At 60.8% G+C, this 57671-nt stretch carries 48 protein-coding genes and 1 tRNA gene (2 of these 49 cut by a window edge); 19 read left to right on the top strand and 30 right to left on the bottom strand.

What is annotated here, in order from left to right:
• A protein-coding gene (locus H5P28_RS14190) for a restriction endonuclease (protein ID WP_221773430.1) crosses the window boundary here: on the top strand, positions 1 to 226 show its end. It extends 635 nt beyond the left edge of the window; 226 of the gene's 861 nt are visible here — the last part of the coding sequence; the start codon falls outside the window, past its left edge; its stop codon occupies positions 224 to 226.
• A gap of 757 nt (positions 227 to 983) precedes the next feature.
• Here the strand turns inward: H5P28_RS14190 and H5P28_RS14185 are convergent.
• The 3 genes from H5P28_RS14185 to H5P28_RS14175 all read right to left on the bottom strand — a co-directional run bounded on the left by H5P28_RS14185 (position 984) and on the right by H5P28_RS14175 (position 3427).
• A complete protein-coding gene (locus H5P28_RS14185; RefSeq protein ID WP_185676362.1) occupies positions 984 to 1817 on the bottom strand; it encodes a hypothetical protein in 834 nt (277 codons plus the stop codon).
• 19 nt (positions 1818 to 1836) lie between these two features.
• On the bottom strand, positions 1837 to 3282 hold the full coding sequence (locus tag H5P28_RS14180) for a tyrosine-type recombinase/integrase (RefSeq protein WP_185676361.1): 1446 nt from the start codon (positions 3280 to 3282) through the stop codon (positions 1837 to 1839).
• A gap of 58 nt (positions 3283 to 3340) precedes the next feature.
• A tRNA-Leu gene (locus H5P28_RS14175) sits at positions 3341 to 3427 on the bottom strand.
• Positions 3428 to 3518: 91 nt separating this feature from the next.
• On the opposite strand from H5P28_RS14175, the gene H5P28_RS14170 reads away from it, so the two are divergent.
• The 3 genes from H5P28_RS14170 (at position 3519) to H5P28_RS14160 (ending at position 6338) form a co-directional block, all read left to right on the top strand.
• On the top strand, positions 3519 to 4586 hold the full coding sequence (locus H5P28_RS14170) for a tyrosine-type recombinase/integrase (RefSeq protein WP_185676360.1): 1068 nt from the start codon (positions 3519 to 3521) through the stop codon (positions 4584 to 4586).
• 82 nt (positions 4587 to 4668) lie between these two features.
• The gene (locus H5P28_RS14165) at positions 4669 to 5061 is read left to right on the top strand and encodes a DUF6869 domain-containing protein (protein WP_185676359.1); all 393 of its coding nucleotides are present in this window, start codon (positions 4669 to 4671) and stop codon (positions 5059 to 5061) included.
• Positions 5062 to 5522: 461 nt separating this feature from the next.
• On the top strand, positions 5523 to 6338 hold the full coding sequence (locus H5P28_RS14160) for a hypothetical protein (protein ID WP_185676358.1): 816 nt from the start codon (positions 5523 to 5525) through the stop codon (positions 6336 to 6338).
• A 76-nt stretch (positions 6339 to 6414) separates the two neighbouring features.
• Here H5P28_RS14160 and H5P28_RS14155 read toward each other — a convergent pair whose 3' ends face one another.
• From H5P28_RS14155 to H5P28_RS14140, 4 genes are all read right to left on the bottom strand, one after another.
• Positions 6415 to 6807 carry a type II toxin-antitoxin system death-on-curing family toxin gene (locus H5P28_RS14155; protein ID WP_185676357.1) on the bottom strand — a complete coding sequence of 131 codons (393 nt, stop codon included), beginning with the start codon at positions 6805 to 6807 and terminating at the stop codon, positions 6415 to 6417.
• On the bottom strand, positions 6804 to 6989 hold the full coding sequence (locus tag H5P28_RS14150; protein WP_185676356.1) for a hypothetical protein: 186 nt from the start codon (positions 6987 to 6989) through the stop codon (positions 6804 to 6806). Before H5P28_RS14150 ends, H5P28_RS14155 begins: the two co-directional genes overlap by 4 nt.
• 768 nt (positions 6990 to 7757) lie before the next feature.
• The gene (locus tag H5P28_RS14145) at positions 7758 to 8804 is read right to left on the bottom strand and encodes an ABC transporter permease (RefSeq protein ID WP_221773429.1); all 1047 of its coding nucleotides are present in this window, start codon (positions 8802 to 8804) and stop codon (positions 7758 to 7760) included.
• Positions 8801 to 9334 (bottom strand): TolC family protein, encoded by a 534-nt coding sequence (locus H5P28_RS14140; RefSeq protein ID WP_185676355.1) that lies wholly within the window; start codon positions 9332 to 9334, stop codon positions 8801 to 8803. The genes H5P28_RS14145 and H5P28_RS14140 overlap by 4 nt, the downstream gene beginning before the upstream one ends.
• Before the next feature lie 50 nt (positions 9335 to 9384).
• On the opposite strand from H5P28_RS14140, the gene H5P28_RS14135 reads away from it, so the two are divergent.
• Entirely contained in the window at positions 9385 to 10125 is a 741-nt protein-coding gene (locus tag H5P28_RS14135; RefSeq protein ID WP_185676354.1) for a TetR/AcrR family transcriptional regulator, read from the top strand.
• A gap of 177 nt (positions 10126 to 10302) precedes the next feature.
• Here H5P28_RS14135 and H5P28_RS14130 read toward each other — a convergent pair whose 3' ends face one another.
• From H5P28_RS14130 to H5P28_RS14115, 4 genes are read right to left on the bottom strand one after another with little or no spacing between them, the layout of a single operon-like run.
• On the bottom strand, positions 10303 to 11406 hold the full coding sequence (locus H5P28_RS14130) for a hybrid sensor histidine kinase/response regulator (RefSeq protein ID WP_185676353.1): 1104 nt from the start codon (positions 11404 to 11406) through the stop codon (positions 10303 to 10305).
• On the bottom strand, positions 11403 to 13832 hold the full coding sequence (locus H5P28_RS14125) for a hybrid sensor histidine kinase/response regulator (protein WP_185676352.1): 2430 nt from the start codon (positions 13830 to 13832) through the stop codon (positions 11403 to 11405). The genes H5P28_RS14130 and H5P28_RS14125 overlap by 4 nt, the downstream gene beginning before the upstream one ends.
• Positions 13825 to 14403, bottom strand: coding sequence for a heme NO-binding domain-containing protein (locus H5P28_RS14120; RefSeq protein WP_185676351.1), 579 nt, complete (start codon positions 14401 to 14403; stop codon positions 13825 to 13827). The genes H5P28_RS14125 and H5P28_RS14120 overlap by 8 nt, the downstream gene beginning before the upstream one ends.
• 26 nt (positions 14404 to 14429) lie before the next feature.
• Complete coding sequence (locus tag H5P28_RS14115) at positions 14430 to 14606, bottom strand: hypothetical protein (RefSeq protein ID WP_185676350.1); 177 nt, start codon at positions 14604 to 14606, stop codon at positions 14430 to 14432.
• Between the two features lie 330 nt (positions 14607 to 14936).
• Here H5P28_RS14115 and typA point away from each other — a divergent pair, with 330 nt between their 5' ends.
• Entirely contained in the window at positions 14937 to 16778 is a 1842-nt protein-coding gene (gene typA, locus H5P28_RS14110) for a translational GTPase TypA (protein ID WP_185676349.1), read from the top strand.
• A 212-nt stretch (positions 16779 to 16990) separates the two neighbouring features.
• On the opposite strand, the gene H5P28_RS14105 is transcribed toward typA, so the two are convergent.
• Positions 16991 to 17290: a Dabb family protein gene (locus H5P28_RS14105; protein WP_185676348.1), complete on the bottom strand. Its 300-nt coding sequence runs from the start codon at positions 17288 to 17290 to the stop codon at positions 16991 to 16993.
• A gap of 229 nt (positions 17291 to 17519) precedes the next feature.
• Between H5P28_RS14105 and H5P28_RS14100 the strand changes: the two genes are divergently transcribed.
• A complete protein-coding gene (locus H5P28_RS14100) occupies positions 17520 to 17846 on the top strand; it encodes a DUF4212 domain-containing protein (protein ID WP_185676347.1) in 327 nt (108 codons plus the stop codon).
• Positions 17843 to 19732 (top strand): VC_2705 family sodium/solute symporter, encoded by a 1890-nt coding sequence (locus tag H5P28_RS14095; RefSeq protein ID WP_185676346.1) that lies wholly within the window; start codon positions 17843 to 17845, stop codon positions 19730 to 19732. Before H5P28_RS14100 ends, H5P28_RS14095 begins: the two co-directional genes overlap by 4 nt.
• 182 nt (positions 19733 to 19914) lie before the next feature.
• Here the strand turns inward: H5P28_RS14095 and H5P28_RS14090 are convergent, their stop codons facing one another.
• The 4 genes from H5P28_RS14090 to H5P28_RS14075 are packed head-to-tail and all read right to left on the bottom strand — an operon-like array spanning position 19915 to position 26502.
• Entirely contained in the window at positions 19915 to 23082 is a 3168-nt protein-coding gene (locus H5P28_RS14090; RefSeq protein ID WP_185676345.1) for an efflux RND transporter permease subunit, read from the bottom strand.
• Between the two features lie 41 nt (positions 23083 to 23123).
• Entirely contained in the window at positions 23124 to 24338 is a 1215-nt protein-coding gene (locus H5P28_RS14085) for an efflux RND transporter periplasmic adaptor subunit (protein WP_185676344.1), read from the bottom strand.
• On the bottom strand, positions 24335 to 25858 hold the full coding sequence (locus tag H5P28_RS14080; RefSeq protein ID WP_185676343.1) for an efflux transporter outer membrane subunit: 1524 nt from the start codon (positions 25856 to 25858) through the stop codon (positions 24335 to 24337). Before H5P28_RS14080 ends, H5P28_RS14085 begins: the two co-directional genes overlap by 4 nt.
• The gene (locus H5P28_RS14075; RefSeq protein ID WP_185676342.1) at positions 25855 to 26502 is read right to left on the bottom strand and encodes a TetR/AcrR family transcriptional regulator; all 648 of its coding nucleotides are present in this window, start codon (positions 26500 to 26502) and stop codon (positions 25855 to 25857) included. The genes H5P28_RS14080 and H5P28_RS14075 overlap by 4 nt, the downstream gene beginning before the upstream one ends.
• A gap of 189 nt (positions 26503 to 26691) precedes the next feature.
• On the opposite strand from H5P28_RS14075, the gene H5P28_RS14070 reads away from it, so the two are divergent.
• The 7 genes from H5P28_RS14070 to H5P28_RS14040 all read left to right on the top strand — a co-directional run bounded on the left by H5P28_RS14070 (position 26692) and on the right by H5P28_RS14040 (position 37466).
• The gene (locus H5P28_RS14070; RefSeq protein ID WP_185676341.1) at positions 26692 to 27171 is read left to right on the top strand and encodes a hypothetical protein; all 480 of its coding nucleotides are present in this window, start codon (positions 26692 to 26694) and stop codon (positions 27169 to 27171) included.
• Between the two features lie 104 nt (positions 27172 to 27275).
• Positions 27276 to 29363 carry a protein-disulfide reductase DsbD family protein gene (locus H5P28_RS14065; protein ID WP_185676340.1) on the top strand — a complete coding sequence of 696 codons (2088 nt, stop codon included), beginning with the start codon at positions 27276 to 27278 and terminating at the stop codon, positions 29361 to 29363.
• Between the two features lie 288 nt (positions 29364 to 29651).
• Entirely contained in the window at positions 29652 to 31811 is a 2160-nt protein-coding gene (locus H5P28_RS14060) for a response regulator (protein WP_185676339.1), read from the top strand.
• Positions 31812 to 32149: 338 nt separating this feature from the next.
• Complete coding sequence (locus H5P28_RS14055) at positions 32150 to 33760, top strand: SLC13 family permease (RefSeq protein ID WP_185676338.1); 1611 nt, start codon at positions 32150 to 32152, stop codon at positions 33758 to 33760.
• A gap of 139 nt (positions 33761 to 33899) precedes the next feature.
• On the top strand, positions 33900 to 35777 hold the full coding sequence (htpG, locus tag H5P28_RS14050) for a molecular chaperone HtpG (RefSeq protein WP_185676337.1): 1878 nt from the start codon (positions 33900 to 33902) through the stop codon (positions 35775 to 35777).
• A gap of 132 nt (positions 35778 to 35909) precedes the next feature.
• A complete protein-coding gene (locus H5P28_RS14045; RefSeq protein WP_185676336.1) occupies positions 35910 to 36398 on the top strand; it encodes a hypothetical protein in 489 nt (162 codons plus the stop codon).
• 102 nt (positions 36399 to 36500) lie between these two features.
• Positions 36501 to 37466, top strand: a complete 966-nt coding sequence (locus tag H5P28_RS14040) for an alpha/beta hydrolase (protein ID WP_185676335.1) — start codon at positions 36501 to 36503, stop codon at positions 37464 to 37466.
• 13 nt (positions 37467 to 37479) lie between these two features.
• Here H5P28_RS14040 and H5P28_RS14035 read toward each other — a convergent pair whose 3' ends face one another.
• A complete protein-coding gene (locus H5P28_RS14035) occupies positions 37480 to 39630 on the bottom strand; it encodes a DNA polymerase domain-containing protein (RefSeq protein WP_185676334.1) in 2151 nt (716 codons plus the stop codon).
• A gap of 203 nt (positions 39631 to 39833) precedes the next feature.
• Between H5P28_RS14035 and dapF the strand changes: the two genes are divergently transcribed.
• Positions 39834 to 40691, top strand: coding sequence for a diaminopimelate epimerase (gene dapF / locus H5P28_RS14030; protein WP_185676333.1), 858 nt, complete (start codon positions 39834 to 39836; stop codon positions 40689 to 40691).
• Positions 40692 to 41016: 325 nt separating this feature from the next.
• On the opposite strand, the gene H5P28_RS14025 is transcribed toward dapF, so the two are convergent.
• Both H5P28_RS14025 and H5P28_RS14020 read right to left on the bottom strand, forming a co-directional pair.
• Positions 41017 to 41772: a class I SAM-dependent methyltransferase gene (locus H5P28_RS14025; RefSeq protein ID WP_185676332.1), complete on the bottom strand. Its 756-nt coding sequence runs from the start codon at positions 41770 to 41772 to the stop codon at positions 41017 to 41019.
• Between the two features lie 32 nt (positions 41773 to 41804).
• Positions 41805 to 42725 (bottom strand): hypothetical protein, encoded by a 921-nt coding sequence (locus H5P28_RS14020; RefSeq protein ID WP_185676331.1) that lies wholly within the window; start codon positions 42723 to 42725, stop codon positions 41805 to 41807.
• A 112-nt stretch (positions 42726 to 42837) separates the two neighbouring features.
• Here H5P28_RS14020 and rplU point away from each other — a divergent pair, with 112 nt between their 5' ends.
• The 3 genes from rplU to H5P28_RS14005 all read left to right on the top strand — a co-directional run bounded on the left by rplU (position 42838) and on the right by H5P28_RS14005 (position 43895).
• Positions 42838 to 43152: a 50S ribosomal protein L21 gene (rplU, locus tag H5P28_RS14015; RefSeq protein WP_185676330.1), complete on the top strand. Its 315-nt coding sequence runs from the start codon at positions 42838 to 42840 to the stop codon at positions 43150 to 43152.
• A 15-nt stretch (positions 43153 to 43167) separates the two neighbouring features.
• Positions 43168 to 43431 carry a 50S ribosomal protein L27 gene (gene rpmA, locus H5P28_RS14010; RefSeq protein WP_185676329.1) on the top strand — a complete coding sequence of 88 codons (264 nt, stop codon included), beginning with the start codon at positions 43168 to 43170 and terminating at the stop codon, positions 43429 to 43431.
• A gap of 98 nt (positions 43432 to 43529) precedes the next feature.
• Complete coding sequence (locus tag H5P28_RS14005) at positions 43530 to 43895, top strand: hypothetical protein (protein WP_185676328.1); 366 nt, start codon at positions 43530 to 43532, stop codon at positions 43893 to 43895.
• A 65-nt stretch (positions 43896 to 43960) separates the two neighbouring features.
• Here the strand turns inward: H5P28_RS14005 and H5P28_RS14000 are convergent, their stop codons facing one another.
• The 11 genes from H5P28_RS14000 to H5P28_RS13950 form a co-directional block, all read right to left on the bottom strand.
• Complete coding sequence (locus tag H5P28_RS14000) at positions 43961 to 45262, bottom strand: cell division protein FtsZ (RefSeq protein WP_185676327.1); 1302 nt, start codon at positions 45260 to 45262, stop codon at positions 43961 to 43963.
• Positions 45263 to 45283: 21 nt separating this feature from the next.
• Complete coding sequence (gene ftsA / locus H5P28_RS13995; protein WP_185676326.1) at positions 45284 to 46495, bottom strand: cell division protein FtsA; 1212 nt, start codon at positions 46493 to 46495, stop codon at positions 45284 to 45286.
• Between the two features lie 18 nt (positions 46496 to 46513).
• Complete coding sequence (locus H5P28_RS13990) at positions 46514 to 47443, bottom strand: cell division protein FtsQ/DivIB (protein WP_185676325.1); 930 nt, start codon at positions 47441 to 47443, stop codon at positions 46514 to 46516.
• A gap of 3 nt (positions 47444 to 47446) precedes the next feature.
• On the bottom strand, positions 47447 to 48424 hold the full coding sequence (locus H5P28_RS13985; RefSeq protein ID WP_343075481.1) for a D-alanine--D-alanine ligase family protein: 978 nt from the start codon (positions 48422 to 48424) through the stop codon (positions 47447 to 47449).
• Positions 48421 to 50598 carry a UDP-N-acetylmuramate dehydrogenase gene (gene murB / locus H5P28_RS13980; protein ID WP_185676323.1) on the bottom strand — a complete coding sequence of 726 codons (2178 nt, stop codon included), beginning with the start codon at positions 50596 to 50598 and terminating at the stop codon, positions 48421 to 48423. Before murB ends, H5P28_RS13985 begins: the two co-directional genes overlap by 4 nt.
• Positions 50595 to 51713, bottom strand: a complete 1119-nt coding sequence (locus tag H5P28_RS13975) for a UDP-N-acetylglucosamine--N-acetylmuramyl-(pentapeptide) pyrophosphoryl-undecaprenol N-acetylglucosamine transferase (RefSeq protein WP_185676322.1) — start codon at positions 51711 to 51713, stop codon at positions 50595 to 50597. The genes murB and H5P28_RS13975 overlap by 4 nt, the downstream gene beginning before the upstream one ends.
• Positions 51710 to 52795: a putative lipid II flippase FtsW gene (gene ftsW, locus H5P28_RS13970; RefSeq protein ID WP_343075480.1), complete on the bottom strand. Its 1086-nt coding sequence runs from the start codon at positions 52793 to 52795 to the stop codon at positions 51710 to 51712. Before ftsW ends, H5P28_RS13975 begins: the two co-directional genes overlap by 4 nt.
• A gap of 67 nt (positions 52796 to 52862) precedes the next feature.
• Entirely contained in the window at positions 52863 to 54005 is a 1143-nt protein-coding gene (locus tag H5P28_RS13965; protein ID WP_185676321.1) for a muramidase family protein, read from the bottom strand.
• Positions 54002 to 55327 (bottom strand): UDP-N-acetylmuramoyl-L-alanine--D-glutamate ligase, encoded by a 1326-nt coding sequence (gene murD, locus H5P28_RS13960; protein ID WP_185676320.1) that lies wholly within the window; start codon positions 55325 to 55327, stop codon positions 54002 to 54004. The genes H5P28_RS13965 and murD overlap by 4 nt, the downstream gene beginning before the upstream one ends.
• A 12-nt stretch (positions 55328 to 55339) precedes the next feature.
• Positions 55340 to 56440, bottom strand: coding sequence for a phospho-N-acetylmuramoyl-pentapeptide-transferase (gene mraY / locus H5P28_RS13955; RefSeq protein ID WP_185676319.1), 1101 nt, complete (start codon positions 56438 to 56440; stop codon positions 55340 to 55342).
• Positions 56434 to 57671, bottom strand: partial view of a UDP-N-acetylmuramoyl-tripeptide--D-alanyl-D-alanine ligase gene (locus tag H5P28_RS13950; protein ID WP_185676318.1) — the 3' portion only. The gene runs 139 nt beyond the window's last position; 1238 of the gene's 1377 nt are visible here — the last part of the coding sequence; its start codon lies beyond the right edge, outside the window; the stop codon is at positions 56434 to 56436. Before H5P28_RS13950 ends, mraY begins: the two co-directional genes overlap by 7 nt.

Genomic DNA, 57671 nt, shown 5'->3' with positions numbered 1-57671 from the left:
CGGCGAAAAAGCAGCATGGTCCCGAGGACTATTCGTAAGCAATAGCGGGTTTTCAAAAGATGGCTTAACAGCCTTCGGAAAAGGAAAACGTATTGTTTGCATGGACGGTTTTGACATTTCCGAAATGCTACGCCTAAGGCTTCCTTTTACGCAAATAATGCAACGTAAAGTTAGATATGCCGCCGAAACCGGCATCTATTATGCCCCAGTAAGAGATTTATTTTAGGTTGAAATATCCAATAAACACATAGCGCACATTGTCAAAACCATACTTAAACGAGAAGGCAGTATACATATATTAAGGCATCTACAGTGAGAGTAAATCGACAGCCATTTGACTATCCTAAATTTTGCGAAGAGATGTCTCGGCTCATGCCCTGTCAGCACGAGAATGCGCGCCCAAGGCTAAAAGGCATAAAAGCAAACGGACACCCTTACTTTCGATTACAGTGCCCAAATTGTGGAGCCCCCTTACTTCCAACGCAACTGAGCTATAAGACCGTGAGAGCTTATGTAAAAGAGCATGGGTTTACTGAACTTTGGGATAAAGTTTTATACAATAAATATTACATAACAAAGCGTGAATATTCCGAAAAAATCAGACGATTATACGCATGGGACATCGACGGATGGTGGGATCGCTATGAAAAATATCTAAGTTCTGAAGAATGGAGGATACGTAGACGACGCATACTAGATAGAGACAGTTACATCTGTCAGATCTGTATGACTAAAAATGCAACTCAAGTGCACCATCTTACTTACGAACGTGTTGGTGATGAATATGACAGCGACCTAGTTTCAGTATGCCGCTCATGTCATAGTAAATGTCACGAACGACAGACTACATAACTAAATCCTGTTATTCGTATTACCAGACATGTTTTTCTCGCATTTTCCAGTAATCTCGACATTTTACAACCTTCTTGGTGACTCTATTAACCACGTTTTTACGTAAGCATTATAGAGCATCAAACAACATTCTATTCCGGCCTACTTCCAAACAATGAAAGAGATTTTGCCCAATGGAATTCACCATCCTCAACGAATTTCTCAATCCTGTAATTACTATGGCATTCAAATAGACATTGGGACGATTCTGTCACTGAGATAATATCATTTATTATAAAATTTCTTGGCGATATTTTCCTGAGGTAGGCACCTTTCAGGCTTTGGATAGAGCCATCCTTGACGCCAAGGACAGAAATCACAGGCTCTTGGCACATCATGATGACAGTATCGTCTGTCGGTCCATCTGCGCGCCACATGTAGGCATCCAGTTTTAGTAAATCACAAAGAATGGCGATGGCCTTATGCAGCCATTCTCCAATTTCTGTTGTATTGGTCGAGTTCAGTAAGCTACGCATTTCTGTAGGAGACATTTTCCTCTCATAATGCGCGGATACTCGATTCCTTAGCATACCAAGCTTTCCCTTTCGGTCAAAAGGAACACTGTTTACCAAAAGAGACTTCAAGCGAGTCAAAGTCGCTGGAGTATCAGAAGGGATCTGACTGTGTATAGTCTTGTCTGTCTGTATCTGGTCGATCACCTCCACTATATTTACACATAAGGAGTGCAGTGGTACAAACATAGCCCGCAACCGACGACGACGCTTGTCTTTTGCTTTCGCTGCGACATATGTTTCAAGGATTTGCTCAACATCCTTAAGCGCTTCTTGACACTTTAGCAAACGATCTGCTGCCCCATTCATAGGATACCACTCGTCGGGCACAGGCGCTTCGCTAGTGGAATCGATCAACGTTCGATCTTTAGGATCTAAATAGATCGGAATTTTGGCATCCTGAAAATCACTCATTACACAAAAGCAATTCACATCAAATATCGTCGGGATAAAGCTCAAAATACGCCTCGGCGTCCTTGGGATTATTGAGGAGGCCGCGATAGTGCTCCACGAAAACTTCGCCACTGTGGCCCATCTGCTCGATGGTCTTGTTTTTATCGTAGCCGTTGGCGTAGTAGAAATTGCTGCCGAAGGTGTGTCGCAACACGTCTTCATACGCACCCAACTGCTTGTTGCAGGCGGTCACAAAGGACTTTTCCTCGGGCGTGTAGGGGTTGTGAGCGCGACGTTTCCGGCGTAGCTTGATCAGTTTATCGGCCTGGCCGTCCTCAAACAGGAAAGCACGCGCCCGGAAAGTCGCAAAGGGCAGGTGAATGCCGGTTTTCTTGCGCTGGTAGCAGAAAGGAAGCTGGTGTTCCTGCAAGTATTGTAGCCACGCCTTGCAGTTGTCACTCATGAGGATGATGCGCTGGTCACGCTTTTTGCCAACCCCATCCACGCGCACAATACCCTCCTCCAATTTGATAAAGCGTTCCCAAAAATCATCCTGCTCGCTCATTTCGACAACTTCGCTCGGGCGCATCCCCAGAAACAGACCCGCCACCGTGAAACCCAGCATTCCTTCCTCGCGGGCCTCCATTGCCACCCGGAGCACATGGCGCACCTGATCCAGTTGCAGGATCGTCGGTGCCTTCCGGTGGGTCTTCTTACGGTTCTGAGCGGCCTTACCCTTGTTAAACTTGCGGAAATAGACATAGACCCCATCCATCGGATTCTCGTTGATGAAGCGGTTCTTGTCCTTCGGGTCGGCGGCATCGTTAAAAAAGTTGCCAATGTCGTTTACGTAGTTGCGCCGGGTGCGGTCGGAAGCCTCCAGACTCTCGAAATAACCAATCAAGTGCTTGGAGGTCACTTGACCCAACTTGATGTCCCCCAGCTTCTGGGCTTCAAAATAGCCCACCATGTGATTGAGACGCTGCCGGAGTGTCCGGTAGGTTTCCGGGCTGAGGCGCTGATCGCCTTCGTCCAGACCAGCAGCCTCTTTTTTGCGCCCAAGAAAGACCTGCACGCAGTGCTTGAGGGAAGGGCTGTCTTCGGCGAGCTTCAAATGCTCACGGTAGAGGATGACCGCATCAACGAGGCTTTTGCTCCGGGAGGGGATCTGGTTGAAGATACCGAAGGCGACCTTGGCCTCCTTGAGTTCGGCCAGCGTCAGGTAAGTCTGCTCCCGCTCCCGACGCTCCAACCGTTCCTGCTCCCGCTTTTCTTTCAGGATCGCGTCGCGGTAATTAATCGCCGCCGTCCGCTGGGCTTCCAGCGTCGGCTCCTGGCCCTGTCGCTGCAAATCGCGGACAAAAGATTTGCGGGATGGCTTGGGCCGTCCTTCCTCGTCGAAGAGGTAATATTCACAGACCCAACGGTCTCCATACTTGAAAACGGAGGGCTTCGGCAGCTTGCGGCGCTTCGGTTTCGGCTGCATTATGCCGCAATTATCCACTGACTCTCACTGACAGTCAACCGCAATCCGCTTGAATAAATGGTGCTCAGGGCGGGACTCGAACCCGCACGGCCTTGCGGCCACTGGATCCTAAGTCCAGTGCGTCTGCCAATTCCGCCACCTGAGCATACTATTATTAAACAACGCCTTAAGGACAAAATAAGGCCTCCACAAATCGAGGCTTGTCACCCATTTTTGTAACCCTATGCTAAACAGGCATGGCCACACAAGCGAAAACGTCAGCTTCGTTTGCCAAGGTTGGAGAGTGCCTGTATCGGAACCTGTCATCGGGTACGTATTACGCGCTGGTTAAGCGAAGCGGCAAACAGATTAAAAAATCTCTGCGAACGCAAGACCGCAAACTCGCAGAACGTCGGCTGAAGGAATTTCGCGAACAGGTCGGCCAGCTCAAGGCAACCTCAGCCGAACGAAAACAGCCCTTTAGCCACTATGCCGAGCGCTGGTTTGAAACTTACCACGGCCACCTGAAAGCATCTTCTGCCGAGCGGGTTCGCCACTGCATGAAAGGCATTTGCGAAAGCTTTGGACAGCGCCCTATCGCTGACATCACGACCCGCGACTGTGAAAGCTGGGCAGCGCGCCGGGGTAAGGGTATCGCTGCCTCCACCTTCAACAAGGATATTGAGGTCTTTAAGGCGATCTTTGATTATGCTGTCACCGCTGGCGTCATCCTGAGCAACCCCACCCAGCGCATCCGCCGCCGCAAGATCACCAACAAGGAAATCCTCATCCCGTCGAAAGCTGAGTTTGAAACGCTCCTGCAAGCTGTCGCGGGGCAGGATGCCCGCGCTCTAGAGGCCGTCAAGCTGCTACAACTGCTCGCCCACTCCGGCATGCGTCTGACCGAGGCCACGCAACTGACCTGGCGCGAAGTGGACTTCGAGCGCGGGAGCTTCCTCGTCACCGGCGGCGAGTTCGGCACCAAGAGCCGTGAATCGCGCGTCGTCCCGCTCTTCCCTGCCCTGCGCGATTTGCTGGAGCAACTCTTGGCCGAGACCAGCCCACAACCTTCACCGGCTGACCGGGTCGTCAATATCCGTAGCGCGCGCACCGCTATCGAGAACGCCTGCGAACGGGCCAAACTGCCGCACTTCACCCACCACTGCCTGCGGCATTACTTCGTCAGCAACGCCATTGAGAAAGGCGTAGACTTCAAAACGATCGCCGCCTGGATCGGCCACAAAGACGGCGGCCTCCTCGTCGCCAAAACCTACGGCCACCTCCGCGACACCCATTCCTACGAAATGGCCAAGCTGATGACCTGAGAGCAAAAGCCACTCCCATGAGAATTGTAAGTACGAACAGATTTTAGTTGAAACAGAATATCTCGAATCAATAGCATTTAAAATGCTTTTAGACCCTAAAATCGTTGCTCAATTCTGGTTAGCCTACTGGGATAAAAGCATTCCAGAAAGGGAGAGGGAGCTCAGCAGTTGGGTCGAAGACCTCCTGGCGAATGCCATATGGAAGGATGCGGAGTATTCGTTGGCCATTGTTGAAGCCATCCACGAAGCCGATCACGAGCAAAAACTGATTGAGGTGTTTGCAGCCGGTCCAGTTGAAGACCTATTGGCAAATCATGGAAACGCCGTCATAAACAGAATAGAACAGAAAGCCAGGTCCGACAATGCTTTCGCGCAGGTGCTCGGTGGTGTGTGGCAGAATACCATGACCGATGAAATTTGGAACCGAGTGAAAGCAGTTCGGGATACCAGCATTTGGGCTGACCCTAGACGTTAAAGCAAACCGGTAGCGTCGGCCCACGGGTTAGCCGCCCCGAGCGGCGCAAGAAAGCGTGCTCCCAAAGCTCGCTTGCGCCGAACGGATCAGGCGGCGGACGGGTGAACCCGCCGGTGGCTTCCCCCGACGCGAACGGGGAGAATGCCAGGCCTTTTCGGAAAGCACTGGGCATCCTCACGCCCACGGGCGACGACAGGGCAGCGCGGAGCGCGCCGGAGGGCGCGCCCGCACTGCCCGGCGTTGCCCCGGGCGGCACCGCCGCCCTTCCTTGTCTAAAGAATAACAACTCAACCGAACACCCCTCAAAAGCCCTTGCCGCGCAGCGGCCTTTTCCTTGTTACCATGAACAATAACTGTCCGCTGTAATTTCGATATTCTCATGCGCCTTCCCACCTTGACGATTTCAATAAAAACTGACCTCATCAAAAAATAAGACGGAAAGCCAAAGGAGGCCTTAGGAAATGAACTTCGCATTAACGACTATACTTACCTCGTCAGCAACTGCCGGTTTCGTTGTTTGGCTTCTTCGAGAGTGGATAGGCACTCGGATAAAAGAAAGCATCAAAAACGAATACGACACAAAACTCGAAACACACAAAGCCACGCTGGCAGAATCCTACAGCGAACATCTGCTCAAACTACAGAGCCAAGTTGACCAAGGAATTAGCTCTTCAGAGCTTGTAGTCAATGCGCTCTTAACAGGCCAAAAAGCTGTAATGGAACGTAAACTACAGTCGATCGAAACCCTCTGGGGTCAAATTTTACACGTAAAAAAAGAGACTGGAGCATATTTAACCTTCATCGACGTCCTATATGTAACCCAATACCAGGGTAGTCTGAATAACCCTAAATTTAGGGATCTGTTTGGGGACATTAACCTAAAATCTATAATGAAAGGCTGTATAGATAGAAATGGCCCGTTAGCGACAAATAGACTATACTCCGGTGAACACCTGTGGGCACTCGCATTTGCCTATCAAGCTATTTGCTTACGTATCTGTATGTTATTAGTGGAGTGCCTGAAAGACCCTAAAAGCCCGACATGGAACAAGGACGAACATCTTAGGAAAATATTATCTGACGTCCTGGGAGCCAGTAGCTTATCGGAATTTGATAAGCAGGAAACTCTATTAGTTTCTTGGATACAAAACAGTATAGAAACGAAGTTCCTTGAAACCGCAGGCGAAATCACCTCAGGAAAGACATTGAGCAAAGATGCTCATGCACAAGCCAATGAAATAATGAAAAGCTCTATGGCGGCTATCCCCAGGTCTTAGACTATCCGAGTAACCCGTTTTAAGTAGGCGGCTTGAGCCAAGCCGTTGTGATATATCGAGTGCAGTTGAGCGCCCCCTACCCCCCACCCAGCAATTCGCGCAAGCGCTGAGCCAGGCCGTCACGGTCCAAGCGGTGTTTGGCGATTTCGATCAGGGCGCGATAAAGCGGTGCAGTCAGGTTGATTCCCGTATTGATCCCGTTGAGCTTTAGGAAGGTCAGGGCAGCGGCCACAGCCGTGCGCTTATTGCCGTCCAGAAAGGCTTGGGCTTGGGCGAGGTGGAAGCAATAGGCCGCCGCGATGTCGTAGAGGTCACCATGCCCGTACCAATAAACGTTCTGCGCCTGAGCCACGGCGCTTTCGAACAAGGAACGCTCGCGCAGGCCTTCACTGCCCCCATGCAATTCCAAGGCCAGCGCATGGAAAGCCTCAACTTGGGTCGCTGTCAGGAAGACAGGCCCCTCGCTCATTGAGCCAGCTTGCGGAAGAGTTCGGGATGCTCGTCAAAGACCGCCCGGGCAGCAGCCATCGCGGCTTTGTCATCGGCATGGCGCACCTTGGCCGAGACATCCTGCTGGATAAACTCGACGACCTTGCCCTGTTCCTGCTGGGGCAGGCGCTTGAATTGCTCGATTACTTCCAAGGCGTTCATGATGGCAACACTATCCATTATCTTGGGGATTTTTGCAACTCCGCATTATCGGACCAGACCAGTCGCCCACTCTCCCGCAAAGCGTGCAGCCCATGACAAAATAGTAACCCGTTTTGTAACCCGGTGCGGCGAAATGGGCACATACAGGCCGAAACGGGATGACGGCTCAAATGGCCTAAGTCTTTGGCTGATAGACACCCGATAACGTAAGAGGGAACGGGCTGATTTGGGCGAGAACCGCCCTTTAGCTTCCTAAGTCCAGTGCGTCTGCCAATTCCGCCACCTGAGCATGTTGATTATCAAATTCTTACGGTATTTAACATAAGTCCGTTGACCACCAAATTTGACCACTGCTTGACAACCAAGCACACGCATCAAACAAAGGCGGCATGAGCGATTGGGAGTCTGTCAAAGCTGAAAATATTGTCCGTCATAGGCTGAGGGCTTACTATTTGCGGACGAAAATTGGGGGCAAGATTATTCGAAAAATCTCTTGAAACCAAAAACCTCAGGAACGCCAAGTCCAAGCGTGACACCCTGATGGCTGAGCTTCGCCGAGTGAGAATGGCGCTTTCATCCAGGTAACCCTAAAATCCTCCTCCGCCAGCTTAAACGCTGCTATGCCGAGACCAAACACTAACCTTGGCTACTTCAGCCCCTAAGGGAATATCTCGCTTAATCGAGTCCCACACGCCTGAAATGACCTTGGACACGAGGTTAAAATCACCGGGACACTCACTTTACTTGCCCCCCTCCACCGACCAGCAATCACTCCGAACGTAGTCGGAACATCCAGGGGGCCAGTGGCAATGTTATGAGTGAGATCAGGATAAGCGGCCAAAGCAGGTGCCAGGTCCCGCCCATATCAGCACCTTGCAGGAAAATAATCCGCAAGGCATCCACGGCGTAGCGTAAGGGGTTGGCCAGTGTGACATACTGGAGCCATATCGGCATGTTCGCGATTGGAGTCGCGAATCCCGACAAAATGACCGAGGGCATAATAAAGATAAAGGCCCCCAGCAGCCCCTGTTGCATCGTCATGCACAGGGACGAGATCAGCAACCCCACCCCCACGATGGAAATAAAGAAAAGCAATAGCGCCAGCAGCAGCGCCAGGAAAGTACCCCGAAATGGCAACCCAAACCAATACACAGCTGCCAGCGACAAAAGCAGTCTGTCAATGAGACCAAAAGCAATACCCGGAATCGCTTTCCCGACCAGGATTTCCCACGGACGTCTACCCTTGGGCAGGACGGCATGCTGGTGTTGTGAGAGCGCCATAAAGGCATCCTCGAAATTCGGAGTCGCCGCCTCTACCTGTGCAACCAGCTTCCCAGGCTCCTTCTCTTCCCAGGGGTGGAGGGCTCCTTCCGCCAGCACGCAACGCACTTTGCCTGAGCGGATGGTCGCATCGAGCACGGACTGATGCGTCAGCGCGGCGGACTGCAACAGACGCGGATTCACATGCGCGGCTGGTTGAAGCACAAAGACACGTCCCTGCACCAGCCGATGAAAATGCTCCGGCGGCCCGGCTTCCCGCACCTGCCCTTTTTCAAGCATGTAAACTTCGTGGCACAGATCGACCTCATCGAGGTAAGCCGTGGCCAGGAGCACCCCGATACCGTCCTCCCGGACCAGTTGCTGCACAATCGCCCACAACTCACGCCGCGAGACCGGGTCCACCCCGACAGTCGGCTCGTCCAGAAGCAGTAACTGCGGGCTCTTGACCAGGCAGCAGGCCAGCCCAAGCTTCTGCTTCATGCCGCCGGAAAGCTTGCCCGCCAACCGCGCGGTAAAAGGGGCCAGCCCGCTCATGCCCAGCAGTTGCTCAAAGCGTCGCGGGCGGCTTCGGTGTTGGCATCCGCGGCCTCGACCAGCCGCTTGACACGACCCCACAGATCGACCTCCCACGTCGCAATGGCTCCGGCACCGAGTATCTGGAAGTCCTCGCTGGAATTGGTCGGGACAAAATGCGGGGCTCGTTTCCCCAGCCCGATAGCATTATAAGCGCCCCCGGCGCTGAGCTGCGGCAGACGGTCCGCATTGGCAATGCCCCTCTGCCCGTACGCCGCTTGCACACGCGAGGCGGCCTGGGCCAGATCGAAATTACCCGCCAGGGCTTCTTCCACCAAACGGTTCAATTCGGGGTCTTCAAAACGCTCCCACCACCGTGTCTCGGGCATGACCACACTTCCGGCGGAGTCATCCAGCGTAGTATCGCCACGCCAGACCAGCGCAGACTCCGCCGGCTCCACCCCATGATAGTCAGGCCCGACTGTGCACCCCACCACCAGCAAAAGGCATATTGCCGGGCAGATCAGGAAATGGAAGCGCACTTTTAGCATTGAAGGTGAAGAGGCTTTAAGTTATACGCTCGTATAAGATAAAGGATATTTTGAAGCCGAAGTCAACCCAGCAGCAAAAAAAGAACTCTCCCCGGACAGCCCCACGCCGTGAGGATGGACAGGAGACGCGTACGCGTATTATCCATGCTGCCGGAGAAGTCTTCGCGCAGGAGGGGTTCCGGGCTTCAAGCGTGCGCGTCATCTGCCAGCGGGCGGGCGCAAATCTCGGTTCAATCCGTTACTACTTTGGGACCAAGGAAGCACTTTACCGGGAAACCATTTTTGGCGCCTACCACGACCTGACCGAAAGGGGCTCGATCAAGGATGAAGATTACAGCGGCCCCGCTTCCCTGGCGTTACTCAAATTCATCCGGCTATTTATGGTAGCGCTGCTGGAGCGCCGTCGCAACTTCCCCTACCTCCCTACCCTGATGATGCGCGAGCTTGCGCAACCCACCAGCGTATTCAATGACCTGGTTCGCGAGCTATTCCTGCCGCTTCGCCAGCAACTGGCCACCATCGTCCGGCGCGAGATGGGGCCGGGTGCAAATTCGGCGCGCGTTGAAGAAAACACAAACCGGATTCTCCTGCTCTGTATCCAGTTCGCGCTTTGCCGTCCGATTCTCGAACGCTTCCCGGGGGTCATTCCAAAAACACGGCCACAAATCGAGGCATTGGCCGAAAGCGTGCATGCCTTTGCCCTGCACGGCCTGCATGAACATACAGGCCATGCACACGCCCCGGCCCTGACGCCATCCCGCCGATCTGTATCCGTTTCCTGTGACAGATAACACACGCACAAAAAGGCAGCCGGATCGAGCCCCTTAGCCATCGGCTTGCAACAGGGTTTTGATTTTACGGGTCAACTCCATCGGGCTGAAGCGCTTGGACAGTATCTCGTCTGTGCCAGCACAGCGGGAACTGACAGGCTCTCGACCTGCCGGGATTGGGTGATGATGGATTCAGGTTCAGTCATGGACAGTGGTTCTCAAGGTAAAACTGAATTGGGCTCCGGGCGCGTCAGTGCGATTACCGGCTTCGACCGACCCGCCCAACCGTTGCACAACCCGCCTCACAATCGAAAGGCCCAACCCGAATCCGCCAATGGAACTGTGCGCCCGCACAAACGGATCAAACAGTTTTTGAGGCTGTCCCGGCCTGAGACCTTCGCCATTGTCCATGACCAGATACTGCACCTGCGACGGCCCCAGCGGGCGCGATACAATCTTGATCCGGGGAGGCTCCCCGCCGTACTTGATCGCATTACTGATCAGGTTGGCCCAGACCTCTTCCAACCACGGACCATAGCCCAAAGCCGACGGGAGGGAAGCGGGCATGGTAATCTCCGCCCCGCTCTCCCGGATCAAGGCCGACAGACGGTCCGTGCTGCGTTTTAATGCCCCGTAAACGTCGGTCGGCCCAAGCGTGATTTCTTCCTGGCGTAGCGTGGCAAAGGTCAGCAACTCACCGATCATTGCACTACAAATACCGGCGCTTTGCTCAATCATATCAATGATCTCTTCGGTTTCCTCCGTCGTGACATCGTCCATTTGGCGGTAGGCCTGCGTCGCAATGATGATGCCTGCAATCGGGTTCTTCAGGTCATGGGCAACCGTGTGGTCATAAGCGTGCAACTCGGCGATCAAGGCATTCTTTTGGGCAATTTCCCGGCGCAAAGCCTCCTTCAGCCGATGCAGTTCCAAGTGGGTCTGGATGCGGGCCAGCAACTCTTCATACTGGAGTGGCTTACTGATGTAGTCCATCCCCCCGCTGGCAAAGCCCTTGAGCTTGCTTGGGGTGTCATCCAGGGCCGTCATGAAAATGACGGGCACGTCCACAAACCGGGACTGCTCGCGTAGTTTGGTGACCGTTTCGAAGCCGTCCATGCCGGGCATCATCACGTCCATCAGCACCAGGTCAGGAGCGGATCGCTCCATGCGCCGCAAGGCACTTTCTCCGCTCTCGGCCGTCAAGAGGCGAAACCCCTTCTCGGCCAGAAAGGCACAAATAACCCTCAGGTTCGTCGGGTTATCGTCCACCACCAGCAAGGTACTCTGCCTTTGTTCGCTCATGTTATCTCCGGATTCGATTCGGATGCGGTCCCATCACCGCCGAGGGTTTCGCGAATCAGGTGGGCAAGAGCGTCCGCCTGGAAATCGTTGGCCAGCGATTCCAGCCTGCGATAGTACTTCTCCCATTGCGGATATTGGCGTACGAGCTGCACGAGGCGGCGCTGAACCTCCAACATGTCTCCCAGTTCCGCCAGGTCCAGCAGTTCGGTCAGCGTATCGGGGGCGGGCCGGTTCCCCGGCATACTCGCCGATGGGAGAGGCGTTATGGGCACATCTTTGACGTAGCGCCAAGTCAACCCCAACAGCCGCCCGACTTCGCGGTAAAGTTCGTCCACCATAATGGGTTTGCTGACAAATGCGGCAAAAGGCATGAGCCGTTCCTTGTTCTCGGCACTACGCATCAGGCTGGCCGAGACGGCAACCACCGGCACATGTTTCACGCGGGGGTCTTCATGGATCATGCGGCATAGCTCGAAGCCACTCACATTCGGCATGACCAGATCGGTCAGAATCAGATCGGGAAGTTCCCGTTCGATCCAGTCCAAGGCCTCCTGACTATCCGAGGCTTTGTTCACCTCAAAACCGACCGAAGTCAAGAGGTCCGATAACACGACACGATTATCGACATTATCATCGACGACCAGCACCCGACGAGGCTCGCCCTCGTAGCCGGAAATATCCGGGAGCCGAACCTCGGGCTCGCGCATCGGGGCATCGGATGCCCGCAAGGGTAATTCCACCCAAAACAGCGAGCCGGTTCCCAGTTCAGACTCCAGCCCGATCTCTCCGTTCATCAGTTCGCACAAACGCTTGCTGATAGCCAGTCCCAGCCCGGTTCCCCCAATACTTCTCCGCCCCTTTTCAGCCTGCTCAAAGGCATTAAAGACACCGGCTTGCTCGCTAGTGTCGATACCCGTTCCGGTATCTTCGATTTCGAAACGGAGGCGTCCGGCCGAAGTGAGGCCATAGCGGATACTCACCCCACCCACCTGGGTGAACTTGATAGCATTGCCAACCAGGTTTAGCAGGATTTGGCGGAGGGCTTTTTCGTCCATGCAGACCATCCTTTCGCCAAACACCTGGCTAACACCCGCCTCATAATCCCAAGGCACAAACCGAAGCCGAATGTTCTTGGCCTCGGCCCTGGGCAGGAGCATGTCCTCCAGTTCGCGCAGAAAAGCCATCAGGGCAAAGTGGTCCTCATGCAGTTCCAGCTTGCCCGCCTCGATCTTGGAAAGATCAAGAATGTCGTCGATCAGCCGCAGCAAATGCTCCCCACTACGGCCAATCGTACGGATCATATCCTTAATGTCCGGACTCAGGTCCTTCCGGCGGGCCATGATCTGCGCGTAGCCGAGGATGCCATTGAGCGGAGTCCGGATCTCATGGCTCATATTAGCCAGGAAGCGGCTCTTGGCCTGATTGGCCTCCTCCGCTTCCCGTGCGGCTGCCTCGGCCATCTGCCGCGCCATTCGAAGGGCCTCTTCGGTTTCCTTCTGCCGGGTAATGTCTGTCTCCAGCGCCACGAAATTCGTCAGCCTGCCGTTATCATCGAAGAGCGGATTCACATCCAGCCTCAGCCAGTACGTATTTCCGTTTTTGTGGTAGTTGAGCAACTCGGCGCTAAAAGGCCGCTGATTCAACAATTGGCGGCTGATGTACTTAATCGTATCCGGATCGGTCAGCGGGCCTTGAAGGAGATGACCTGGCTTCTTGCCAACAGCTTCGCTGATATCGTAGCCGGTGATGCTGGAAAAGGCCCGATTGACCCAAATAATGTAACCGGACTCATCGGTGATGACGACCCCGTTGATCGTCCTGCTCGCCACCAGCGACAAGCGACGCAGTTCCTCCTCCGCTTTTTTGAGGGGGGTGATGTCCATCATCATCCCGTTGAAAACGATCTCCTCGTTGCGCCCTCTCACCGGCCGGCCGCAGCCGCGCATCCACTTGACCACTCCGCCGGAAGTGATGATGCGCCCTTCGAAATCCCAGTCTATCTGCCCGGATATCGCCGCCTCGGCAGAAGAATCCCAACGCTGCTGGTCATCCGGATGAATCTGGATCACGGTCCAGTCCTTCAAAGCCGCCTCGGCGGTGAAACCAAAGGTTTCCTCGCAAGTGGGGCTGATATAATAAAACCCGCATTCACCATTGGGACGCAGATACCACTGATAGATAACTCCCGGGAAGCGCGCCGCCAGGTCGGCCAACCGGTGCTCCTCCTCATGCAGCATACGCAGGGAATACTGCAGTTCCTCCGTACGTCGCTGAACGGTTTTTTTCAGATCAGCCTTAACCTTCTCCAATTCCTGGTTTTTGCGGTAAAGCTCCAGTGCCTTGCCCTCCAGCAGGCGCTCGGCCTGCTTGCGGGCTGCCCGCTCGCGCTCCAGGCGCTTTTGCCAGACTGAAGGTTCGTCACTCATGATCGGATGCCGGGGAAATTATCGTTGGATCAGTTTCCCCCTTGCGCAGGAGGAATATGGTCGTGCCGTCGGGTTGGAGTTCTTTTTCTATCGTGGAGGATTGATTGAAATGCTTCAGGCAGCCGATAATAAGCCCTTCGGCAAAATCCTGCATCTGCCGGGAAGATATGTAGTGCATCCTTAATACACCTGGCTCCGGCGATGAACAAAGGAAGCTCGGCAGTTCGGCGTCCGGGTAGAGTTTTTTGACCTCGACGTGAATAACCTCATGGATGCTGGTGAGAAAATCGAAGGCATCGCCTCCATCCCGGAAAAACCCAGGGTACAGGGCGTGAAAACGACCGAAAAGGTGCTCCCCGTAGCTCTTGAGCAAATCCGGGACTGAAAGCCCGGAATGCCCGCTCAAGTGTGTGACCAGCGAAACCATCTCAGAGTGCGGGTATGTCCCCACCGCAGTGTAGGCTCCACGCGACATGGGCAGGTCCGCCTCTTCCAGAATCACATCGGTCATCTCCACTCCAAAGCGAGACTCCACCATTTCGAGAAATTCAGTAAAAACGATGCCTTTCATAGCGTCACGGATGTATTAGGGGTTGTTCAGATAAACGGAAAAGACGGGAAAATGAGGGATTTTTCGGGCACGGGCTGAGGTTTTGAGGCGAATCCAGATTCGTTGAGTCGAAAAACATCGGCAGCGGTCACAATCCCTTGCATCGCCATCATTTGATGCCACCCGAAATCCGGATTGTCATCATAAAAGGCAATTGTTCGCATCGCTTAATATCATAGAACAATCTCACCATAAAACTCAAGCCCTGGCGCTCATGCTCATCCCAAGAGAAAAACACACGAGTGGTGGCATCCCCCCAAAAAACAATCATAAGCTATTGCAAATAATACATTTACAGACAAAGCCCATCAAATATACCCATCTTTAAAAAGCCCAAACATCACCCAATCAATGATTACGGGAAAAAGTTAAGAAAACGAGTTAGCCAGCGCTAGGCTATACCGTTGCGAGCCATTCTTTTTGCGTCAAAGCCAACTCGACGCTCGCATTTTTTGGGAAAACCGTCATTTTGGACCGCTTTCCTTTTAAATTCCATGAGCGCAACGGCCACTATCGCAACCGCGGATAAGATCCGCAACATCGCCATCATCGCACACGTTGACCACGGCAAGACCACCCTGGTGGATTGCCTGCTGCAACAATCCGGCACCTACCGCGAGAACCAGGCCGTCCCCGTGCGGGCCATGGACAGCATGGACCTGGAGCGCGAAAAAGGCATCACCATCAAGGCCAAAAACACCGCCATCCAGTGGAACGGCTACACGATCAACATCGTGGACACCCCCGGTCACGCCGACTTCGGCGCCGAGGTCGAGCGCGTGATGAAGATGGTGGACGGCGTACTCCTGCTGACCGATGCCGTCGGTGGCCCCCAGGCCCAGACCCGCTGGGTCCTCCGCAAGGCCCTCAGCCACGGCCTCAAGACCATTTGCGTGATCAACAAGGTAGACCGCGAGACCTCCCGCCCCGACTGGGTCCACGACAAGGTACTCGAGCTCTTCCTCGACCTGGAGGCCAGCGACGACCAGTTCAACGCCCCCTTCATTTACGGCTCGGCCAAGAACGGCTGGGCCGACCGCGAGCTGGACGGCCCCCGCAAGAACATGGACGCGCTCTTCGAAACCATCGTCGAGCACATCCCGGCCCCGCAAGTTGAGGATAACGACTTCCGCATGCTCGTTTCCAACATCGACTGGGACGACTTCGTCGGACGTCTGGCCATCGGCCGTATCCTCTCCGGCAAGGTCACCAGCGGCGATACCATTTACGCCCTGCGCAAAAACGGCCAGCGCGAACGTGTCAAAATCACCAAGCTGATCCGCTTCACCGGCCTGGGCGTGACCCCGGTCGAGGAAATGAGCGCGGGCGACATCGTCGGCATTGCCGGTTTTGACGAAATCGACATCGGCGAAACCCTCGCCGCGAGCAAAGAAGTCGAGCCCCTCCCCTTCATCACCATCGATCCGGCCACCATTGAGATGGAGTTCCACGTCAATGACGGCCCCCTCGCTGGCAAGGACGGCAAGAAGGTCACCTCGCGCCAGATCCGCGACCGTCTCGTGCGCGAGACCAAGAGCAACATTTCCATCCACATCAAGGACACCGACGAGGGCACGCGCTTCCTCGTCTCGGCCCGCGGGGCGATGCAAATCGCCGTGCTGCTCGAAACCATGCGCCGCGAAGGCTACGAAGTCATGGCCTCACGCCCGACCGTGCTTTACAAGGAAATCGACGGCACGCTCTGCGAACCGTACGAGCAGGTCTGGGTCGAAGTCCCCGGCGACCTCCTCGGGGCGGTCATGGAAAACCTTTCCAACCGCAAGGCCCAGATCACCAATATGGAGCACCACCACGCGGGCGTGACGGTCGAGGCCGTCATCTCCACCCGCGGGCTGATCGGCTTCGAGAGCGACCTGGTCACGCTGACCAGCGGCCACGGCGTCTGCTCCCACATGTTCCTGGACTACCGCCCGCGCGGTGGTGAGATCGTCACCCGCCAGACCGGTACCCTCGTCTCCATGGAAACGGGCACCAGCATGCCCTACTCACTGGACATTATCCAGGCCCGCGGGAAGCTCTTTGTCAGCCCCGGTGAGGATATTTACAACGGTCAGATCGTCGGTGAAAGCCCCCGCAAGGAAGACCTCCCGGTCAACCCCTGCAAGGCCAAGCACCTAGACAACATGCGCTCCTCCGGCAACGACAAAAACGTCCAGCTCGCCCCGCCGATCCGCTTCTCGCTGGAACGTGCCATCGAGTACATCGCCGCCGACGAACTGGTGGAAGTCACCCCGCACCACCTGCGCCTGCGCAAGCGCATCCTCGACGCCGAACAGCGCCGCAAGATCATGAAGCGTCTCAAGCGCGACGACTAGGGCGTGCCGAATCTGAAGTCCTCGGCATAATTATTGCGGGCTTGCGCAGCCCGCACCCACGGCAGGCAGATTGCTAGTCCAGCCGGACCCTGCACTTTCGATGCTTGCAGCATCGTGTCTGGGATTGGCGAGGGCAGCTATCAGGGGTAGCGGCCTTTCTGGACGCGTAGGGGAACTTGTTCCCCTCAGTGCTACCGGGTGCACCCCGGGGCTTACACCCCGAAATCGTACACGACGAAGCGCTTGGCCACGGTGCCGATGCAGGTCTTGATAAAGTCCACGTGCAGCGGATGGGTCTGGTAGACCTCGGCGTCGGCTGCGGTTTCAAAATCCATCGAGATCGCAACGGTGTAGCTGTCGTCCACCGCGCCACGCGGGCTCTCGATGGCCGGGCCACAACGGAAGTTCTTCACGCCGGGGATTCCGGCCAGCGGCTCAAGCTTGGCCAGCAGCTTTTGGCGGTTTTCTTCCACCGGTTTGTCCGTCCAGAACACAACGACATGCGTAATCATCCCGCAGGAAATGCCCTGCCCGCCCCCTTGGCAAGCCCCGGCTACACCCTTTTCGCTCCCTTCTCCCCAACAAAAACGGCATGCCCCAAGCTGACGAAAGCCGCCATTAGCGTCAGCAGGAAGTGCCACTGCGGCTTCCCGCGATTTACTTATAACGGCAATAAGACCTGTTTATAAAACCCTTGACCGCCCCCCCGGAGTCGTGCATTCACTCGTAAACTTTCAAGCGATGAGCGATACCCCCGACCCCCTCTCGTCGCGCGGACGCCGTCAGGCGTTGCTGCGTGCTTACTGGCATAAAAACCTGCTGCTGATGGGCGGCTGCCTCACCCTGTGGGCACTGGCCGGACTCGGCTGCGGTGTCCTCTGGGCCAACTGGCTCAACCAGTGGAACCTGCCCGGCACCGGTTATCCGCTGGGGTTCTGGTTCGCCCACCAGGGGGCGATCATCGTCTTTGTGCTGACCATTCTCTTCTACGCACTGGTCATGAATCGCCTGGATAAAAAGCATGAGGTCGAACTGGCCCGGCTCCTGAGCGAAGGAGGCCCGCAGTGAGCGTGCAGGCTTGGACTTTCCTCTTCGTGGGGCTCACCTTTACGCTCTATCTGGGCATCGCCTGGTGGGCGCGAGTCGCCGACACCAAGGGCTTTTATGTGGCCGGGCGGGGCGTCCCCGCCGCCGCCAACGGCATGGCCACGGCGGCAGACTGGATGAGCGCCGCCTCCTACATCTCGATGGCGGGCCTCATCTCCACAATGGGCTACGCCGGAGGCGTTTACCTGATGGGGTGGACGGGCGGCTTTGTGCTGCTGGCACTCCTGCTCGCGCCCTACCTGCGTAAGTTCGGACACTTCACCGTGCCGGACTTCGTGGGCGACCGCTTCGCGACCCGGCGGCTCGACGGTGTGCCAAACCCCACGCTCGGCCAGCGCATCGCGGGCAACCCCGCCCGCCTGACCGCCGTGCTGTGCGCGCTCTTTGTCAGCTTCACCTACGTGGCCGGCCAAATGCGCGGCGTGGGCGTGGTCTTCAGCCGTTTCCTTGATGTGGACATTAACATCGGGGTCGTCATCGGCATGGTCATCGTTTTCATCTACGCCACCCTCGGTGGCATGAAGGGCATCACCTGGACCCAGGTCGCCCAATACTGGGTGCTGATCACGGCGTTCGTCGTGCCTGCCATCGCTATCTCGATCAAGCTGACGGGTGACTTTCTGCCCCAGGCCGGGCTCGGCGGCGAGCTGACCGGCACCGGACTGCACCTGCTCGAGAAGCTTAACCAGATCCAGACCGACCTCGGTTTTGGCAGCTACACCGAGCCGTTCATGGGCGGCTGGGACAAGGCCAATGTCTTTCTCGTCGCCCTCGCACTGATGGCCGGGACGGCGGGCCTGCCGCACGTCATCGTACGTTTCTACACGGTCAAAAGCCCCCGCGCCGCGCGCTGGAGCGGGTTCTGGGCGCTGCTGTTCATCTCCCTGCTCTACCTCACGGCCCCGTCTATCGCCGGATTTGCCCGCTACTATATGCTGGTCTCGCTCAACGGTATCCAATCCACCGAACTGCCGAGCTGGTTCCAGAGCTGGGAAAAAACCGGCCTCGTCATGTGGTTCGACAACGGCGACGACCACGTCGTTTACAGCGCCGGGACCGACAACGAAATATTCCGCCGGGGCAACCTGCCCGAATCCGAAGTTCTCACCCTCGTACGCGACCACCAGAAATGGATCGACACCGCCGGGGCCTCGGGGGCGGATGCACGCGTCTTCCTGCGCGAGAAGGGCCTGAGCGGCCCGGACCAGGACATCATCGTGCTGGCCACCCCCGAGATGGCTGAGCTCTCGGGCTGGATCATCGCATTCATGGCGGCGGGCGGACTGGCCGCCGCGCTCTCGACCGCCAGCGGCCTGTTGCTGGTCATCTCCTCCAGCGTGGCGCACGACCTGTACTACCGCGTGGTCAACCCGGAGGCAACGGAGAAAAAGCGCCTGCTGGTCGGGCGCGGCATCATCGGGCTGGCCGTGGTCGTCGCAGGCATCTGCGGGATTTATCCACCAGGCTTCGTCAGCCAAGTGGTGGCCTTCGCCTTCGGGCTGGCTGCGGCGAGCTTTTTCCCGGTCATCCTGCTGGGCATCTTCAGCAAGCGTGTCGGCACAGTCCCGGCCATCTGCGGCATGCTCGCCGGGCTTGTATTCACTCTGTACTACATCATTGGCACGGTCTTCTTCGGCATGGACAAGTGGACTCTCGGCCTGAGCGAACAAGGCATCAGCCCGCAGGGGATCGGCGCCATCGGCATGGTGGTCAACTTCGCCGTCACCCTCGTGCTGACGCCCCTGACCAAGCCGCCGACGCAAAAGGTTCAAGACATGGTCGACTCCGTGCGCGAGCCCGAAGGGCTCAGCCCCGCCGTGGCCGTGGAGGACGCTCCCGAGCATTAAGCCGGGCCCGTTGGGCTGACCGCTTCATAGCGAGTCCAGATATCTTTGAGGATTACGCGAGAGGGTGTTTTTTGAAAAAAACACCCTCTCGCGCTCTCCCTAAAAAACGTTAAAGGCGGAACTTCGTTCCTTCGCAAGAGCGGGAACCGTCGAATCCGGAGAGATATTGTATTGAGAAATAACTACGCATTCAGCCAACGCCAGACCCGTGCGGCCAGGGCCTTAATGTCCTCCAGCACGATATAAACGGCGGGCACCAGCAGCAGCGTGATGAATGTCGCGAAGACGATTCCGAAGCTGAGCGAAACCGCCATCGGGATCATGAACTGCGCCTGCAGGCTTTTCTCCAGAAGGATCGGTACGAGCCCGACGAAAGTCGTCAGCGAAGTCAGCATGATGGGGCGAAAACGGGCGGCTCCTGCCTCGCGCACCGCGTCCTTTAGCGGGACGCCGCGGGCGCGTTGCTGGTTGATGTAGTCCACCAGCACGAGGGAGTCATTCACGACCACGCCCGCCAGCGCGAGCATCCCGAAGAGTGAGAGGCGGCTGACCGGCATAACCCCGTCGCGAAACAGCCCCATGAATACGTGCCCGCCGACTGCCCCGCACAGACCGAAGGGGATCACGCTCATCACGATCAGCGGCTGGAGGTAGCTTTTAAAAGGAATGGCCAGCAGCGCGTAGATGGCAAAGAGCACCAGCAGGGCGCTGCTAAGCAGGACGACATTAGACTCTCGCACCTCCCGCGCCTCGCCCTCGTAGCTGACGCGCAGCGCCGGGTACTTGAGCAGCAGTTCGGGGATGACCTTTTCTCGCAGTTCGCGTCTGACCGCTTCGAGGTCGATGCGGTCCTTGTCGGCGTCGGCGTACACATTGACCACCCGCTCGCGGTTCACGCGGGTGATGGCTGCGTAGCCGCGTCCCAGTTCCGCCTCGGCCACTTCCGAGAAGGGCACCTCGCGCCCGTCGGGCGTGCGCACGCGCATGTTCTCCAGGTCGCCCAGCGACTGCCGGTCCTTCTCCGGATAGCGCACCATGACGCGCACATCGTCCCGCCCGCGCTGGATGCGCTGCGCCTCGGCCCCGAAAAACGCCTGCCGCACCTGGTTACCGAGCTCGCCGCGTGACAATCCGAGGACTTCAGCGCTCGGCTTGATGTCCAGTTTGATCTCCTTTTGCGAATCGGCCAGGTTGTCGCGAATGTCGTAAATGCCGTCGTAGCGGACGAGGGTCGCTTTGAGTTCGTTGGCAAAAGCGCGTAATTCGGCCAACGTGCCGCCCGAGACCTGCACGTCGATAGGCATGCCCTGCCCGCCCGCGGCCACGGCGTTGAAAGTCAGCTCCTTTACCCCCGGAATGACGCCGGTGGCGGCGCGCCAGCGATTGGCCAGTTCCAGCGCGGAGTCCTCGTCCGAACGGTCCTCGGACTTGCGCAGCTCGACCACGATTTCGCCGATGTTACTGGAGCGCCCGCTCGCCCCCGCTCCTCCCGGTCCACCGGAAAAAGTCATCTGCCCGATCGTGACCTTGGTGTTTTCCACCGGGTTCTCGCGGCCCGCGCTCAGGCTCTGGTCCACGGCTTCTTCCAAAGCCCGGCGCAACTGCTCAATAGCGGCTTCGGTGCGAACGGCTGATGTGCCGTCGGGCAGCACAAGCCTGGTTGAAATGTAGTCCGAGGGCACGTTCGGAAACTCCACCCGCTTGACCCATCCCCCCGCCAGCAACGCGATGGTCAGCACAAGCAGCCCGACGAAGCCGGAGATAGTCAGGTAACGATACTCCAGGCACACCCGCAGAACGGGCCGGTAGTGCTTGTCAATGTGCCGCTCCAACCCGTCCGAAACCGACCGCTGCATGCGCTGAAACCAGTTCAGCTTTTCGCGGTTGCGATCCCCCACCCGGCACAGCGACAGGTGGTAGGGCAAGATGAGCTTTGACTCGATCAGCGAAAAGAGCAGCGTCGGGATAATCACCAGCGGGATCGCACCGACAAATTTCCCCAGGAAGCCCGGCAGATTCAGCAACGGCGTAAAGGCGACCGCCGTGGTCAGCACGGCGAACGTCACCGGCACGCTCACCGCCTGGGTCCCGCGCACGGCGGACTCCACCCCCGGCCCCTCCCGCTGGAAAGTGGTGAAAACGCTCTCCCCGACAACGATGGCATCGTCCACCACGATCCCCAGCACCAGAATGAACCCGAAGAGCGAGATCAGGTTGAGCGAGACATCCATCCACGGCATGACCAGAAATGTGCCCAAAAAGGAAATCGGAATGCCCAGCGTGACCCAGACCGCGAGCGAGGGGCGCAGGAAAAGCGTCAGCACAGCGAAGACCAACAGGAGCCCAACCACGCCGTTTTCGATCAGCATGTTGAGCCGCCCCCAGAGGTAGAATGAGCTGTCGCGCCAGTAGTCGATGTGCATGCCCTCGGGCAGTTCGAACTGCTTGTCGGCGACGTATTTTTTCACCAGGTCGGAAATTTCCAGCGGGCTCTGCGTGCCCACCTCGAAAACCATCAGCATGACAGCCGGCATATCGTTATAAACCGTGAACAAGTCCACGTCCTCGAAGCCGTCCACCACCGTGGCCACATCGCCCAGACGTACCCGTGTGCCGTCAGGCGCACTGAGCAGCACGATGTTTTCAAACTCCTCCCCGACGTATGCCTGCCCCATCGTGCGCAGGAGAATCTCGCCGCCCTCGGTGCGGAGACGCCCGCCGGGCATGTCCAGCGAGGAACGGCGCACAGCCTGTACCACCTCGTCGAAAGTCAGCCCGTAGCGGCGCAGCGCCTCCTCGGAAACCTCGATGGATATCTCATAATCGCGGATGCCTGAAATCTCCACTTGCGTAACGCCGGGGAGCATGAGTAGTTCGTTCCGCACCTCTTCGCCCATGCGCTTGAGCACGCCTTCGCTGGTTTCGCCATAGACGGCCACCGCGATGACCTCGCGCTTGATCAGAATCTCCTCGACGATCGGCTTCTCCGTCTCCTCCGGGAAGGTATCGATGGCATCGACGCGGACCTTGATATCATCGAGCAGCTTGCGCGCATCGTAGTCGTTTTGCACCTCTACGGTAACGGTCCCCAGCCCTTCGGTGGCGACGGACGTCATTTTCTTAATCCCCTGAAGGTCTTGTATCCGCTCTTCGATACGTTTGATGACGTTGGCCTCGACCTCCTCAGGAGCCGCCCCCCGGAAGGGCACGCGCACCGTGATCGCGTCGAGCGAGAACTCGGGGAACAGCTCGACCTTGGTCGTAAAAAACATCGACACCAACCCGCCCACGCAGATGACGAGCATCAGCAGGTTCGCGGCGACTCCATTTCTGGCAAACCAGTTAATCATGCGCGGGCGAAAGAGGGAGGGGATTTATCATTGGTCAACGGTCATTTATCATTGGGAACTTGGGAGGGCTTCTTGTCTTCAGAGGAAACGACCCGCAAGGGCATTCCCTCTACGACATACTGGAGTGGCGTCAGCACGACGCGATCCCCGGGCTCCAGCCCCTCCTCGACGATGGCCTGCTCGCGGTCGCTCCAGACGGTTTTGACCGTACGGCGCTCAAGGCGGTTGTCAGCATTGGCCAGCAGCACAGTCCGGTTGTCAGCCAATGCAGTGCGCGGCAAGCGGTAAACCCCGCGCAGGGTCCGTCCCTCGATCCCGGCCTCGACAAACATCCCGACCTTGAGGGGCGGACGGGCCGGGTGAGCCGCATCGCGGCGGTAGGGCTCGGGCACTTCGGCCACAACATAGAGCAAGCGGCTGCGGGTGTCCGCCGTGCCTTCGGAGCGCACGAGACGCCCTTCCCAGGTGTAGCGGGAACCGCCGAAATCCGCCGTCAGCGTCACCGGCGGGCCGGGCGTTTCACCCTCTTCGCGGAAGAGAAAGGGCAGGTCCAGAAAAGCCATCTCATTATCACTGACCGGAAGGCGAATCTCGGCCGTGTCGGTCCCGTAAACGCTACCCACCGGAGTCCCCGGCGCGCCCGTCACGTACCCGCCCACGTCCACACGCTGCTCCAGCACACGGCCGTCGTAGGGGGCGCGAATTTTGGTGCGTTCGAGGTCGCGCCGGGCGCGTTCGAGCGCCGCCTGCGCGCTGAGGATGCTGGCCTTGGCCCGCTCGACTTGCGGGAGGTTCAACGCAAGGTCTGTCGGCTCGCCTCGCCCCAACTCATCCCAATCGAGCCTGGCCTGCTCGGCCAGCGCCTCTTCCTGCACGAGATTGACGCGGGCCTGCGCCAGGTTTGCCTCGGCCTGCGCGAGATTGGCCTCGTAGTCGGACGGGTCGATGGTGACGAGCACCTCGCCCTTTTCCACGAAACCGCCGGGGCGAAAATTCGGCGACAGGCTCAGGATGCGCCCGGAGACTTCGGCGGCGAGGGCGGTCTGGCGACTGGCCTGCACCGTGCCCTGCGTGCGGATGATCAGCGGCACATCCGACGAAGTTACTTCGATGACCTCAACCGAAGGAACGACCGGGTCGGGCACACTGACCGCCGGTTGGGGTCGGAAAAAAATCAGGAACTCGGCCGCCGCGAAGCTGGCCAGCAGCACCAGCACCGGCAGGGCGACAGCGATAAAGAGACGGCGTTTTTTCATGGGGCTTTGGAAAGAGTGGCTGTTTCGGAAAGCGGGAGTGAGCGCGGCCCCAGCGGTGTGATGACCTCGGCTTCGGGCACGGAACCGGTGCCGAAGTTCCCGCCCAGGGCGAGGTAGAGATTGATCCGGTTTTGCAGACGCTGGTTGCGGGTGGCCAGCAGGTCGCTCTTGGAGGTAAAGGCGCGGCGCTGGGACTCCAGCACGGTGATGATGTCCGTCAGGCCACGCTGGTAGCTGGCCCAGGCGGAGTTCTCGGCCCCCGTGTTCTCGTGCGCGGCGGCCTGAAACGCCTCCACCTGCCGCACGAGATAGGCCTCGGACTGGAGCGCGTTCTCGACCTCGGCAAAGGCGTCGAGCGCCGCCTGCCCGTACTCGGCCAGGCTCTGCACGGCGATGGCCTTGGTGCGCTCGATGTTGGCGGAGATTTTACGTCCCTGGAAGATCGGCTGCACGGCGTTACCCGCCAGCGACCAGACCGAGAAGCTACCCGAAAGCAATTCCCCCAGTTGGGCGGAGGAGTAACCGTAGCTGCCCGTCAGACTGATCGAGGGGAGCATGGCCTTGCGGGCCTCGCTCACCCGCTTGCCTGAGGCGGCCAGGTTGCGCTCGGCCACGATCAGGTCCGGGCGGCGCTCCAGCAGCTCGGATGGAAGCCCGGCGGGCACCGGCGTGTTGACCGTGGGAAGGTTTTGCGCCAGCTCAAGCTCGTTGGCCGGGTAGCGCCCGAGGAGGACTTCGAGGCTGCGCACCGCCACGTCGCGAGACTGGAGCCGCAGTTCGAGATTGGCCCCGGCCATCGCGGCCTGGGCGCGGGCCAGGCGCAGATCCAGCGCCGGGCTGACGCCGCGCTCGAAGCGCCGCTGGATCACCTCGGCCGTTTGCGAAAAGCTGTCAAAGGTCTCCTGCGCCAGTTCGACCTGGAGCTGCGCCTCCACGGCGTTGTACCACGCCTTGCCGGTTTGCGCGGCTAGCGACAGGCGCGCCCCTTGCAGGGTGGCGGCGGCGGCTTGCGCATCGGCCAGCGCGGCAGAGGCGCCATCGCGGACCTTCCCCCAGATGTCGAGCTCCCAGGACAGGTCGAAGGCGAGGTTGTAGTTGTCCGACTGATACGAAGTATTCCCCAGGCCGAGTCCACCCAGCCCGGTGCCGCTGAGGTTGTTCTTGCGGCGATTGCCCCCGAAACCGGCGTTGAGCTGGGGCCAGGCGTTGGCTCCGGCCATGGCGGCGTCGGCCTCGGCCCGCTGGAGCCGGGCGGCGGTGGCCTGGAGGTCAAAGTTGTTGGCCAAGGCCTCCTCGACGAGCGCACTCAGAGCCGGGTCATCCATGTCGGCCAGCCAACCCTCGGGAAAAATCCGCTCCCCGGCGGCCCCTTCAACGGCCTCGGGCGTGCCAAGCCCCTCGTGCTCGGCGGTCCAGGTGGCCGACATCGGCGCGGGCATCTGCTCCACCTCGCTCTCGGGAGGAGTCGCGCAGCCGCCAAGCACAAGCGCCACGGCAGCGGTTGAGCAAAAGCGTTTCACGCGCCACCCTCCCGGCTGCCCGGCAGCTTAGCGCGGAAGCCCCCACAGACAAAATCCCGCAGGCGGTCGGCGAAGGCGGAAACATCGACGGTATCGAAGCCTGTGCCCTGCCCCCGGTCCAGCCGGTGGTAGAGGAAGAGGCTTCCGAGAATGGAGGAAATGGCAAAGTGGTAACGCTGACGCAGTTCTTCGGGGGGAAGCTCAGGCACGCACCGGCCCAACGCGGCCAAAAAGGCCTCCGTCATTCCTTGAAAAAAGGTGCTCATCACCTCGTTGAAGACGCCTTCGGTCTCGTTCATCAGACGCCCAAGCAAGCGCAAGAAGACAAGATTGGGCTCCCCCTGATGGATCGCCTGCCGGGCGACCGGTCGCAGAAAGCCGCCGAAAATCGTCTCCAGCGACAAGGGCTCCTCCCCAGCGCTTTGGGCCAGAAACTCCATCCACTCCCGGCATATCGGCTCAATCCGCAGCCGGGCCATTTCCAGCAAAAGGGCTTCCTTCGAACCGAAGTGGTAATTGACTGCCGCCAGATTCACCCCGGCCAGTGTCGTCAGCTCCCGCAGCGAAGTACCCGCGTAGCCGTAGCGCACATAGCACTGCTCGGCGGCGGCGAGAAGACGTTCAGGTGTGGATTTACCGGACATAAACAATCGTATGAAACATACGTTTGATTCAAGCGGGGATGTCAAGTTTTTCCCACCGGGTACATCATGGCACACCGGCAACGAACCAACCCGCGCGCGGAGTGGCTTAAGCGCTCATGCCCGCATGCCGATAGGCGGGAAAAGCGATTTGATTTGAAGATTTCAGCCTCATCCACAATGTGTAACGCCATGACCACGCTTCGGAACCGCCTCCTCGCGCTCAGCCTTATCGTCGGCAGCCTTTTCCTGGCCGCTTGTCAACCGCCCCAGGTTCAGTACTATCCGCTGAACAACCCGGTCGGCACCGGCACGCCCACGGCGGCTCCGAGCGCCCCGATCGATCCGGCCGACGTGGTCATCTACGTGGCCAAACAGCCCGCCCAGCCCTACCATGAGCTTGGGATCATGACCTACACCAGCGCCTCCAGCCAGCCCAACGAGGGCAACATTTACCAGATGTTCCGAGTAAAGGCCGCCGAACTGGGAGCCGACGCCGTCATCGTTCTGCCCTCGCGTGAGCAGAACGAAAGCTTCTGGCAGACCACCGGCTATCCCTATGACTGGTATTATGGCTACGGATACGGCGGCGGCGTGGGCTACAGCTCCGGCTACTCGACGGACTACACGACCTTCCGCGCCCTCGCCATCCAGTACACCCACAACAAGTAAAACGCTTCCGCGTCAACAAGCGGATTCAGGCGCCGGACCTCCCTCCGCGCCCTGTAAAAAGGGAACTTTTGCAAGGCTTTGGCGTCTGAGCCGACACACTCAGCATGCGTAGCCCTGTCTTTATTCTGCTCTGCCTTCTTCTCGTCCCGGCGCTGACGGGCTTCAAACGCCCTGCCCTGTCCCAGCACACGCAGATCGAGCTGGTATCCGAGACGGACAGCCTCGCCCCCGGCTCCACCGCCTGGCTGGCCCTGCGGATGAAGATGGACCCCGGCTGGCACACCTACTGGATCAATCCCGGCGAATTCGGCGAGACCACCAAAGTCACCTGGGACCGTCTCCCGGCGGGTGTCGAGGCCGGCCCCTTCCGCTGGCCCGCGCCCCACATCTACGAACAGGCCGGGATCATCAACTACGTGTTCGAGAGCGAGGTGTTCCTGCTCTTCCCCGTCACGCTGGGCAAGGATTTCAAGGGCCAATCCCTTACCCTCAACGGTCACGTCACCTGGCTCGAATGCGACGAAAACGAATGCGTCCCCGGACGGGGCACGGTGACGCTGACCCTCCCCGTCAAGCCCGGCCAGCCCTCTCCCGGCAAGTGGGCCTCCGCCTTTGAAAAAACCCGGCAGACGTGGCCGCAGGACCTTTCCGCGCAGTGGAGCGTCAACGCCCACACGGCGGAAACAGGCTTCGTGCTCACCCTGACCCCGCACGGGGACGCCAATCCCACGCCGGAAGACGTGTACTTTTTCTCCCGCGAGCCGGTGACGGCTCCGGCCCAGCCGCAGGTTTTCCAACCCTCCGGTAACGGCACGTTCACCCTCGAAGTCGTCCGCAGCGAATACGCCCCGGACGACATCAAGACGCTCAGGGGCGTGCTTCATTCGCAAAACGGCTGGCTGGCCGAAGGTGGCCCGACCGCCATGCGCGTCGATGCCGAGCTTGGAACTGAGCCGCCCGCGGCGAGCAGCGGCACACAGACTCCGCTCGCGGTGCTGCTTGGCTTCGCCTTCACCGGCGGGCTGATCCTGAACCTCATGCCCTGCGTCTTCCCGGTGCTGGGCCTGAAGATCATGGGCTTCGTTAAACAGGGCGGCGAAAGCCAGGGGCGGATTTTCGCCCACGGGCTGGTTTACACACTCGGGGTACTGCTTAGCTTCTGGGCGTTGGCGGCAGTTCTGCTCGTGCTGCGGGCCGGAGGCGAACAGCTCGGCTGGGGCTTCCAGCTCCAGTCCACCGGCTTCGTCCTGGGGATGACGGTCGTCCTGCTCGCCTTTGCCCTGAACATGAGCGGTGTCTTCGAGGTGGGCATGTCGGCGGTCGGCGTAGGCAGTAACCTGACTGCCCGCAGCGGCCTGAGCGGGTCGTTTTTCTCCGGCGTGCTCGCCACGCTGGTGGCCACTCCCTGTGCGGCCCCTTTCCTCGCCCCCGCCCTCGGTGCCGCCCTCGCCCTGCCCCCGGTGCAGTCCGTGCTGCTCTTTACCGTCATCGGGCTGGGCCTGAGCTTCCCGTACCTGTTTTTCAGCATTGTCCCCAAGCTGGCCAAAATCCTCCCCCGCCCCGGCGCGTGGATGGACACGTTTAAAAAGTGGCTCGCGTTCCTGCTCTACGCCACCGTCGCCTACCTGGTTTGGATTCTGGCCGGGCTGGTCGAGGCCGAGCGCTTCCTCAACCTCCTGTTTGCCCTCGTCGGCGTGGCACTGGCCTGCTGGCTCTACGGCCACTACGGGGCCTTTGCCCGTAAGGGCCGCAGCCTCGGTATCGCCGGGGCGCTCATCGTGCTCGTCGCCTCCCTCGGGGTAGGCTTTTACAGCCCGCCAAAGGACCTCGTCTGGCAGACCTGGTCGCCCGAACTGGTGAAAAAACTCCGCACCGACAAGCGCATTATCTACGTCGATTTTACGGCCCGCTGGTGCGCCACCTGCCAGGTCAACAAGCGCGTCGTCTTCACCTCCGAGGAGGTGCTTGAGGCGATGAAGGAAGACAACGTCGCCCTGCTCAAGGCCGACTGGACCGCGCAAGACCCAGCCATCACCGCCGCCCTGGCCAGCTTCGGCAAGTCCGCCGTCCCCTTTAATATCATCTACTCACCCCACCTCGACAAGCCGCTCGAACTACCCTCGCTCCTTACCCCCGGCATCGTCCTCGACGCCCTCGACCGGGCCACCGGCCACGAGCAGGACGACGACTAGCAACGCCATTTGCTTCGATTTTTCTATCTATATTTGGGGGCAACTCAGTTTGGATGCTCCTCTGGGATTACGGCTTTCAGCGACGCTGAAAGCCGTAATCCCAGACGCGATGCGCAGCATCGAAAGTGCAGCCTTCGGCTGCTGCGGGGTTTGGGGGTGCACAGCCCCCAAATATAGATAGAAAAATCGAAACGGACGGCGCTTCAGCTCGGCAGGACTCGTAATCTTTTGCCGCCGAACGCATTTCGTGATGGCAACCCGGCCTGAAAACCTTTTAATGCTCCGGCGATGGCAATGGCGAACAACGCCGACCGCCCCGAGCAGGCGGCACAAACGGGTCTGCCCGCGCTGGCAGGCCACGCGCACGCCATTCCCGGGAATCTGAGCCTGGAGGGCGCGCAACAGGAATTCGCCCGGCACCGGTATAAGTTCATGGCCGTGACCGAGAACGGTCGCGCCATCGGCCTGTGCTCACGGGACCGGATAAACGAAAAACTCGGCTCGCGCTTCGGACACTCGATCTACGCCAAGCGCCCCGTGCGCGACCATTTGCTGGCCCATCCCGAGATCGTCCCGGTCAACGCCGATATCCCCGCCGTGCTCAAGCGCGTTTTCTCCCGCCCGAGCGAGCGTTTTTACGAGGATATCCTCGTGGTGGATGCCGCGCAGCAGCTCGTCGGGCTGATCGCCGTTGACACGCTGATCCATTTCCAGAACAGCCTGCTGGAGGAAAAAATCCGCCAGTTGGAGCAGAACCACTCCACCCTCGAAGAGCAGAAGGCCAAGCTCGAATCGCTCGCCGACCAGCTCGAAGCCGCCAACGCCGAGTTGTCGCTCGCCCGCGACGATGCCCTCGAAGGCACCCGGCTCAAGTCCGAATTTCTGGCCAACATGAGCCACGAGATCCGCACCCCCATGAACGGCATTGCGGGCATGGTCAGCCTGCTCATGGAGACGGAGCTGAGCGAGGAGCAGCGGCACTTCGCCACCACGGTGCATAAGAGCGCCGACTCCCTGCTCAACATCATCAACGACATCCTCGACTTCTCCAAGATCGAGGCGGGCAAGCTGGAGATCAACCCCGAGGAGACCCCTATCCGCGAACTGATCGAGGAAATCGTCCACACGCTGGCCGAAGCCGCCGCCAGCAAGCGGCTGGAGTTCATCCTCGACATCGACGCCGATGTCCCCGAGTGGCTCGTCACCGACCCGCTGCGCTACCGCCAGGTGCTGATTAACCTGCTCGGAAACGCCATCAAATTCACCGGTGCCGGCGAAGTCGTAGTCAAGATCCGGATCGAGCGCGACGCCTACCGGGGGCTTTTCCTGCGCACCGAGGTCCACGACTCGGGCATCGGCATCTCGCGCCCCGACCAGGAACGCCTTTTCCAGGCCTTCATCCAGGGCGACGGCTCCACCAACCGCAAGTACGGCGGCACCGGCCTCGGGCTGGCTATTTCCCGCAAACTCGTCACCCTGATGGAGGGCTTCATGGGCTGCGAAAGCTCCAAGGGCCAGGGAGCGACCTTCTGGTTCGACCTGCCGCTGGGCGGGGCCGGGCCCTCGGAACGCCGCCGTACCGCCCATCCCTTTCCCCCGCAGTTGCGGGCGCTCGTCATCGACGACCACGCCCTCACCCGCGACATCCTCTGCCGCCAGATCGCCCTGCTGGGCATTTCCTCCCAGAGCGCCGACTGTGCGGCTTCCGGCCTGCGCGCCGTCCGCGAGGCCTACGAGCGGGGTGAGTCTTTTGACTACGTGCTGGTCGATCTCGACATGCCCGAGACCGACGGGCTTGAGGTGTGCAGGCAGATTTCCCAAGACCCCGACCTGGACGAGTTGCGCGTCATCCTGCTGACCATCGTCGGACAAAGCTCAAACCGGAAAAAATTCAGCGAGTACGGCGTCAATAAAACCCTCTACAAACCCGTCTGCCCCTCCGATCTGGAGAGCGCCCTGCACAGCACGCGGCCCGAACTTCCCGCCTCGCGCCGCCAGAGCGCCCGCCCGGTCGAGAACGCCACCGCTCCACTCCCGCCGGTCGAGCCCATGCGCGTCCTTCTGGCCGAGGACAGCGAGGCCAATCAGGCCGTCGCCATCGGCATTCTGGAAAAACTCGGCTGCGAAGTTTACCTCGCGATGGACGGCCATGAAGCGCTCGATTTGTTGCGGGCCGGGGAGTTTGATTGCATCCTGATGGACTGCCAGATGCCCCGGCTCGACGGCTACGCGGCTACCCGCGCCATCCGCGAGGGCTACCACGGCATCCGCCAGCAGGACATTCACATCATCGCCATGACGGCCCACGCCATGCAGGGCGACCGCCAGAAATGCCTCCAGGCCGGGATGAACGACTACCTTAGCAAGCCCGTCACCCTGCACCGTATGGCTGAAGTGCTCAGCCACTACCAGCACACCCGCCGCGGCCGTAACAGCAACCCGGCCTGAGTACCCGTTGTCCCGGCGAGACAGCCTGAGCCACCAAGAGTGTATCGCGTTCTTGCGGAGATGCAGGCGCTTGTGTCTTGCACCCACGGCTCCGGTTACTCTTTAATAGGCCGCCTCACCCGTCCGAAGCGTTTTGAAAAATATGATAGCCACAATGATTGAATGGTTAAATGGCTAATTGTTAATTGTTGGATACTGAACGCGGAAAACAACGATTAGCCATTTTAACCATTTAGCCATTCTGCCTTTCTGTGACGGCTGTCACTTTACCGAAAACGCTTTAACAAACATTTTCTCTCATTCCGCGCACCTTTCGCGCCCCTCATGAGCCCACTTGCATGAGCAATAAACACCCCGAATCCGAAGAACTCGCCGGCGTGCTCGAAGCCTCACCGGCCGAACAGCACTACCGGGTACAAAAAGACTCCCGCCGCGACCCGGACGACCATTCGCGCGACTTTGGCATGCGCCAGCGGGTCGGGCTGATTTTCGGCCCGGCGGCGTTTTTGCTGATCCTGTTCATGCCCACGCCGGAAGGGATGTCGGTCGAGGCCCAGCGCGTGGCCGCCGTCACCTTTCTCATGGCGACCTGGTGGATCAGCGAGGCCATCCCGATCCCGGCCACCAGCCTGTTGCCCATCGTGCTCTTTCCCGCGCTCGGGGTCATGCCCACGGCGGAGGCGACCGAGCCCTACGCCAGCCACCTGATTTTTCTGTACATGGGCGGGTTCATCATCGCGCTGGCCATGCAGCGCTGGGACCTGCACCGGCGCATCGCCCTGCACGTAATCCGCACCGTCGGCTTTTCACCGGGGCGGCTGGTGCTGGGCTTCATGGTGGCGACGGCGCTGTTGTCAGCCTTTGTCTCGAACACCGCCACCACCGTCATGATGCTGCCCATCGGCATGGCCGTCATCACCCAGGTGACGGAGGAGCTTCTGCGTAACGGACGCGAGGACGCGCGCGCGGCCATGAGTCCGCTCGCCCTCAACCTCATGCTCGGCATCGCCTACGCCGCCTCCATCGGCGGCATCGCCACGCTTATCGGCACCCCGCCGAACACCGTGCTGGCCAGCTACCTGAGCAAGACCTACGGCTACGAAATCACCTTCACCCAATGGCTCAAGGTGGGCGTGCCGCTGACGGTGCTTTTCCTGCCGCTGGCCTGGCTGTGGCTGACCCGCGTCTCCAACCGCATGCCCCGGTTGGAGCTTCCCAATGCGGGCAACATCATCACCGAGGAACTGAAAAAAATGGGCGCGATGAGCAAGGCCGAGCGCTGGACCTCGGTCGTGTTCGTGTGCACGGCGCTGGGGTGGATTTTCCGCCCGCAACTGGCGCATCTGTTTCCCGATCCCGCCATGCTGACCGACGCCTCCGTGGCTATGGCCGGAGCGCTGCTGCTGTTTGTGCTGCCGGTCAACTACCGTAAGCGCCTCTTCGTCATGGACTGGGAATGGGCGGCCAAGCTGCCCTGGGGCGTGCTCATCCTTTTCGGCGGCGGCCTCTCCATGGCCAACGCCTTCGGCTCGTCCGGGCTGGCCGCGTGGATCGTCGGCCACGTCAACATGCTGGGAAACCTGCCCCTCTTCGCCATCGTGGTGGGCGTGACGGTGCTGGTGATTTTCCTGACCGAGTTCACCTCCAACACCGCCACCTCCACCATGCTCATGCCGCTGCTTGGCGGCATCGCGCTGGGCATCGGCGAAAACCCGCTCCTGCTGCTCGCTCCCGCCGCCATTGCCGCCTCGTGCGCGTTCATGCTGCCGGTGGCGACCCCTCCCAACGCCATCGTTTTCGGCTCAGGCTACGTCCGCATCCCGGACATGGTGCGCTGCGGCTTCGGGCTGAACCTGATCGCCATCGTGCTCATCCCCATTATCCTGTACTTCGTGCTCGTGCCGTTGTTCGGGATCGTCCTGGGCGAAGTCCCCGCCTGGGCGCAGTAGCGCCGACATGAGATAATTTTGATGACACGACCGGACCCCACCGAAGGCAAAGGACGGTTGGAGACTTGACCCGTGCGCGGATCGTGGCTCAATTAACCGTTTTCCATAAAACCATTTTATCCTCAACGGAGGTACAACCATGTCCACACAAGCACCCGAAACCCACGAATTCCAGGCCGAGGTCAAACAGGTCCTCGATATCGTCGTCCACTCGCTCTACACGGACAAGGACATCTTCGTCCGCGAGCTCGTCTCCAACGCCTCCGACGCGCTGGAGAAGCTGCGCCACACGCAGCTCACCGAGAAGGACATCTTCGATGACAACCTGCCGCTGGAAATCAACCTCACCACCGACGACAAGGCCGGGACGATCACGATCCAGGACTTCGGCATCGGCATGACCCGTGACGAACTGGTCGAGAACCTCGGCACCATCGCCCACTCCGGCTCGAAGGCGTTCCTCACCGCGATCAAGGAAAACGGCGGTCTGAACGAAAACCTCATCGGCCAGTTCGGGGTCGGTTTTTACAGCGTCTTCATGGTCGCCAAGGAAGTGAAGGTCTTCACCCGGACCTGGAAAAAGGACGGCGAAGGCTTCCTGTGGACCTCCGACGGCTCGGGCAAGTACACCATCGAGCCCTCCGAGGGCCAGCGCCGCGGGACCAAGATCGTCATCACCCTGCTCGACGAGTACAAAGACTTCGCGCAGGAGAGCCGCGTTAAGGACATCCTGGAGCGCTACTCCAGCTTTATCGAGTTCCCGGTCAACCTCAACGGCACCAAGGTCAACACCACCCAGGCCGTCTGGCTCAAGAACAAGAACGACGTATCCGAAGATGAATACAAGGAGTTCTACAAGTTCCAGGCCAAGGCCTTTGACGAGCCGATGGACTGGATGCACTTCTCGGCCGACGCGCCGCTGGCCGTCAACGCCCTCATTTACATCCCCGGCTCGAATCCCGAGCTGCTCGGCTTCGGGCGCACCGAGCCCGGCGTCGCCCTGCACTGCCGCAAGATCCTTATCGACCCCGAGCCGCCCGAACTCCTTCCCGACTGGCTGCGTTTCCTCAAGGGCGTGGTCGATTCCGCCGACCTGCCGCTGAACATTTCCCGCGAGTCCATGCAGGACAGCTCCCTGGTCAAGCGCCTGGGCGAGGTCATCAGCAAACGCTTCATCAAGCACCTGGCCGAAGTCTCCCGCAAGGACGCCGAGAAGTTTGAAAAGATCTGGCGCACCTTCGGCGTCTTCCTGAAGGAAGGCGTGGCCACGGACTTCACGCACCGCGAAAAGCTCTCCGAACTGCTGCGCTTCGAGTCCTCCGAGACCGAACCGGGCAAGCTGACCAGCCTGCAGGCCTACGTGGACCGCATGAAGCCCGAGCAAAAGGCGATCTATTTCCTCGCCGGTCCCAGCCGCAAGGCCATCGAGTCCGGCCCCTACCTGGAGGCGTTCAAGGCCCGCTCGCTGGAAGTCATTTACTGCCTGGAGCCGATCGACGACTTCGTCATGCAGCACCTGCGCCAGTTCAAGGAAAAGGACATTGTCAGCGCCGACCAGGACGAGCTCGACCTCGGCGACGCCACCAAGGAAGCCGAAGGAGAGGAACTGCCCAAGGAGCAACTCGACGCCCTCTGCGCCTGGCTGAAGGAAACTCTCGGCGAAAACCGGGTCAAGGAAGTCAGCGCGGGCAAGCGTCTGGTGGACAGCCCCGCGCTCGCCCTCAACGCCGACAAGATGATGACCTCACACATGCGCCGCATGATGAAGGCCATCGCCCAGAGTCGCGGCGAAGATGGCGAGAAGGATATGGCCACCCTCGTTAACCTTGAGATCAACCCGCGCCACGGCCTTATCAAGCACCTGGCCGAACTCAAGGACAAGGACGCCGACACCGCCAAGCTCGTCGCCGAGCAGGTCTATGACAACGCGCTCATCTCCGCCGGCATGCTGGAGGATCCCCGCGCCATGATTAACCGCCTCCACCAGTTGCTGGAGAAGGTCGGCCCACAGGCCTAAACGTCACCGCGACATTTTCCAACCAAGCCCGCGAAGGAGTCGTCTTTCGCGGGCTTTTTTGTGCCGTGTTGGCCGCCGGGCTGAGCATCGTTTCGGGCTTTCCCTGAGCAGAATATGCGTTAGTATGATTCCATGAGATACCTCGCTGCTGCCACCACCTTTGCCTTGTCCCTTCTCGCACCCCTGACTGGCTTTGCCGAAGTTATCGAGGTGCAGGACGTCACCCCTCCGGCCAACCGGGTGGGCTTCAATCAGCTCCCCGACGCCCTCGTCCAGAGCATCAACTCCTACACGCGCGGCGGAAGCGGCTCGGCTATCACCGCCCTGACCAACGCCACCCCGCTCGTGAGCAACCGCAACGCCTTCGCCAAGCTGATGAGCAAGGAATTCGGTCAGGCCGAAAGTCTTTTTGGCGTGCTGCTGAAGGCAGAGCCGATTTTCGTCCGCAAGATCACGGTCAGCTACCGGCAGTACTACGTCCTTTACGGCTATCGCGACGGGGTCTTGTTCGCCCGCTTCGACTTCTACCAGTCGGATAAAAACGACACTCTCGTCGATTGCGCCTTCTCCCGTGACGCGGACAAGATCCTGCCCCCGGCCACACAGAACATGGAGTTTTAGGCAGTTCCGGTCAGAAAAAAAAGGGCGTTTCTCATCGCCCCCTCATGTGTGCCGAACGCGAATAGGCATTGTCTTCTGTCGTGATTCCTTCAGGCTATCGGCATGTATTTTCGTCTGCTTCCCGCCACAGCCGCGTTGCTCGCGCTGATGTTTACTGCTGGGGCTGCTTTCGCTCAGAGTGCCACCCCCGGCCCCTACGCGAAGGTCGTCAAGGATGTCGCCTACAAGGCCACCAGCCCGGCCAACGTGCTCGACCTTTACTACCCGCAGAGCGGCGAGGCCCCCTACCCGACCCACATTTACCTGCACGGCGGCGGCTGGACGGGCGGTGGGAAAAACCTCGGCCCCAATCAGAAGCTGGTTTTCGAACAATTGGCCCAACAAGGCTTTCTCGGTATCGCGGTCGAGTACCAACTCGTAGATGCCGCGAAGGACCGCTACATGCGCACCTGCGCGGTGGACTGCATGGACGCGCTTCGCTACATCTTCGCCCACGCAGATGAGCTGGGAGTAGACCCGGAAAACGTTTTCGTCTGGGGCGGCTCGGCTGGCGGGCAATTGGCCCTGCTGTGCGCCACCGCGCCGATAAGCGCCCTCCAGGGCGACAACCCGAACCCCGAGGGCGGCGCTCCCATCCGAGCCGTTGTCGCCTGGTACCCGCCCACTGACATGCTCGAATACGAGCCCATTTCCGTCGAATTTAATAAAAACCTGCGCGACCTGAGCAAGCGCATCGGACGCACGGTCGAGGACGACCCGGTCGCTTTCATCGAGATCAGCCCGCTCGCCCACCTCACCCGCAAGGACCCGCCCGCGCTCCTCATCCACGGGGACGCGGACTCCGTCGTTCACCTTGAGCATTCACGCCGCTTCAAGGACAAGGCCGACACCCTTGGCGTGCCCTGCGAGCTGGTCGTGGTGGAAAACGCAAACCACGTCTTCCGCCCCGTCGGCGGCAAGCAGATTAGCCCCGACCTCAACACCATCAGCGAGTTGACAGCGGACTTTTTCGTCGATCACGTCGCCTCACCCGCCGCCGAAAAACCCCTCGACGCGGTCGCCCATTAAACGGGGCGCTTCCCTAAAGCAATTCCGTCTGCTCCGCGCCGCCGGGTAAAAATTCCTCGTAGCGTTTTTCCCAGTCGTCAAGTTTCTTGAGGTAGGCGTCGGCGTTGTAGGGACAGGTTTCAGGGTCGTAGTCCGCCAGCGGGCGGGCGATCTGCCAGTCAGGAGCGCGCTTTTTGTCCCCGTAGGTGAGGAAGTACGCCACCTGCTCGCCCATGCGCGGCTGCGGCTCCATTTTCAAGGCGACTTCCAGCGAGGCGCGGCGCGGCTTCTTCGAAGTTTCGACACTCTTGCTGTACGCTTCCGGATTCATCGACAGGTATTCGCGGCGGGCCAGTTCGGCAACCGGCATCTCACCGCTCGTAATTGTTTTTCGATACGCTGCGATCAGTTCGCCCGGAGGCGTGGCATCCATCCCCAGGAGGTAGCGGATGAGTTGGTCGGTCAACGCCTTGAGATAGGGCTCGATCCCGCGCGAGCGCAGGGCGGAGCCGCGGATGCGCAGTTGCTCGCCATCATAGAGGGCGTAGTTCTTCGCCTTGTAGCAGAGCATCGCCGGGTAGCTGCCGTCGAACTCCAGGTCGATCCCCAGTGGCAAGTCGCCCGCCACACGAGCCAGCAGCCCCTCCGGATTGTCGAAGTCCTTTTCCGAGCTGACGTAGATCCCGTCCGTATCGGCCTCCAGCACGGTACACCCCTCCAACTCGAAGGCTTCGATCAGCTTGACCAGCAGTTCGCGTCCGCGCCGGGTGACTTCGGCCGCCAGTTCGCTGTCCGCAAAGCGCGCCCCGCCAAATCCGAGGTAGCCGTAAAAAGAATTGATCAAAATCTTGAAGCTCGCCTGTCGCGCCTGATACTCGCGGCGCAGTTCCTCGCTGGCGGCCTCGCGGGCGAGCGCCTTGTAGCGCAGGCGCTCGGTGCGCAGCTCTTGCAGCATGGGAATAAAAATCCCGAGCGTGTCGCCCGCCGGGTTGCGCCCGATGTGCAGGAGCAGGCTCGGGTAAAGCGAGGCCACGTCGTAGTGGAGCACATGCCGGTGTACCCCGGAGACAAAGCTGCGCGAGTACGCCCCCTCGAACGCGCTCACCGACGGCGGCTCCGGCAGGGCCTGCCCGGCGTGATAATACTTTTCCAGAAAAAGCAAGTCCACCTTTCCTCCTGTGCCGCGCAGGCAGGCTTCCTGTAAGGTCATGGGAAAGCTCTTGATCTGCGCCACATAGGTGGGCAGCAGCAGGTCGGCGATCCCGGCGGTCTCGCGCAGGTCGTCGCCGAGGTAGCCGAGGAAGGTTTCCCGGTCCGCGGTAAAGGCCTTCTGAATCGCCTCGGCCTTGAGGTACGTCCGTGTCGCACGGTCGGAGATGCCGAGGTGGACGGCCACTTCCTTCAGAGAGTACGAGGCCAGGTCGCGTGTGGTCACGTCGTACACCTGGATCATCAGGTAGGTATCGAAAACCGTGCGCCCCGGCAGATCGCAGCGCGGGAAGTCCACCCAGCGCTCGGCGATGCGGATGCGGCTGTTGCGCCACGACGCCTCCTGCCCGAAGCGCCCCCAGCGGCAGGGCACCTTGAAACGGCGAAAGCGCTGCCGCAGGTAGTCCAGGTCGAACTTGAAAATGTTGTGCCCCTCGATCACATCCGGGTCCATCTGCTCCAGCGCCTCGTTGAGCGACTTGAGCAACACGCGCTCGGCGGCGTCGGTCATCTCCTCCAGCAGCAGGAAGCGGTTCTCGCCGTCCATGCGCAGGCCGATGGCCAGCACGCGATCCTCCTTGCGACGAGGGCTGGGGAAGCCGTCGGGCACCGAGCAGGCCGTCTCGATGTCGAGCTGGCAGCGACGCAGTTGCCCAAAGTGGAGCCCGCCGAAAATCCGCTCCCGCGTCTCCAGCAGGTATTGATGCTCCAGCGGCTTAACCGTCACACAGTCCGCGCCCGACAGTTCCTTGACCGCCTCCTGATAAGTCTCCAGCGAATCAAAACGCTGTAGCCGGTCGAACGCGCCCGCGCCCGCCAACTCATCCCCCGCCCCGCCGCGGCTCCACAGAAAGGGCCGAAAATCCGCCTGCCGGGTACGCCGGGGCTCATGGGCGGCGGCTTCGGCCAGGTGGACAACGCCTTCGGGATCGACCCACAGGCCGCAGAGGGAGAGTTTATCAGGGGAGTCTGCCATGCTCGCGATAGGCTGACCGCCCCGGCCCGCGAATTCAACCCGGAAGCAAGCGCCCGCCGAGATTAACGCCAGGTGATACGGCATACAGGTTTGCACCGCCCGAACGCACTCCGAGTGCCGCCCGCTTGTCCGCCCCGCCGTTCCACGCTGGCGCACGTGAATTGGGCTTGATGTCCCCACCGGGCGGCGACTTAAATTCCCGGATGATTTTCTCCAAATACCACGCCCTTGGCAATGACTACCTCGTGCTCGACCCGGAGGACTGCCCGCAGTGCCCCTCTCCCGAGGACACGGTCAAAATTTGCCACCGCAACTTCGGCCTCGGCTCGGATGGCATCCTCTACGGCCCGGAAAAGACGGACGAAGCCGACTTCGCGCTGCGCATCCTCAACCCGGACGGCAGCGAAGCCGAAAAAAGCGGCAACGGCCTGCGCATCTTTTCCCGTTACCTGTTCGACACCGGGCGGGTCACGGACAAGCCCTTTACCGTAAAAACCCTCGGCGGGATCGTCACCTGCGAGGTACGCGACGGTGGCGACACCATCGAAGTCGAAATGGGCAGGGTCAGCTTTCACAGCGAGAAAATCCCCGTCACCGGCGAGCCCCGCGAAGTGCTCGACGAACCGGTCGAAATCAAGGGCAAGACCTGGCGCTCTTACGCCGCCACCATTGGCAATCCGCATGTCGTCCTCCCAATGGACAAAGTGAGCAAGGAACTCGCCTGCGAACTGGGGCCGATCCTCGAAACCATGATCGGACGCTTCCCCAACCGCACCAACGTCCAGCTCCTCCAGATCCTAGACCGCAACAACATCAAGATCGAGATATGGGAGCGCGGCGCGGGCTACACCCTGGCCTCCGGCTCCAGCAGCAGCGCCGCCGCCGCTGTCGCCCACAAGATGGGAGCCTGCGACCGCGACATCACGGTCCATTGTCCCGGTGGCGACATCGGCATCCGCATCGGCGAGGACTTCTCCATCAACATGGTCGGCCCCGCCACCCGCGTCGGCCGCTACGAGATGGATGAGGCTGTGCTCAAACAAACGCTCCCGCCTGCCTGACCATCAGGCTTCGGTAGTGTGCCGTGAGCTAAATTCTTGATATAATTTTGGGGGCTGTGCGCCCCCAAGCCCCACAGCAGGCATAGCCTGCACTTTCGATGCTGCCGCATCGCGTCAGGGATTGTTGCTTTTAGCTTTGCTAAAAGCAACAATCCCTGAGGAGCATCCAAACTGGGTTGCACCCCAAAAACTTATGCGAGTAACTTAGCTCACGGGACACTAGCTCCACTGGCCAAAGACGACTCTGCGCCCCGCCCGGCCATCCCGGCATTCTCGCCTCCTGGCATTTCTTCAGGAAATGCCATCCAAATGCGCCGCAGCGCATCTAGGGGCCCGGGGCATGCCCCGGTTTTTGGGCGACCCAGAACCGGCACTCGTCGGCGAAGTCGCGGACCACGGGCGGCTCGTTGGCAATCTGGTGGCGCAGGGTATCGGCCTCGACACGGAAGCCCGCGGCCTTGAGATCCTCGCGAATCTCCTCGCAGGTCGGCGTGTGGATGAACATCATGCCGCCCTCGGGAGCCTCGTAGTAGAGGTCGCCGAACATCTCCAGATCGGGATGCTGGCGGCCCTCGTTCCAGAGCTGTTTCTGCTCTCTCCAGAAGGACTTGCGCCAGTGGGAGTCGCGGTCGTGCGTGGTAAAGACAAACCACGAGCCGGGCACCAGCACGCGGTGAATCTCCCGCATGGCTCGCCGGCGGTTTTCCCGTCCGGGGATCTGCATCAGCCCGTTGAAACCGAAAATGGCCCCCTCGTAAGTCTCGTCCTCGTACTTGAGCCGGGTGGCATCGCCGTGGTGGAAGAAAACCCCGTACTCGAAGCCCTCATTGATCCGACGCGCCTCGGCCACCATCTCGCGGGAGTAATCGACGGCGGTGATGCGGCGATAGCCGATCTCCCACAGCCCGATGGCGATACGACCCGCGCCGCAGCCCAGCTCCAGCAGCGAGTCGTCCCAGTTGAACAGACGGGTAAAAATCTTCTCCTCCGAGACCCAGAGTCCGACCCGGTTGGCCGCCTGCGCGTAGTGATCCACCACCTGGGACTGACAAAAATACTTCCTGGCCGTTTCGACTTCCATCGAACAAAGCTCTCCACCGAAACCCGAACGGGTCAAGCCCCTTCCTTCGGCTTTTCCCCTTCCTGACTGCCCTCGGCTTTAGCTGCGGCCTTCCCAGCCGGAGCGGGCTTCGTTTTTTCCGCCGCCGGAGTCGCGTCTGGGGTCGCGGTGGAGGCCGGAGTCGGGGCGCTTGTCCCGCTTGCCGGGGTGGCAGCCTGATCCTTGCCGGTCGCTTCCGTGGGGGCGGCGGGTTTGGCCGATTCGGCAGGCTTACCGGGCTTGGTCTCCGCGGCCTTCGGTTCGGCGGGTTTAGGCTTTTCCGGCAGGGCGGTTTCCTTCTGGAGCTTGCGCCATTCCTCGTAGTAGGGCTTGAGACTTTTTTCCAGCCACTCTGCGTTGAGCTGCGACTGGAGCGCCATCAGGGTCGTGCCCCCGGCCTTGTCATTCTCGCGCTTGAGCTCTTTGGCGATGGCATTCTTGATGTTGTCGAGCTGGCTGTCGAAGGCCTCCCCCGTGACGAAGCGGAAATTCCGCTCGAAACGGGCATAAAAGCCGTCGCCGGTGACTTCGAGCGTTTTGTAGGGCGTTTCGCCCTTTTTCGGGGCATTGAAGCTGAAAGTGTTCGACTCCAGCCGGTAAATGTCGCGCCGCAGCGGCGCCGGGAACTTTTCCCGCAGGGCCTCGGCCCCCTTGGCCCGTTTTTCCAGGGCGTCCCAGCGCTTTTCCAAGTACTCCTGGTCCTGCTTGTCCAGTTCGTCGAGCTTGAGCCTGAAACGCACCCCATCGGCCTCACGGATCAACTCGACGCCGTCTTTCTCCTGCTGGACGAGTTCGGCGCTGATGCGCTGGCCCTCCTTGTTCGTCCAGACCTCCCAGACGTGCTCATTGGCCCCGTCCGCCCACAGCGGAAGGAAAAAAGACATACACAGGCTCTTGACCAGCAAGGCCCGCTTACGGCATAGTGACCGATCCATAATATTAAGCGGGGGAGCTTAGGAAAAAGACTCCGTGCAGGCAAGCCTGATACACTTTTTCAAAAAAGGGCTTGAGTTTAACACAAAACACGCTTTGCTCCTCCCTTTTCCCATGAAAGCGATTATCAAAACCCAGGGGCGTCAGTTTACCGTATCCGAAGGAGACATCCTCATCGTAAACCGCTATCCTGACACCAATTCCGGCGACACCGTAACGATCGACAGCGTTCTGGCTCTGGGCGAAGGCAAAGACGCCAGCATTGGCACGCCGACCGTCGAGGGTGCCAGCGTCACCGCCAAGGTGCTGGAAAACAAGCGCGGCGAAAAAGTCCGCATCTTTAAGAAAAAGCGCCGCCACGGCTACGAACGTCGCCGGGGTCACCGTCAGGAGCTTTCCGTCATCAAAATTGAATCCATAAAGGGATAAAGGAGATTATTTGTCATGGCACATAAGAAAGGCCAGGGAACTTCCAAAAACGGACGCGACAGCAAGCCCAAGATGCTGGGCGTCAAGAAGTACAGCGGCGAGCGTGTGATCGCCGGTAACATCCTCATGCGTCAGCGCGGGACGAAGATGCACCCCGGCGCCAATGTCGGCCTGGGTCGTGACTTCACGCTGTTTGCGCTCAAGGACGGCATCGTCGAATGGGACCGCGCCCACCGCAAGGTCTCCATCGTCGAGCAAGCCGCTGCCGCCGCCAACTAAGTTCCCTTTTTCATAAAGGATTTGTCAAAGCCCGGGTCTCCCGGGCTTTTTTATTTTACCGGGACGCAAATCCGTCGCATGCTGGGGCTCACAGAGGCATGGAAATCTCACGCGAAGACCTGCTCAAGCAAAAGGCCGCACTGGAACAGCAACTCCAGTTGGTCAATCATCTGCTCGCTCAGTCTGGCGCAGACGAAGCCGACGCTCCGCCCGCGTCCCCTCTCCGCACCACGACCAGCCAGCAACCTGTTTCCGGTCCGCCGGGAATCCTCCCCGCCCCGGCTGCCCCCCACACGCCATCAGCAAGCGGCGATGGACCTTCCCCCCTCTACGCCCCAGAGACGCCACCGAAAGATCTCGGCACCTTCAGCACGGGCCAAAAAATCGGCTGCCTCGCGATCGGCATCGGGATCTGCATCGGCATTCTGTTCGCCTTCTTCGTCCTGCCCTACCTGATCTACTGACCGACCGGGAGTTCTGTGCCTCCTCTGTGTGCTCTGTGGCCAGAAAAAATCCCCTGCGCTCAACCTCAGACCGGGATGCGCACGCCGCGCCGCAGGTAGGTCGGCACGTCAAGGTCTTCGCCTTCGTAGAGGTTGCGCTCGGTCTTCTCAAAATACCCGCGCTGCTCCTCCTCCGAGACGAACAAAAACTCCTCCTGGCTCTCGATTCCGTCCGCGCCGACGGTCTTTTTCAGCTTAGAGCGATGGACCGGGTGCACGGTCTGGGTGGCCGAGGCTGTACGCAGGAGCGGCTCTTCCGGCTCCTCGTCCTCGAAGGCCGGGGTTGCCGCCGGGGCCGGGGCGCTCTTGCGAGTCACCTGCCGCACGTAACGACTTCCGGCTACATCGGTCGTACCGATGACGCAAATCTCCACCGTGTTCTGGAGGCTCTCGTCGATGACCGCGCCCAGAATGGTGTTCTCGCGGCTGCCGAACTGCTCTGTCACCACGCTCATGATCTCGTTGACCTGGCGAATACCCAAGTCCGTGCCGCCGACGATGTTGACCAGCAGCCGGTCGGCCTTGCGGGCGTACTCGGGCAGGTTGAGCAGCGGGCAGGATTTTAAATCCTCGATGGCGGCGGCCACACAGTCCTCGCCCTCGCCGTGGCCGAGCCCGAAGAGGGTTTTGCCGCCCTGGTTGCAGAAGGCTTTGCGCAGGGTCGCGAAGTCGAGGTTGATCAGCCCGGTCTGGGAAAGCATGGTGCAGATCGAGCGCACGCCGCGGTCGATCCAGATGTCGGCCTGCGCGAAGGCGTCGAGCACGGTCGCCTTGTCGTCGAGCATCTGCATGAGCAGGTCGTTAGGCAGCGGGATAACGGCGTCGCAGGTCTTGCGCAAGTCGCCCAAGGCGTCCTCGGCCTGCTGGTGGCGCTTGGCTCCCTCGATGGTGAACGGCAAAGTGACAAAGGCGATAACGAGCGCCCCCTCCTCGGCAGCAAGCTTGGCCACGACCGAGGCGGCTCCACTGCCGGTGCCCCCGCCCAGTCCGACAAGCAGGAAAATCAGGTCCATCCCGCGCAGCAGGTTACGGATGGCATCGGCGTCGCCTTCGGCGGCCTTCTTGCCCAGCTCGCTCTCGCCCCCGGTGCTGAGCCCGCGCGTGACCTTGCGGCCGATCATGAGCTTTTCCGGCAGCGGGGAGCTGGCCAGCGCCTGGGCGTCGGTGTTGATGGCGGCGAGCTTGACCGAGCCGCTGCGGTCGAGCTGGAGCCGGTCCACCGCGTTGGTCCCCGCACCGCCCACGCCGATGATCTTGATGCGGGTGGACTCTTCGCTGAGTTCGCCGCTGAACATGCTGTTTTGGTTTTTAAAGTTGTCTGCTTCCATCCCGTGCTACCCTCCCTTGGTTCAGATCGAGAACAGTTTGCTCACCTTTTTCATCAAGCCCTTCGGCGCTGGCGGAGCCGTGAACTCCTCCTGATGCTGGCCGGTCAGGGCGTAGTGCATCAGGCCCAGCGCGGTGCTGTAGCCGGGGCCGCGCAAATCCTCGCGCACCCAGTCCGGGTTCGAGCCGACGCGCACCGGCAGTCCGAGGATTTTCCCCGCCAGTTCGGGAATGCCGGGCAGGACCGAGGCCCCGCCGCTGAGCACCACCCCGCAGGGAAGCACTTCCTCGTCGGCGAATTCGCCCAACTGCTTTTTGAGAATCTGGAAAAGCTCATCCAGCCGCAGTTCGATAATCTGCACCAGCGACTGGCGCGAAAGGTAGCGGTCGCCGATCATCTGGTCGCCGACCATCCAGACCTTCTCGCCCTTGTCGTCCTTTTCGACGAAGGCCTTGCCGAACTGCTTCTTGAGCTTTTCGGCGTACTTGCGGTTGACGCGCAGGCCCAGGGCGAGGTCGTTGGTCAGGTGGTCGCCACCGACCGGCACCACCCCTGTACGCATGATAACCCCGTCGCGGTAAACCGCCCAGTCCGTCGTGCCGCCGCCCATGTCGAGCACGAGCGAGCCGCGGCGCTTTTCCTCCGCCGTGGCCACCATGCTCGCCGTGGCGATGCTGGAGAGGATCATGTCCTCCACCGGCAGGCCAAAGCCGTTGATAATGTGGATGTGGTCGCGCACGCGGGCCTCGTCGCCGTGGACGGACCAGTAGCTGACCTCCAGCTTGTTGCCAGGCTGGTTCAAAGGCTTGTCCACCGCCTCGCCGTCGAGCCGGAAGCCGTGCTTGATGTGGTGGATATAGACGCGCTCGGCGGAGAGTTCCTTACCCTTAGCGTCGTCGATGACGCGCTGAATGTCATCGGCGCTCACGCGGTTCTCGGAGGAAGAGACATTGACCGAGCCGACGTGGTGAAAGCCCTGCAAATGCCCCCCGGTTTGTGAGAGGTAAACCGCCTCGACCTGCACGCCCGCGCTTTTCTCCGCCCCCATGATGGCGGCGTGCACGCAGTTACTGGCGGCGCGGAAGTCCGTGATCTCCCCCTTCTTGACCCCCGAGCTGGAGCTCTCGGCCATCCCGATCAGGTTCAGGCTGCGTCCGTTAACGATTTCCCCGATCAGTGCCACCACGTGGGTGGTTCCGATTTCGACGGCTCCGACGATTTTGCTTTGGCTCATGGGATCTTACGTTATCGGTTAGCGGCTGCGGCTGGTCCGGCCCTGCGACTGGGCCAGTGTGAGAACAGGTTCCTGGTAGCTCAGGTCGATGCGGGGCACCTGCCCGACGGGGCGCTCCTCCAGGCGGGTGTAAATCTTGCGCAGGCGCGAGAGCTGGTTGTCGAACCCGCTCGGGGCGAAGACCAGTTCCTGCTTGTCGCGGGTGACGACCTTGATCGTCGCGCCCAGCTCGGCGGGATCACCCTGAAAGTTCCGCACGGAAACGATGCGCCAGTTCTCGAATATCTCGGGGTAGCCGTTTTTGGCGAGGTCGATCAGCTCGCAGATGGTGGTCATGCCCGCCACGGGGGCGTAGCCGTCGCCCTCCCGACCAATGGAGGCCACATCGAGGAAGGGCAGCGGTTCAAGCTGGTCCGGTGCGTAGTGGGAACCCTGATACACGACCCCTTCGGCATCGACCAGACGCAAACCACGGCGGCCCGAGGCGTCAACAATGACCAGCCGCATGACCGGACGGCGCTCGCGCACGCTGACCACGAGCGAGTCCGGGAAACGCTTTTCGACCGAAACCTCGCGGGTCTGCCCGGCGCTCAACAGGTGGCGGCGGATGCCCTCGATGTCCACATCGGCCAGGGCGATTTCGCGAGGAAGGTCGATCCGCTCCATCAGCCAGTCGCGGCTGAGCACCCCGTCAGTCTGGAAGTAGATATTGCGCAACTGTCCGCTCGCGCCGACCACGGTCAGCTTTTCCGACTTGGTGTTCAGGAAGTAAAGCCCCCCGGCAATGCCCCAGAGAACGAGCAAGACCGCGAACACCGCCCCGGCCATGCGGGCGCTGATCGCCCAGCGACGCTTACGGGCGACCTTCGTCTGGCCGCGCCCGGCCGAGCTCTGCTTGATGCTGTGCCAGGAGGAGGATTGGTTTTTAGCTGTTTTTTTCTTGGCCATGACTCAGGTCAGTTGAGGGTTTCCGTCGCTGTGCGGGGCGGCTCCGGGGTTTGCATTTGTCGCGTGCGCGCGGCCCCGTCGCAGGGCGGGTTCGGCCATTCGGCGTGCCAGTTCCTCGAACGAGAGCCCGCGACAGGACGCGCTTTTGGGCAAGAGGCTGGTCGGCGTGAGGCCGGGGATCGTGTTAATTTCCAGAAAATACGGCAGCCCGTCCGGCGTCAAAATAAAGTCCACCCGGGCGAAGTCCCGACAGCCACAGGCGGCAAAGGCGCGCTCGGCATAGTCGCGGCAGTGGGCCGCGAGTTCCTCCGGCACCTCGGCGGGAAAAATATAACGGGTCTCCCCGGCGGTGTACTTGCGCTGGTAGTCGTAAACGCCACCTTTGGGCACGATCTCGACGATGCCCATCGCCTCGCCGCCGAGCACGCCGACCGTCATTTCGCGGCCCTTGATAAAGGCTTCGGCCATCCAGATGCCGGGAGTCAGACAGGACAGCGCCTGCTCCAGCTCCTCGCGGTTAGCCGTCAGGTGCAGGCCGACACTGCTGCCCTGATCCACCGGCTTGATCACCAGGTGAGCGCCCAGTCGCTCGATCAACGCCGCGGAAGCAGGCATGTTGTCGTAAGAAAAGACCCACGCAGGCGCTTCTGCGAATCCGCACCCGGCAACGCGGGCCTTGGTCGCGGCCTTGTCCATGCACAGGGCGCTGGCCTCGGGACCGGAACCGGCATAGCCGAAACCCCGCGCCTCCAGCAAGGCCTGAATCTGGCCGTCTTCGCCAAAGGCTCCGTGCAGGGCGGGGAAAATCGTGGTCCGCTCCGGGTCGAGCCCCTTCGGGAGCGCGGGCTGGTCGAACTCGACCACCGCCACCTCGAAGTGCGCCCGCAACGCCTCGGCCACGCTGTGGCCGGAGACGAGGGACACCTCGCGCTCGCTCGAAGGACCGCCGCACAGGACGGTGATGTGGGGACGTTCACTCACAGCAGTTCCTCCCATTTCAGCCCGGCCAGCAGGACTTCGGGCTCAAGTTCCACCCCGCGCTCGCGACGGGCCGTCTCGCGAATGCGGCGCACCAGTGCGATGACATCGGCAGCGGTCGCCCCCCCGGTGTTGACAATAAAGTTCGCGTGCACGGCGGAGACTTCCGCCCCACCCTCGCGCAGGCCCTTCAGGCCCAGCTCATCAATGATCCGGCCCGCGTGCCCGCCTTCGGGGTTTTTAAAAATGCAGCCCGCGCTGGGCTCGCGCGGCTGGCTCTCCTTGCGGGAGCCCGCGTAGCTGTCCATGCGGGCGCGGATGCTCTCGCTCTCGCCGCTCTGGCCGCTGGCAAAGACCGCACTCAGGGCCAGTCCCTGCGCGATCTCGCGGCACTGGCGGTAGCCGAAGTGGAAACGCTCGCGGGGCCAGGTTTGCAGTGCGCCGGAGGCGTCGATGAAGGTCACTTCCGCCACCACATCAAAAGTCCAGCCCCCCATCGCCCCGGCGTTCATGCGCAGCGAGCCGCCCACCGTGCCGGGGATGCCTTCGAGAAATTCAAATCCGCCCAGTCCGTTTTTCGCCGCAAAGCTGCAAAGCTGCTTCAGGCGCACGCCCGTCCCGGCCACGATCCGGCCTTCGGGGTCGAGCTCCAGCCGCTGCCAGGTCTCGTGCCGGAAGCCCAGCGCGAGCCCGTCAAATCCAGCGTCGGCCACGATCAGATTCGACCCGCGCCCGAGCGGTAACACAGGCAGGCCGAGTGACTTCGCCTCGCGCAGGAGGTAGGCCACGTCGGCCTCGGTGGCCGGTTCGGCATAAAAGCGGGCCGGGCCGCCAATCCCGATGGTGGTCTTGCGGGCCAGCGGCTCGCCCAGCCGGAGTACGGCCCCGGTCGAAAGGCCTTCGCGCCAGTTGAGTGCCTGCTGGCGGTCGCGGACAAAGCGCGCCGCCATCCGGTCGATATCCCCTGCCCCGACAAAAAGCAATGCGGCGGGACGTTCCTTTTCCAGCGCACGGTCGAGCACGCCGTTCAGGTCCGCCGGGCTGACCGCCTCCAGACACTCGGGCGCTTCGCTGAGGATGCGCTCCTCCGTGCCGCCCGCGTCGGGCAGCTCGCTGGCGGCGTAAACCGGCAGTACCCAGGCCCGGTCGGCGGCGGCAAGCACCTGCGCGAACTCGCGGGCGAACTGCCGCGTGCGGCTGTAGCGATGCGGTTGGAAAACGACCCACACCGGCCCCTCGGACTGGTGCTTGACCATGCCCAGCAGGGCGCGAATCTCCGTCGGGTGGTGCGCATAGTCGGCCATGACCCGCATCCGCTCCTCGCGGTGAATCACGTCCTGGCGGCGGCAGATGCCGGGGAAGGCCGCCAGCGGGTTCTCCGGCACCACGCCAGAAATCAGGCGGCAGGCCTGGAGCGCGGCATTGGCGTTGTCCAGGTTGAAGTTGATGCCGGGGGCCTCGAATCGCAGGACCGGGGCAGCCGCGCCCTCCTCGGAGGGGAAATTTTCGGGTAAAAGGATGTGCTCGCTCGTGCGCGAAAAGAGCCGGGCAAAGGCCGCCCGCAGGTCGGCCTCGGTGCGGTAGCGGTCGGCGTGGTCCCAGTCGAGGTTGACCACGAGCGTGACCGCCGGGGAAAAGCCTTCGATCGTGCCGTCGCTCTCGTCCACCTCGGCCACCAGCCAGGGCGAAGTCGCCGAGTAGCGGGCCGGGGGCGTCGCCCCGTCGCTGAAAAGCCCGCCCAGCACGTAGCCGAAGTCGAACCCAACCGCGCGCAGCATGTCAATCAGCATGCCGGTGGTGGTGGTTTTGCCGTGGCTCCCGGCGACGGCGACCAGTTTTTTGCCCGCAGCCAGCCGGGCGAGGAACTCCCCGCGTCGCAGGCAGGCCGCGTCGATGCCGCAGCGGGCCAGCAGCGGATGGGCAGGATCGACCGCGCTCGAACGCACCACCAGCGAGGAGGAGTCCACCGACCCCACCTGCGGTGTATCCAGAATCTCAATACCCTGTGCCTCCAGCAAGGCGCGGATCGGAGCCTTCAGGTTGTCGTCCCACCCGCGCACGCGGCAGCCCGCCTGCGCCAGGTACACCGCCAGCGGGGCCATGCCCATGCCGCCGATGCCGAGCAGGAAAACTTCCTCGGGGAGCGTGGTTTGCAGGTTTTCGGGCAGGGTCATCATGCTTGCTGGGGACGGGGCTGGCCGGGGCGTTCGGCCGCGATGCTTTCGAGATCGCGGATCATTGGCTCGATCGGGCTGGTCCGGTCGAGTCGCTCCAGATTTTCGCGCATCTTGTTCAGGAGCCAGTCGTTAAAAATGGTGTCGATAACTTCGTCGGTGAGGGAGGAGATATTCTCCTGCTCGACCACGATGGTGCCACCTTGCTGCTCAAAGAAGCGGGCATTGGCACGCTGGTGGTCGTCAGCGGCGAAGGGAAAAGGAATAATGATCGAGGGCGTGTGGCAGCGGATAAACTCCGCGATACTGCCCGCCCCGGCCCGGGAAACAACGAGATCGGCGGCTGAGAGCACCTCGGCCATGCGGTCGCAGAACGGGACGAAATAGGCGCAGGCCACTTGCCCGTCATCAAGCTTGTGCTCGACCATGCCCATCGTGCCGTGGTTGAGCCCGGTCAGGCAGTACACGCTGATATTTTCGCGGGCCAGGCGGTCGAAGTTCTCCGTCACCCACTTATTCAGGGCGACAGCGCCCTGGCTGCCGCCGAAGACCAGCAACAGCTTACCGGAGACCTGGATGCCGAGCTTCTGCCGGGCCACATCCTGCGGCAGGCGGCGGATCTCCTTGCGTACCGGGTAGCCCGAGTGGCGCACGGTCTGCGGGGGGAGGCTTTTGAGTTGCGTGCCCTCGGGCAGGTAAATCCGCTGGGCCAGCCCGCTCAGCATGCGGATGGCGCGGCCGGGGCGGCGGTTTGCCTCATGCAGCACGACCGGGTAGCCGAGCATGAAACCCGCCAGCGTGACCCCTACGCTGAGAAAGCCGCCAAAACCGACGATGGCGGCGGGCTTGCGGCGGCGGATAAGCCGCACGGCCAGGATAAAGGAACGCAATTGCTCCCACTGAAAGCGCAGGAAGCCAAGCGGTTTCCACGACATACCGCAACCCGGCGAGCGCACGAACTCCAGTTGCGGGTAGCTCTTGACCAGGCGCGAGTCCACATCCTTGTTGCTGATGAGCAGGCACGCCTCATGCCCGGCGCCGACCAGCCCTTCGGCCAGCGCGATGCCGGGGGCCAGATGCCCGCCGGTTCCTCCACATGCGATCAGAAAGGTACTCATAGGTGACGGGGCCGCTTGAGGGCCGGTTTTTGCCAGTGGCGAAAGCAGTTCAGGATCAGCCCGACCAGCACGAACATGACCACGAGGTTCGAGCCACCGTAGCTGATGAAGGGCAGCGACATGCCTTTGGTCGGCAGCAGGCCGGTGACGACCCCCATGTTGATGAGGGCCTGGAAAGTCAGGAACCACAGCGCCCCGCACACCAGCAGAAACTGGTACATGTTCGGGGCGCGGCGCAGGCTCCACACGCCGCATAAAAAGACGATTAAAAACAGCGTGACCACGGCGGCAGTTGTGATGAAGCCCAGTTCCTCCCCGATGACCGGGAAGACAAAGTCCGTGTGCGACTCGGGCAGGTAGGAAAGCTGCTGGCGTCCGTTGCCCAGTCCCACGCCGTCCACACCCCCGGCCCCGAAGGCGAGGATGCCCTGCCAAAGCTGGTAGGCGCTGTCGGATTTGTTCGCCTCCACATCCATGAACGAGGTCACCCGGCGCAGGCGGATGGGGTCCAGGTAAACCGCCACGCTGAAGGCCACCAGCGCGAGCAGCCCGCTGGGGATGAGAAAGAGCAGCCGCGTTCCGGCGACAAAAAGCATGCACAGCCCGACAATGCCGCACAGCGCGGTCGTGCCGAAGTCCGGCTCCAGCATGATGAGGCCGCAGACAAGGCCCAGCCCGAGGCACGGCAGCACGAAGCCTTCCCAAAACCTGGTGATCTGGCGCTGGTTCTGCGCCAGGTAATGGGCCATGCCAAAGATCAGGGCCAGCTTCGCCAGGTCCGAGACCTGAAGGCGCATCATCCCCAGGTCGAGCCAGCGGCTCGCGCCGTTGACTTTTACCCCGATACCGGGGATGAGGACCGCGACCAACAGCAGCAGCGCCACCCCGACGATATACCAGGTGCCCTTGCGCACCGTGTCGAGGTTGAGAAAGGCGGTAAAGAGCCCGGCCATCAGCGCCAGAGCCAACCAAAGGCTCTGGCGCTGAAAGTAGAAGTACGGGTTTGAGCTGAGGGATTTGCCGGCGCTGGAGAGCACCACCAGCCCGAGGAAAGTGAGCGCGGCCACACAGAGCGTCAGCACACTGCCGGCACTTAACAAGCGCAGATTACTTTCTCTCGGTTTCAGATCCGTAGCTCAAAGGAAGTTCTTAGTTTGTGCTCTGAACCTCGGCGGCAGGAATGTCGTCAAGGTTCTCCAACAGAAGCTCCGCATTATACTCCTCGATCACGGCCGGTTGGGACGGAGCCGGTTGCGGCGCGGGGACCGGGGCCGGAACCGGCGCAGGAGTCGTGGCGGGCTTGGCGCGGGGAGCCGGAGCAACCGGGGCCGGGGACGAAGTTGAGCCCTGCCCGGGGATGACCAGCTTTTGCCCGGCGCGCAGGGCGCGGGGGTCGGAAATGTTGTTCTCCGTCATCAGCTCGGAGACCTTCACGTTGTAACGCTTGGCGATGGCACCGAGCGTGTCGCCCTTTTGGACCAGGTAGGTGCCTTCGGGAAGCGAGGCGCTGGAGCTGCCCGACGAAACCGACGGAGCAGTAGCACCGCTGCCGGAGGGAATCAGCAAGGTCTGCCCGACGATGATCGTGTCGCTGGAGAGGTTGTTGGCGCTCTTGATGGCGCGGACGGAGGTGCCGTTACGTTTGGCGATGGCCCCGAGCGTGTCCCCGGACTTGACCGTGTAGCTGCTGGCGCTTTCGCTCACCGACCCGGCGGAACCGGCACTGAGGTCGCCGGCGGGCGGCTCGTAGGAAGCAGCGCTGGCGGCGGGGATGACAAGCACCTGGCCGACCTGGAGCACCGACTTGCGGTTGAGGCCGTTGGCGTCCATCAGTTCGTTGAGCGTGACGTCGTGGCGGCGGGCGATGGTCGTCAGATTGTCGCCCTTTTTCACCGTGTAGCTGGAGGTTTCCATCGCGGGCGAGATCCTGGTCACACCGGCGGCGACGAGCCCCTCGTTCATCGGCTCAAGCACGGTGACTTCCTGCCCTTCGATCACTTCGGCGGGCTGGTTCTCGTTCAGGTTCCAGCTCGGGCGGGTCGGAGTGGAGCGCAAGCGCGTCACCTCGGGCGTGCTCTCAGCCTTAATCGGCGCACCGCCGACGGTGTACTGTTGCTGACGGTAATTCTGGTTCGCCTCGGATACGACAGTCCCGTCCGGCGGGCCGACGACGCCTCCCGAGCCGGTGGTCTCGGCGTCCGGTCCGCTTTGACAACCCGGGGTGGCAAAGAGGAATGCGATCACGGCCAAATGAAGGCCGATCACGCAGAGGAATATCTGACTGATTTTCATGACAACGTTTCTCCAGTTTTTGCGCATGCGCTGTTCGTATCAGTGGCCTTCTGTTTCTTCAAACCCAAAACCGCCTGCTCAAATGCAAATCCCCGCTGGGTATAGCTCTCGAACATATCCAGACTGGAAAAGCCCGGACTGAGCAGGACCACGGCCCCGGCGGGGGCCTGGGCGAAGGCTTTCGCCACCGCCTCGGGGATACTCCGGCATACCTGGCACCCGACCCCGGCAGCCTGTAAATGTTCCGCCAGTTCGGGGGCGGTTTCACCCAGCAGGGCGGCCCCCTGTATCTGTCCGGCCATAGCCTGGGCAAAAGCCCCTATGTCGCCGCCCTTGGATTTACCCCCGCCGATCCAGATGACCGGCTGGCGGAAGGTCTTCATCGCGGCCAGGGCGGAAGCGAAATTCGTCGCCTTGGAGTCGTTCCAGAACGACACCCCGCGCAACTCGTCCACCTTTTGCAGGCGGTGCCGGGGCAACCGGAACTGCGCGGCGGCGCTCTCCAGCGTGACCACGCTCATCGACTCCTTTTCCCAGAAAGCGCGCACGAGGCGGTAATTCTCCTGCTGCGGGTAGCTCAGGAACGGCGAGTTGGCGGGTGGGCCGCCGAGCTTGTCCTCGCGGCGTACCACGCGCGTGAAAGACGGCAGGGTCTTGCCGAATTTCTCCGCCCAGGTCGCCACCGACTCGCCGATCACCAGGCTGGGCCGGGACAGTTGCTCGACCAGTCGCCACTTGGCCTCGAAGTAATCCTTGAGCGAGGGGTAGCGTTCGAGGTGGTCCTCGTCGAAATTCGTCCAGATCAGCGACTGGGGACGAAAGTGCTTCAGGCTCTCGGACTGGAAGGAGCTAACCTCCACCACCGCCACCGCGCCCTCGTGGTTGCTCAGCTCGAACAACCGCGACATCGGATAGCCGATGTTGCCCACGGCCACAGCCTGCTGTCCGGCACGCTTGAAGGCGTAGGCCAGGAACTCCGTCACGGTGGTTTTTCCATTGGTGCCGGTCACGGCGATGCTGCCTCCGCCCCAGTACAGGGACGCGAAATCAAGCTCTCCGAGCACCATGCAACCGGCCTTGCGGGCGATCTCGAACCACGGATGCTCGGGCGGAAAGCCGGGACTGTGGACGACCAGCCCGTGGCGGGCGGCCTCGTGCTCGCCAAATTCCGTGCGCGCCTGCGCCCCACCCCGCTCGTCGTACACCTCGAAGAACCGCCCCTGCGAACGCAACAGGTCGCCCGCGGCACGACCGCTGACGCCCGCGCCGAAAATCGCGGCGGGCCGTTCGAGCAGAGGCTTGAGCAGTTCGGGGGTTTCCATCGATGAGAAAGGTTAGCGGAGCTTGAGCGTGGCCAATCCGGCAAAGGCGCACATCAGAGAGATAATCCAGAAACGTATCACGACTTTGTTTTCGTGCCAGCCCAGCAGTTCAAAATGATGATGCAGCGGGGCCATCCGGAAGACGCGCTTGCCCCGGAGCTTGTAGGAGCCGACCTGGAGAATGACGGAGATAGCTTCGGCCACAAAAATCCCGCCCACGATGATGAGCGTAAAAGGCTGGTGGATGATAAAGGCCATCGTTCCGATGATCCCGCCCAGCGCGAGCGAACCGGTGTCGCCCATGAAGACCGTGGCCGGGTGGCTGTTGTACCACAGAAAAACCAGGCTTGCGCCAACGAGCGCCGAACAGATCACGGCCAACTCACCGCTACCGGGGATGTAGCTGATCAGCAAGTAGTCGGAGATGATGACGTTACCGGCAGCGTAGGCCATCAGCCCGTAAACGAGCGTGGCCGTGACCGTGCAGCCGATGGCGAGGCCATCCACCCCATCGGTCAGGTTGATGGCGTTGCTGGAGCCCGCCATCACGAGGAAGAAAAAGATAAAGGCGAACCAGATCGGCATGGCCATGATGAGCGGTTCCTTCAGGAACGGCACCCACAGCTCGGACATTTTCAGGTGCGTCTCGGTGCTTCCCAGCAGCAGCGCAAGCGCGATCAAGGTCAACACGCCCTGCCCGGCCAGTTTCCAGTGGCTGGCGAGGCCCTTGGAGTTTTTCTTGCTCACCTTCAGGTAATCGTCGGCGAAGCCCAGCGCCGTCAGACCGGCATAGACGATCATCGTGACGATGACGTAGAGGTTCGGCTCGGCCCACAGCAGGGTCGAGATAAAGACCGACGCGAAAATCATCAGCCCGCCCATCGTGGGCGTGTCCTTTTTACCGGCGTGCAGGTCGGCCAGTTTGCCGACCTCGTCCTTGTTTCGGAGGGTCTGGGCGAGCTTGAGCTGACGCAGCCGGGCAAAGACCCAGGGCGCGATAATAAAGCCCACCACGACCGCCGTTCCCGCTCCCATCACGGCGCGGAAGGTGAGGAAGCGAAAAAGCCGGAAAGGTCCGAAGAGGTCACTGAACTCTGCCAGATAGGTCAGCATCGTTCAGCCCCTCCCTTCCCCATCGTTGGCAAAAGAGATTCGAGCGCGTAGGCACGGCTGCCCTTGAGCATGATAGCCCCGGAGAAATCCTTCACCGCCTCGGAGGCGTCCCGCGTCTCGGTAAACAGGCGCAGGCTCCCGGCCGGGTTACGGGCCTTGAGCAAGCCATCGCGATAGCCGTCGGCCTCGCTGCCGATGAGCACTGCCCGGTCGCCCTCGCGCAGGCGAATCCGTCCGCCGGTTTCCATGTGATAGCGGTAGCTCTCCACGCCCAGTTCCTTCATGCCGCCGAGCACGTAGAGCCGGGGCTTATCCGCCGGGGCGCTCGCCTCAAAGGCGGCCATTGCCTCGGCCATCGAGGCCGGGTTCGCGTTGTAGCTGTCGATATAGAAAGACTGTTCGCCGCAGTGGAGCCACTCCCCACGGTGATGCGATGCCCGCCAGTGGCTCAGGCGTTCACGCAGCAGGTCCGGACTGACCCCGCACAGCAGCGCGGCACTGAGGGCGAGTGCGGCGTTGCTGACCATGCCGGGCGAGTTGAACGGCAGTTCGCAGGTAAAAGCCGGGAGCGCTGCCGACTCCAGTTCGAGCCGGCAGCCACCCACATCCACATTGCCCATACGGCTAACTACGCACTGCTCGTCAGGCAAAGTCCGGGCCAGGTCCGGGTCGTCCGTCACCACCAGCGCGCGCGCACCAAGATCGCGGAAGGGCGCGTACTGCCAGCAGGCTCCGGGGAAAATCACGCGACGGGCCGAGCGGCCCAGGAGGGCTTTTTCCTCCGCCACACGCTCGACTGTGCCAAGCCGCTCCAGGTGAGCCGGAGCCACGCAGGTAATGATGGCGATGTCCGGCTCGATCATGGCAGCCAGAGTCGTCATCTCACCCGGCTCGTTGATCCCGGCCTCGACCACGGCGTGGTCGTAAAGCGCGCTGTCGAGGCGTGTCAGGGTCAGCGGGACGCCGAGAAAGTTATTTAAATTGCCCTCGGTGCGAAGGGTCCGTTCGCCGAGCAGGAGGCCGAGCAGGTCCTTGGTCGAGGTCTTGCCGCAGCTCCCGGTCACGCCGATGACCTTGCCCGCAAAGTCCCTGCGGTGCCCGGCGGCAATCTTCTGAAAAGCCTCCAGCGTGTCGGGGACGACGAGTTGGGGCAGGTCTTCCCCGACCTCGGCACGAACCAGCGCGGAGGCGGCCCCGGCCTCGCGGGCGGCGGGGATGAAGTCGTGCCCGT

Origin of the sequence: Ruficoccus amylovorans (assembly GCF_014230085.1) — a bacterium.
Taxonomy (GTDB): Bacteria; Verrucomicrobiota; Verrucomicrobiia; order Opitutales; family Cerasicoccaceae; genus Ruficoccus; species Ruficoccus amylovorans.
This window is presented reverse-complemented; position numbering and strand designations above follow the sequence as displayed.

Coding starts and splice junctions, on each gene's coding strand:
- H5P28_RS14185 (WP_185676362.1), bottom strand. CDS start 1,817: ATGAGTGATTTTCAGGATGCCAAAATTCCGATCTATTTAGATCCTAAA.
- H5P28_RS14180 (WP_185676361.1), bottom strand. CDS start 3,282: ATGCAGCCGAAACCGAAGCGCCGCAAGCTGCCGAAGCCCTCCGTTTTC.
- H5P28_RS14170 (WP_185676360.1), top strand. CDS start 3,519: ATGGCCACACAAGCGAAAACGTCAGCTTCGTTTGCCAAGGTTGGAGAG.
- H5P28_RS14165 (WP_185676359.1), top strand. CDS start 4,669: ATGCTTTTAGACCCTAAAATCGTTGCTCAATTCTGGTTAGCCTACTGG.
- H5P28_RS14160 (WP_185676358.1), top strand. CDS start 5,523: ATGAACTTCGCATTAACGACTATACTTACCTCGTCAGCAACTGCCGGT.
- H5P28_RS14155 (WP_185676357.1), bottom strand. CDS start 6,807: ATGAGCGAGGGGCCTGTCTTCCTGACAGCGACCCAAGTTGAGGCTTTC.
- H5P28_RS14150 (WP_185676356.1), bottom strand. CDS start 6,989: ATGAACGCCTTGGAAGTAATCGAGCAATTCAAGCGCCTGCCCCAGCAG.
- H5P28_RS14145 (WP_221773429.1), bottom strand. CDS start 8,804: ATGAGCGGGCTGGCCCCTTTTACCGCGCGGTTGGCGGGCAAGCTTTCC.
- H5P28_RS14140 (WP_185676355.1), bottom strand. CDS start 9,334: ATGCTAAAAGTGCGCTTCCATTTCCTGATCTGCCCGGCAATATGCCTT.
- H5P28_RS14130 (WP_185676353.1), bottom strand. CDS start 11,406: ATGAGCGAACAAAGGCAGAGTACCTTGCTGGTGGTGGACGATAACCCG.
- H5P28_RS14125 (WP_185676352.1), bottom strand. CDS start 13,832: ATGAGTGACGAACCTTCAGTCTGGCAAAAGCGCCTGGAGCGCGAGCGG.
- H5P28_RS14120 (WP_185676351.1), bottom strand. CDS start 14,403: ATGAAAGGCATCGTTTTTACTGAATTTCTCGAAATGGTGGAGTCTCGC.
- H5P28_RS14115 (WP_185676350.1), bottom strand. CDS start 14,606: ATGCGAACAATTGCCTTTTATGATGACAATCCGGATTTCGGGTGGCAT.
- typA (WP_185676349.1), top strand. CDS start 14,937: ATGAGCGCAACGGCCACTATCGCAACCGCGGATAAGATCCGCAACATC.
- H5P28_RS14105 (WP_185676348.1), bottom strand. CDS start 17,290: ATGATTACGCATGTCGTTGTGTTCTGGACGGACAAACCGGTGGAAGAA.
- H5P28_RS14100 (WP_185676347.1), top strand. CDS start 17,520: ATGAGCGATACCCCCGACCCCCTCTCGTCGCGCGGACGCCGTCAGGCG.
- H5P28_RS14090 (WP_185676345.1), bottom strand. CDS start 23,082: ATGATTAACTGGTTTGCCAGAAATGGAGTCGCCGCGAACCTGCTGATG.
- H5P28_RS14085 (WP_185676344.1), bottom strand. CDS start 24,338: ATGAAAAAACGCCGTCTCTTTATCGCTGTCGCCCTGCCGGTGCTGGTG.
- H5P28_RS14075 (WP_185676342.1), bottom strand. CDS start 26,502: ATGTCCGGTAAATCCACACCTGAACGTCTTCTCGCCGCCGCCGAGCAG.
- H5P28_RS14070 (WP_185676341.1), top strand. CDS start 26,692: ATGACCACGCTTCGGAACCGCCTCCTCGCGCTCAGCCTTATCGTCGGC.
- H5P28_RS14065 (WP_185676340.1), top strand. CDS start 27,276: ATGCGTAGCCCTGTCTTTATTCTGCTCTGCCTTCTTCTCGTCCCGGCG.
- H5P28_RS14060 (WP_185676339.1), top strand. CDS start 29,652: ATGGCAATGGCGAACAACGCCGACCGCCCCGAGCAGGCGGCACAAACG.
- H5P28_RS14055 (WP_185676338.1), top strand. CDS start 32,150: ATGAGCAATAAACACCCCGAATCCGAAGAACTCGCCGGCGTGCTCGAA.
- htpG (WP_185676337.1), top strand. CDS start 33,900: ATGTCCACACAAGCACCCGAAACCCACGAATTCCAGGCCGAGGTCAAA.
- H5P28_RS14045 (WP_185676336.1), top strand. CDS start 35,910: ATGAGATACCTCGCTGCTGCCACCACCTTTGCCTTGTCCCTTCTCGCA.
- H5P28_RS14040 (WP_185676335.1), top strand. CDS start 36,501: ATGTATTTTCGTCTGCTTCCCGCCACAGCCGCGTTGCTCGCGCTGATG.
- H5P28_RS14035 (WP_185676334.1), bottom strand. CDS start 39,630: ATGGCAGACTCCCCTGATAAACTCTCCCTCTGCGGCCTGTGGGTCGAT.
- dapF (WP_185676333.1), top strand. CDS start 39,834: ATGATTTTCTCCAAATACCACGCCCTTGGCAATGACTACCTCGTGCTC.
- H5P28_RS14025 (WP_185676332.1), bottom strand. CDS start 41,772: ATGGAAGTCGAAACGGCCAGGAAGTATTTTTGTCAGTCCCAGGTGGTG.
- H5P28_RS14020 (WP_185676331.1), bottom strand. CDS start 42,725: ATGGATCGGTCACTATGCCGTAAGCGGGCCTTGCTGGTCAAGAGCCTG.
- rplU (WP_185676330.1), top strand. CDS start 42,838: ATGAAAGCGATTATCAAAACCCAGGGGCGTCAGTTTACCGTATCCGAA.
- rpmA (WP_185676329.1), top strand. CDS start 43,168: ATGGCACATAAGAAAGGCCAGGGAACTTCCAAAAACGGACGCGACAGC.
- H5P28_RS14005 (WP_185676328.1), top strand. CDS start 43,530: ATGGAAATCTCACGCGAAGACCTGCTCAAGCAAAAGGCCGCACTGGAA.
- H5P28_RS14000 (WP_185676327.1), bottom strand. CDS start 45,262: ATGGAAGCAGACAACTTTAAAAACCAAAACAGCATGTTCAGCGGCGAA.
- ftsA (WP_185676326.1), bottom strand. CDS start 46,495: ATGAGCCAAAGCAAAATCGTCGGAGCCGTCGAAATCGGAACCACCCAC.
- H5P28_RS13990 (WP_185676325.1), bottom strand. CDS start 47,443: ATGGCCAAGAAAAAAACAGCTAAAAACCAATCCTCCTCCTGGCACAGC.
- murB (WP_185676323.1), bottom strand. CDS start 50,598: ATGATGACCCTGCCCGAAAACCTGCAAACCACGCTCCCCGAGGAAGTT.
- H5P28_RS13975 (WP_185676322.1), bottom strand. CDS start 51,713: ATGAGTACCTTTCTGATCGCATGTGGAGGAACCGGCGGGCATCTGGCC.
- H5P28_RS13965 (WP_185676321.1), bottom strand. CDS start 54,005: ATGAAAATCAGTCAGATATTCCTCTGCGTGATCGGCCTTCATTTGGCC.
- murD (WP_185676320.1), bottom strand. CDS start 55,327: ATGGAAACCCCCGAACTGCTCAAGCCTCTGCTCGAACGGCCCGCCGCG.
- mraY (WP_185676319.1), bottom strand. CDS start 56,440: ATGCTGACCTATCTGGCAGAGTTCAGTGACCTCTTCGGACCTTTCCGG.